A 55,831-nucleotide genomic window follows, 5' to 3' on the forward strand; every position below is an offset into this window, starting at 1 on the left:
TCATCAGTCCCCGCACCGTCGAGTACCACCTCCACAAGATCTTCGGCAAACTCAACATCACCTCACGCCGACAGCTCTACCGCTGAGTTCTGCAATCCCACCCCGGCTCGCGCCGGTGCTCATGCGCTGGTCAGCTCGGGCGCGTGGCGGTGGAGATGCAGCGGGGCGGTGTGAATCCATAGCGCGTACACCGCCCATCCCAGCAGCGAGAGGCCCAACCACGTGATCGACCGGTAGATCAGCACGCTCGCCGCCGCAGGCGCGGCGGCGACGTCGGAGGCCAGCAGCAAGGTGAGCAAGCTCGTCTCGGCCAGACCGACACCGCCGGGGAAGATCTGCAACGCGATGCTGCCCTGCACGAGCAGGAAGCCCACGAGGAGCGCACCCCAGGGCACCGGGGAGCCCACCGCGGCGACGCTGGACGCCAGACACAGGTAGTCCAGAACCCACGTGAAGGCGGCCAGTGCGATCAGGCCGAGCCAACGGAAGGCACTCGGACGCAACAGCGCGATGCGGGCGGACAGCCGGCTGGACACCTCGTCGGTCCGCTCCAGCCATGTACTCCGGCACGTAGGGCACACCCCTGGCACCCAACGGCTCAGCGCTATCGGCAGACGCAGGCCGCGCCGCAGCACCGCAGGGTGCGTCAGCAGCTTCCACACGCCGAGCGCGCCCAGGGCGATCACCACCGCGAGCGCCACCGCGACGGTGAGGGGGATACGGCCCGCCAGCCCCAGACCGAGGGCGCCCAGCACCAGCAGGCTCAGCGTGGCGACGATCCCGGCCACGAGCACCGACCAGGAGGCCAGCGTCGAGTCGACCCGGCGGCGACGAAGTTGGTCGATCGCGTAGACGATGGCGGCTGCGCCACCGACGACGGGCACCGTGGTGGACACCGCGTTCTCGACGAAGTTGATGCCCTGGACCGTGGCTACCGACAGGCGTGCCCCGCCCACCAGGAGAAGTTGCCGGTGCAGCTCGCCGTACAGGACCAACGCCGACACGCCGCACAGCACAGCGACGATCAGCCACTCCCACCGCAGGTGACCCAACGGTCCGGTCGCTTGGACGACCTGGACCGCCAGCCCCGGCACGAGCCAGGCGAGGTAGCCGACTGCCACGCCGACGACCACCCAGTGCGCCGCCGACCGCCAGTGCTTCTGCAGCACGCTATGCCACGTCAATGTCGTCCGACTCCCTCGGGGATTCTCGCCCAGGTCCGCATGAGGCGATCGTCATCTGTCCGGGCCCGCGCTCGCATCCGTGGCCACGCCAGTCCCACGGCCGGTCGTGGCACCGGCGCCAGATGTGGGGGGCCGGCCGGGACCGGGCCGCACCAACTGCGCAGACCTTCGATGGCGGACTCGCCGGGGTGACCGGCGTGTCACACGGATGCCACGCGCCTCTGCCGCCTTCTCCCGCGTGCTCTCGGCGCACAGCCCCAGGGATCTGACCGGGGCGGACACGGACGCGACCCGCGCTCTGCTGCGCAAGAGTCGGCGTGCGTTCGTGACCCGCGGGATCTCCAGCCCTCACGTGCACGGCATGACGCTGCGGGTCGCCCTACGGGTCACAGGCGCGGCGACTCACAGAACAGGGTTTGCCGACCCGGCCCGAGCAGTCGCTCGGGCGAGGACTTGCACTACATCTGGAGGAAAATTGAGCACGGACATCAACGGGCACTCGCCGATCGCCGAGGCGCCTGACTACACCTTCTGGCGAGACCGCACCAGGATCACCCTGTCACCCGTCGCTGCCCCGCCCATCCTCGGGCTGTTCGGCTTCGCCGCTGCCACGTTCATGGTCGCCGGCAACCTGGCCGGCTGGTACGGAAACAGCGAGACCCCGCTGGTCCTGTTCCCCTTCGCGTTGACCGCAGGTGGTCTGGCGCAGTTCCTCGCGGGCATGTGGGCCTACCGGGCGCGTGACGCGGTGGCCACCGCGATGCACGGAATGTGGGGAGCGTTCTGGATCGCCTACGGGATCTACAACCTGCTCATCGCGGTGGGCGTCCTGCCCTCCGTCGCAAGCGCCACCGCCGCCGGTGCCTTCGGTTTCTGGTTCGTGGTGCTGGCCGCGATCACGGTGCTGGGTGCGATCGCAGCCGCCGCCGAGAACGTCGTGCTCACCGGGGTTCTGGTCATGCTGGCCGCCGGTTCCACGCTGCTCGCGATCGCGCTGCTGGGCGGCCTGCCGCTGGTCCAGGCCATCGGCGCCTATCTGCTGATCATCAGTGCCCTCCTGGCCTGGTACCTCGCCGGCGCGATGATGATCCAGTCCAGTTTCAAGCGGGCCGTCCTACCGATCGGCAGCCGCCGGCCGCCGGGTGCGTCGCAGGGCATCCCGCCGCACAACAACGTGATCCATTTCGAGGCGGGCGAGCCCGGGGTGAAGGTCGGTCAGTAGCCATCTCCCTGATCCACCAGCAGAAGACCGCCGCCGCGCGCGCCGAACCGTGCGCGGCGGCGCGCCTTCGGGAACCCCGAGATCCGCGGGTGAGCAGGAGTCTTGATCGATGTCACCACCGCGGCCGACAGCGCACCGGCCGGCAGCACCGCCTGACCGGCGGCGGCACCCCGAATCAGCCCGGCAGGGTCGCCGGGATCGAGCAGCGCCTGCGACGATCACGCGCGGCGCGCCGAGCCGGATGTCCGGTCTGTTCGCCTCGGAGACCAGAGCGGACACGTACCGGGGATGCGCGACGAAGTAGGTCACGCCGATCTCCTCGACCAGCGCCGGACCCGACTCGTTCTGCCAGGAGCCGGTCATGACCGCCCGGCCCCCGGTCAGCAACGGCAGCAGGTCCGAGCGTGGCCCTCCGCGGGAAGACTCCGAACCGCCGATCAGACGGCCCTCTGGTTGCGCTGATAGTGCCGACGGACCTTGAGCCGGTTGCCGCAGGTCTTCATCGAGCACCAGCGGGCGGTGTTCGGGCGGCTGCGATCCAGCAGGAACAGGCGACACTCGTCGTTGGCACACGGACGAAGACGGCCGGGCATCTGCTCCTGCACCCGCCCCCACACGAGCAGCGCGTAGGTGGCGAGCCGGCGGTCGTCCTGCACGTCGAGACGCCAGCTCACCCCGGAGTCCGCGATATCGGGAAGTAGGCGCGCATCGCGCAGCGCCGGTGTCAGCGCGGCCGCCGGCTCGGCGCCTCGGACCACGGCCTGCAGCTGGTCACGGACCCGGCGCAGGTGGGCCACCTCCGCAGGCGAGCCGGTGCCGCCCCGGGCCCGGCTCCAGTCCGCAGCGTCGGCGTCGACGGCAAGAAGATCCACGAACCCGCCCCGCGCCACCGGAGTGCTGTTGAGCAGATCGAGCAGCATCAGCTCGTCGTCCGGGTCAACCGTGTACGCCATGCCGCCATACTAACCATGATGAACCGGTTGACAAGTTAGGTCGACCGGTGTCTGATGACCGGGCCAGCTAACCAGTAAAACCACGATTAGGGATTAGCTCCCCGAAGGACGTGCCCACCATGACCGGATCACTGCAGAACCGGACCGTGCTCGTCATCGGCCGCGGCAGCGGGATCGCCCGCGCGGTCGTACTCGCCGCGCGCAACGCGGGCGCCGATGTCGTCGCAGCCGGGCGCAACGCCGAGGCGCTCGCCGCCGCCTACGCCGACGAACCCGGTATCACCACCGAGACCGTCGACGTGACCGACGACGACTCGATCGTCTCCCTCGGAGAGCGGCTCGGCACGCTCGACCACATCGTGTCCACCGCATCGGCCCGCGCCCGTGGGCGGCTGCAGGACCTCAGCCGTGAGTCGGTCCAGGCGTCGCTGGACACCAAGGTCATCGGGCCACTCATGCTCGCCAAGCACCTGGGCCCGCGGATCAACGAGGGCGGCTCGCTCGTGCTGTTCTCCGGGGTGGCCGCCTTCAAGATCGCCGTCGGCACCCTGGCCGTGGCCATCACCAACGGCGCCGCCGACACCCTGACCCGCTCCCTCGCGGTCGAGCTGGCCCCCATCCGGGCCAACGCCATCTCCCCGGGAGTGATCGACACCGGCGCGTGGGACGCACTGGGAGAGAAGGGCAAGGCGGACCTGTTCGCCGAGCAGAGCGAGCGCAACCCGGCTCGGCGCATCGGCACCGCCGATGACGTCGCCGGCGCGGTGCTGTTCGCCCTGACCAGCACGTTTCTCACCGGGGTCACCCTCGCCGTCGACGGCGGCGAAGCCCTCACCTGATCCGCAACAGGCCGCACCCGCGGCCGGCCCACCTACTCGATCGGAACAAGTCATGGGCCTGTCCTGGCAACAAGGACCGCTCTCCGCGTCAGCCGTCGGGCACTTCCTGGTCCCCGATCCGCTGCCCGAACGACTCCTGGTCGCCGAACCGCTGCGCCGACGGATGCGCGTGCGGTTCGGCGGAGAGTGGATCGCGGACAGCGAGGACGTCGTCCTCCTCCACGAACCCGGCCGCTACCCGGTCGCCTACTTCCCCCTCGGTGACGTCACCCCCGGCGCCCTCCAGCGCCTGGGGACCGTCACGAACCATCGCGACCTCGGTGCGACGTCGTGGTTCGCCGTCAGCGCCGGCGGGGAGACCGCGCAGCGCGCGGCGTGGCAGCACACCGGACTGCCGGCACATGCCGCCCAGCTCGAGGACCGGGTCGCGTTCGCCTGGCGGGCGATGGAGGCCTTCTACGAGGAGGACGAGCGCATCGTCGGCCACGCCGCGGACGCCTACCACCGCAACGACATCCGCAGCACCTCCCGCCACCTGGTGGTGCGTGTCGGCGACCAGGTGGTCGCCGACACTGTCGAGCCGCTCGTGCTCTACGAGTCCGGGTTCGCCCCACGCTGGTACGTGCCCCGCGCTGACGTCGACCCCGCGGCCCTGACCCCGGCCGAGGGCCAGACGTTCTGCCCCTACAAGGGTCTGGCCAGCTACTACGACGTCGGCGACGTCGAGCGGGCGGCGTGGTCCTACGTCGAGGCGTGGCCCGAGGTCGGGCGGGTGCGCGACATGGTGTCGTTCGAACCGGACAAGGTCACCGTGCTGCTCGACGACAAGGTCCTCGACCTCGAACCCGGCCAGCGCGTCACCCCCCACGGCGTCGACCGCGGGCTCACCGTCGACGAGGTCGCGACCAGCAGGTCCGGCTGACCGCTGCCCACCCCGGAACTGGCGTGAGCACCTGGGGCGCGGCAGTCTCGGCGTCGGCCTCGGCCCACCCACTCCCACTATCCCGAACCAGGCGAAGGCCTGAACCCAACGGAAGGAGGGAACGGCAGTGACCATCAATGGATTTCACGACGGCGAGCGCGCTGTGCAGCGTCGCGCCGGCATTCTCGACGACGCCTCCCGCCTCTCCGGGATGCTTGCCACCCCGCATCTCGGCGGTGCCATGAGCCGCTTCCTGGCCGATCGCGACCTCGCCATCCTCACCGGCCGCGACGACACCGGCGAGCTGTGGACCTCCCCGCTGCTGGGATGGCCGGGTTTCCTCGTGGCTCACGACTCGACCCTGACGGTGCGTACCGCCCCGTCGGAGGGCGAACCCCTGTACCGGTTACCGGAGGGACAACCGGTCGCGGTAATGGCCCTCGACCTCGCGATCCGCCGCCGGGTCCGGCTCAACGGCACCCTCACGCGGGAGGGGGAACACGAGATGGAGATATCCCTCGACCAGGCCTACGGGAACTGCCCCCGGTACATCCAGCAGCGCCACCTGCGCCACCTGCGCCACGGCGACATCGAGCACGCCGGAGCCCACACCGTCACCCATCGCTACGGCAACCTCCGTGCGGAACACATCGCGCTCATCAGCCGGGCCGACACGTTCATCCTCGGCACGACCCACCCCACCCACGGCACCGACACCTCCCACCGCGGCGGCTCACCAGGCTTCGTGCGGGTCGAGGAGTCCGGTGAGCTCTGGTGGCCGGACTATCCCGGCAACAACCTGTTCAACAGCCTGGGCAACATCATCACCGATCCCACCACCGCCCTGCTCTTCCTCGACTTCACCACTGGCACCGCCCTGCAGATCTCGGGGAGGTCGACCCTGGAATGGGTCCGGCCGGGCGCGGCGGGAGACGACGCCGAGACGGGCCGTCGCGTCCACTTCACCCCGGTGCACGTGGCTGCCACCAGCGGGCTTCCGTTCACGGCTCTCGATCTGGCGTTCTCTCGGGACAACCCGCCCCTCACGTAGCCCTCCACGGAAGGTGACGACAATGGACTACCGACTCGAGGTCGTCGTCCTGCCGGTCGGCGACGTCGACCGGGCACTGGCGTTCTACACCGAGCAGGTCGGTTTCACCCTCGACGTCGACTACCGGCCCAGCGACGACTTCCGGGTCGTCCAGCTGACGCCACCGGGCTCGCACTGCTCGATTCAGCTCGTCGCCGGCCGCACCGACGCCCCGGACCGCAGCATGTATCTGGTCGTCACCGACATCGACGCCGCGCGTCGTGATCTCCTCGGACGTGGTGTCGACGTCGGGGATATCCGGCACAAGTCCCCGATCGACGGGTGGCAGGGCGGGTGGCAGCCCGGTGTCGATCCCCAGCGGGGCGACTACGCGAGCTTCGCCGACTTCGCCGACCCCGACGGCAACACCTGGGCGCTGCAGGAGCGCGGCTTCCACCCGCCCGGATAGCCGACGCTCCTGCGCGATCTACGCGAGGGGGCCGTCGCGGTGGTGGACGATGAACCCCAGCTTTCCGAGCACCCTGACGGCGCCGGTCTTCCCGCCCTCGAAATCGCCGGAGGCGAGGCGGTGGCCCGTCGCCAGCTCATAAGCGGTGCCCAGGATCGCCTTCGGCGGATAACGACGTTCGTCCCAGACCAGGTCATAGGTCGTGGTCGGGGCGAAACCGTGCTCGTCGAAGAACCGCTGCGCTCCGAGCCGGTCGTACTCCTGCATCGCGTGCAACACGTCAGCAGGGGTCACCTGGTCCCACGCCGGCGGATGTGTCATCTGTTTCTCCCAAGTCGCCGGGGCCGGCATCTCCGCCGGCCACAGATGGATGTGCGGAAACGTCAGTTGCGTCCCGCCATGACGCCGCCGTCGACGTTGAGGATGGTGCCGGTGACCCACCCGGCACGGTCGGAGAGCAGGTAGGTGATGGCCGACGCGATGTCCTGGGCGGTGCCGACCCGGCCGAGGGGGTGGAAGCCGTTGAAGCTCTCGAGCGTCGCGGCGATCTGCTCCGGCGGGATGAAACCTTCGTAGATCGGCGTGGCGACCACGGCAGGTGCGACGGTGTTCACCCGGATGTGCCGGTCTGCCAGTTCGAGGGCCAGATTGTGGGTGAGCGCGTGCAGTCCGGCCTTGGCCATCGAGTAGGCGCTGGACGGGGTGGCGCCGACTGCCTGCAGGGCCCACATGCTGCCGATGTTGACGATCGAACCGCCGCCGGCCTCGGCCATGCCGCGCACCACGGTCTGGGTCAGGAAGAACAGGGCGCGGTTCAGTTCGTGGTAGGAGTCGTAGGAGGCTCCGTCGTGGTCGAGGAACGGCTTCGGGACGAAGATGCCGGCGGCGTTGACCAGCAGGGTGGCGTCGGCGTGCTCACCGGCAAGCCGCTGCTGCACGTGGGTGACCTGCTCACGGTCGCCGAGGTCGGCGGTGATACCCCACGCCTCACCCTTGGCCGACAATGTCTTGACCGTCTCGTCGACCCGCTCCGAACTGCGGCCCACGATCACCGCGCTTCCGCCGCCGGCCACGACGTCGGCCGCGGTCTGCCGCCCCATTCCGCTGCTTCCCCCGATCACGATCAGTTTGCGCCCCTCGAATGTCTCGGTCATGACGATCTCCGTTCCTCATCGGATCATCCGATGCTCGGCAATCGAGCCAGGTATCCGGCTCACCCGGCTACCTTCACCGCGGCACATCCGCATCGCACCCGGGATCTGCCTAGGCAAACCCCGGGTGGCACCCTCGTTCGTCACTCCCGGCGCCGGTCCGGGGCGCCCGGTGCCGGATCAGCTCCGCAGTTCCCGGCGGGACGTGACTCCGTATTTGATGAATACCTTGCTCAAGTGCCATTCCACGGTGCGCGGGCTGATGAAGAGGCGGGCGGCGATCTCCGCGTTCGACAACCCGTCGCGGACCAGCCGCACGATCTGCTCCTGCTGCACGGTGAGCTGACCGGAGCTCACGTCGCTGTTCTTACGAACGGTCTCGCCGGAAGCGCCGAGTTCCCGCGCGGACCGCGCCGCGAAGGCGTCCATGCCCATCGCGGTGAACATCGTGTGCGCGGTGCGCAACTCCTCACGCGCTTCCTGGTGCCGGTCGCTGCGACGCAGCCACTCGCCGTAGTGCAGATGACAGCGGGCCAGGCCGCCACGCATGCGCGTACGGCCGAGACGGTCGATCGCCTCGCGGTGGTACGGCTCCGCAGCCTCTCCGTAGCGGACCAGCGCCTCGCAGCTCGCCTGCAGGCCGAGCGCCCAGTCGGTGCCACTCGCCTGCGTCATCGCCCTCAGCCGAGCGAGCGCCTCGGAGGCCGTGCCGCCATGCCCGGTGCGGGTCGCCGCGATGACGAGCTCCACCAATGAGCACCAGGTCACGACGCCCATCTCCTGGCGGGGTTCCGTCGCCTGCCGCGCCGCGGGCAGGGCTTCGTCGTAGCGGCCGAGACTGTTGAGCAGCAGAGCCTGCATCCAGCCTGCGGCGACCACGCCGACCCCCTCGCCGCGCTGCGTCGCCTCCCGGGTCGTCGCCTCGATCAGCGCTGCGGCCTTCTCCTCCTGGCCGCGCCACACGGCGAGCAGCTGAGCGGCGTAGGGCAGCTCGTCGAGCCCCGTGCCCTCCCGAACGGCGTCGAACTCCTCCAGCAGCAGGTCAGCAGCGGCCAGTTCGCCGGCGAACACCTGCATGACAACGCGCTGTGTCAGGGCCAGGGGCAGCGCAGTCAGCGCGCCCGAGTTCCGGGCGAGCTGAACGAACCGGCTCGTGAGCACCTCGCCTGCTTCGGCCTGCCACAGGTCCAGCGCGGTCGTGCAGGCGAACCACAGCCATCGCAGATCCGTCTCGCCGGCCGGCTCCGCATCGAGGAACGCGTCCAACGCATGCTTCAGCAGCGGCGCGCCGACCGGGTAACCGTCCCGGTACCGCACAGCGAGACCGTCCAGCAGCAGGTCGGACGGACTACCGGGGCACTCCGGAGCGGGCGCCGCCAGAGCGGCGGCGGACAGATCATGCAGGTGGGGACCGGCGGACAGATGGGCGACGAACCAGCCCGCCCGCAGCGCCTCCAGATAGGTCTCCCTGGCCATCCGCGCGTCGAGCTTCTCCAGCCGGGTCGCCGCTCTGAGCAGCAAGGGGGGCGCCTCGGGCCCGCGGTTCAGGGTGAACGCCACGCGGGCACGCAGCAGATCGACGTGGGCACGCTCGAGCGCACCCAGCGGGCACGCCTCGGCCCGCGCGAGCAGCGGCAGCGACGCGTGGGGCATCCCGGCCTGGTAGTTGGCCTGCGAGGCGGCGAGCAGCCGTTGCCCCCGTCGTCGTGCGGAGTCCCGCGTCAAGTCAGCCGCACGCTCGAAGAATGCGGCGGCCGCGGCCGGCCCACCCCGGGCCTGCGCCCGCCCGGCCGACTGCTCCAGTTCGTCGGCAACATCGTCGTCAACCCCGACGGTCGCTTGGGCGAGGTGCCAGGCGCGTCGGTCAGGATCGGTGACGGGATCCATCACCCGCGCCAGCGCCCGGTGCGCCTGCCGCCGATCGTCCGGGGTGGCGGCATGGTAGATGGCAGACCGCAGGAGCGGATGCCGGAATGTCACCCGGGCACCGAGCTCCAGGAACCCCGCCGCCGCCTCCCGCAGTGCACGCTCGGCGCCCATGCCGATTCCGAGCGGGTCGACCGCGCGCCAGACGAGGACCGGATCGCCCACGGGTTCAGCGGCGGCGACCAGCAACACCTGTCGCGTCAGTGGCGCCAGTGTGGCGATCTGCCGTCGGAAGCTCTCCTCGATGCGGTACGGCAGTGCGGCAGTGCTGAGCAGCCCGAATCCGCCCGCCAGCTCGGCCAGCGTGAATCCGCGTGGCAGCTCCTGCAGCGCCAACGGGTTGCCTTGGCTGTCGGCGACGACCCGGTCGAGCACCCGGTCGTCGACCGGCCCGGGATGGGCCGACAACAGCAGCGCGCGGGCTTCTTCCTCTGGCAGCCCGGTGACGTGTACCTCCGGCAGGCCTGCCAGCTCCGCCTGATCGCCGGTGCCTCGCATCGCGAAGATCATCGCCAGCGACTCGGCCTTCAGCCGTCTGGCCACGAACCCGAGCACCTGCGCCGATGCCCGGTCCAGCCACTGGGTGTCGTCCATCAGACACAGCAGAGGCCGCTCCCGTGCGGCCTCGGCGAACAGGCTCAACACCGCCAAGCCGACCATGAACCGATCCGGTGGACGTCCGACGCTGAGGCCGAACGCCGTGCTCAACGCCTCGCGCTGCGGCCCGGGCAGCCGCGCCAGCCGGTCCAACATCGGCGCACACACCTGCTCCAGGGCAGCGAAGGCGAGTTCGTCCTCGGCCTCGATGCCGCCGGCCCGGACGACCTGACAGCCTGCGGCCTGTCCGACCACGTACTCCAGCAGTGCGGTCTTTCCGATACCGGCGTCTCCTCTGAGCACCAGTGCGCGGCTCTCGCCCCTGCGCAGATCGGCGACGACGCGGTCGAGCACCTCGCGTTCACTGCGCCTGTCCAGCAACACGGGACGCACCCCAGACGTTCGAGACGCCGGCTTCCGGGGAACCCGGGCATCTTCCTGGCGCGGCGGCGGCACCCCACCAACCGTACCCTGACCTGCGAGAAGACCCCTGGACGCGGGCGGACGTCAGCGCGGGCGGCCGGGTGCGACCTCGTCGACGGTGAGCTCACGGTCGACGCCGTGTGGGGTGACCTGTTGGCCGGGTTCGAGCTTGAGCACCGTGCCGTCGAGGAACACGGTGACCTTGTCCGGCTCGAAGGAGACGAGGTCACGTACCCGCCCGACCTCGGGCCAGGCGTCCCGGTAGGACCAGGCAGCACCCTTGGCATCGCCGATGTCGTAGTAACTGGCCAGGCCCTTGTACGGGCAGAACGTCTGGCCCTCGACCGGGGTCAGCGCCGATTCGTCGATACCGGTGCGAGGCACGTACCAGCGGGGGGCGAAGCCGGACTCGTAGAGCACGACCGGTTCTCTCGTGTTCGCGACCTGACGGTCGCCGGAGCACACGACCAGGTGTCGCGACGTACGACGGATGTCGATGCGGTGATAGGCGTCCGCCGCGTGGCCGACGATGCGCTCGTCCTCCTCGTAGAAGGCGTCCATCGCCCGCCAGGCGAACGCCACCCGGCCCGCCAGTTCGCCGGCGTACCCGGGCAGGCCGATGTGCTGCCACGCCCCGCGCCGCGCGGTCCGCCCACCGGCATGGACCGCGAACCACGAGGTCGGGCCCAGGTCACGGTGTTCGGTGACGGTCTCCAGGGATTCCATCGATCCGGGATCGACGTCCTCGATCGGGAAGTAGGCGACGGGGTATCGGCCGGGTTCGTGCAGCAGGACGACGGTCTCGCTGTCCGCGATCCACTCACCGCCGAACCGCACCCGCATTCGCCGTCGCAACGGCTCGGCGAACAGGAGCCGTTCGGGCAGGGGGTCCGGGACGAGGAAGCGTCCCGGGGTTCCGGCTGAGAGCGGTCCTTGCTGCCAGGACAGGCCCATGGTCGGTCCTTTCGGATACGGATCAGGTCAAGGGTTCGCCGCCGTCGACGGCGAGGGTCACGCCGGTGAGGAAGGTGTTGGTCAGGGCGAAGAGCACGCCCTGCGCGACGTCCTCGACCCGGCCGATGCGCCGTGCCGGGTTGCGGGCGGCCATGTCCTGGAACATCTCGGTCTTGGCCTGCTCACCCAGGGCGTCCCAGGCGCCGGTGTCGATCACTCCCGGGGAGATGGCGTTGACCCTGATGGGCGCCAGTTCCAGTGAGAGCGAGCGGGTCAGCGTGTCGGCGGCGCCGTTGGTGATCGCGACCCCGAGGGTGCCGACAGCGATCTTGAACGCCGCGACGCCGGAGAACAGCACGAACGACCCGCCGTCGTTCAGCCGCGGCGCGAGGTTGTTTGGCCAGCATGAGCGGCCCGATGACCTTCGTGTCGAACGACGCCCTGATCGCGTCGCGGTCGAGGTCGGCGAGGCGTCCGCGGGCGCGGGCCGAGGCGGTGGACACGACGTGGTCGAGGCTCCCGATCCGTTCGCCGAGCGCGCTGATCGACGCGTCATCGGTGACATCGACGTAGTCGGTGGTGATCCGGTCTTCGTCGGCGTAGGCGGCCGCGAGGGCGTCGGTGCTGCGACCGGCGGCGACGACATGAGCGCCGGCGTCCCGGGCGGCTGTGGCCACCGCATGAGCGATGCCACTGCCCCGCCCGATGACGAGGACGGTGCGGTCGTGCAGAGGTCCGGTCATGAGGGTCCGGCCCCTTCCGGGGTTGCAGAAGTCGGTCAGGACGGATGTGGGGTGAGAGTGCGACCGAGGAAGCCGCGGATGTATCCACCCGCCGTGTCCAGGGCGCTCTCGAGCAGGAAGTGGCCGCCGTCGATGAGGTGGATCTCGGCGTCGGGAAGATCGCGGGCGAAGGCCGTGGCACCAGCAGGTCCGAAGATCTCGTCGCCTGCTCCCCAGACGGCGAGCAACGGCACGTCGCTGCTACGGAAGTACTCCTGCACCACGGGGTAGAGCGGAGGGTTCGTGGTGTAGTCGCGGAACAGCGCCAACTGGATCGCGTCGTTGCCGGGGCGGCTGACCTGGGCGTGGTCGAGAACCCAGGTGTCCGGATCGACGAGATCCGGGTCCGGCACTCCCGTGAGGTACTGCCAGCGGATGGCCTCGACTTCCAACGCCCCACGAACCGCCGGCTCGGTCTGCGGGCCGGGGGCCTCCGCGTACGCCCACACCGCCGACCAGAACTCAGGGACGAAACCCTCGTCGTAGGCGTTGCCGCTCTGGCTGATGATCGCCGCCACGGCCGCGGGCCGGCGCAGTGCAAGGCGCCAGCCGATCGGCGCGCCGTAGTCCTGCACGTACATCGCGAAGCGATCAACGCCGAGGTGGTCGAGCAAGCCCTCCGTCACGTCCGTCAGGGCGTCGAAGGTGTAGGTGAACTCATCCACCGTGGGCATCGCCGAATTCCCGAAACCGAGGTGGTCGGGCGCGATGAGGTGGTAGCGATCAGCGAGCGCAGCCATCAGCCGGCGGAACATCCGCGAACTGGTGGGAAAGCCATGCAGGAGCAGAACCACGGGCGCCCCTGCGGGACCGGCCTCTCGATAGAAGATCTCATGGCCGTTCACGGTCGCCGTGCGGTGGTGTACATCGATCATAACTTCGCTACCAATCCTCATAGTCCCCGCTGTTCAGCTGTCACGACCGCCTACTGCGACATGGCCCGATCGCATGAGGCCCGCCGCATTGTGTGCGCCGTTACGCCCAGTACCGACTACTGCGCCTGGGCGCGCGGGCTAGCCCCGGTAGGCCTCGAGCAGGCGCAGCCAGACCTCGCTGATGGTCGGGAAACACGGCACGACGTGCCAGAGCCGGTCGATCGGTACCCGACCCGCCACGGCGACGGTCGCCGAATGCAGAAGCTCGGCCATGCCCGGCCCGACGAACGTGGCGCCGAGCAGATACTCGTGGTCGAGATCGACGACGATGCGGGCCCGACCGCGGTAGCCGTCGGCATACAGGAGGGCGCCCGGCACCCGCTCGAGGTCGACGTCGATAGCCCGGACCCGGTGCCCGGCGCGCTGCGCCTGGTCGGTGGTCAACCCGACGCTCGCTGCCTCCGGGTCGCAGAAGAACACCTGCGGTACGGCATCGATGTCGGCAGTGGCGACGTGCGCACCCCACGGCGAGGTGTCCACCGGTCGCCCGGCAGCACGTGCTCCGATCAGGTTGCCGATCATGCGGGCCTGGTACTTGCCCTGGTGCGTCAGCAGCGCCCGGTGGTTGGCGTCGCCCGCGGCGTAGAGCCAACCGTCGTCGACGCCGCGGACCTGGCAGCTGTCGTCGACGTCGAGCCACGACCCGGGAGCGAGCCCGACGGTGTCCAGGCCGATGTCCTCGGTGAGCGGTTCCCGCCCGATGGCGAACAACACCTCATCGGCAGTGACCTCGCTGCGGTCGTCCAGAACGAGGGTGACCGGGCCCGTCCCGCCGGGCCGATGCAACTCGACGACCGACACACCGCTACGCACGTCGACCCCGGCTTCCTTGAGACCGTCGGCCACCATCTCGCCGACGAACGCCTCCATCCGGGGCAGCAGCGCGTGCAGGCGCGAGAGCAGGGTGACCGACGAGCCCAACCCCTGCCACGCGGTGGCCATCTCCACCGCCACCCCGCCGTCCCCGACGATCGCGAGCCGGCGCGGGACGTCACTGCTGTCGGTGGCTGCACGGTTCGTCCAGGCGTGGGCCTCGGCGATGCCGGGCAGATCCGGCAGCGCGGCCGTGCTGCCGGTGCACACGACAACCGCATGCCGCGCGGTGAGCACCCGCTGCTCGTCGTCGCCGGTGGCGACGACGACGCGACGCGCACCCTCGATCCGCCCGTGCCCGCGGATCACAGCGATCCCCATGCCGGTGAGGGACTCGGCCTGCCCGCTGTCATCCCACCCGGTGACGTACCGGTCGCGGCGGCGGAACACCGCACCCGCGTCGATCCGACCGGTGACCGCTTCCCGGGCCCCGTCGACCCGGCGGGCATCCGAGACCGCGATGACCGGCCGGAGCATCGCCTTGCTGGGAATGCACCCCCAGTAGGAGCACTCGCCGCCCACCAGTTCCCGTTCGACGACAGCGACACTCAGTCCGTGGGCACGAGACCGCCCGGCGACGGTCTGGCCGACCGGGCCGGCCCCGAGGACGATGACGTCGTAGCTGACGGACGCCGATGCTGCGCGGGCACGATCGGGCATGGTGAACTCCCTTTTCTGCTTTTCTGCGGACGGGTGGCGTCTGAAGAGACGCGTCCGTGGGCCCGGCTGCTGTGGCCGTGGTACGGCGAACCGCGAGGCACACCCTGCGTGCTGTCAGCGTTGCGGCAGGCCGACCCGCTCGCATCCGCGAACGCCCTAGCCGAGCACCCCGGGTGCACGCGGCACCGTCCGCCCGTACATTCGCGCCCCCGCCGACCGCTAGAGGAGTACATGTGTCTTCCGACGTGACCGTTGTCCTGGCCCACGGGGCATGGGCAGACGGCTCCAGCTGGAGCAAGGTGATCACCGGCCTGTGGGCCGCCGGGGTGAGATCCGTCGCCGCGCCGCTACCGCTGACGTCACTGCAGGACGACGTCGCGGCGCTGGACCGCACCCTCGAGCGCGTCGCCGGGCCGGTCGTGCTGGCCGCGCACGCCTACGCCGGCGGAGTCATCGCGTCCACCCGCGCGGCAGACGTGCAGGCGTTGGTCTATGTCGCCGCACTCGCGCCGGACGAAGGAGAGACCGTTGCGGACGTGTTCCACCGAGCGACCCCTCACCCGGCCGCACCCGTACTGGAACCCGACGCACACGGCCTGATCTGGCTTCCCGTCGACGCCTTTCCCTCGGCCTTCGCCCAGAACGCATCCGCGGAGGAGCAGGCCCTGCTCCATGCCCTCCAACGGCCGATCTCGCCCGCGTGCATCACCGCCGCGGTCGGACGCCCGCTCTGGAGAGACCGCCCGAGCTGGTACCTGATCGCAGAGGACGACCGCATGATTCCGGCCGAGACACAGCGCTTCATGGCCGAGCGGATGGCTGCGACGGTGCGCACACACACCGCCGATCACATCCCCCTCATGACCGCCCCGTCCGTCGTCACGGAGCTGCTTCTCGAGGCGGTCGACAAGGCCACGCGGAGTCTGCCTTAGAACTGACACGCCGGGCATTGAGCGTCGACCATCTGGTAGGACGGCGGTATGGACAGTTCCGAAGGTGAGCGCGCCCGATTTGACTCCATCATCTGGAACTCGTTCGTTCCTCACATATTGCACTCATTGGTCAGTCTCGGCATCGTCGAACTGCTGGCCGCCGGGGCGGCGAGCGTGGAGCAACTCGCCGAGCGATCCGGAACGCACGCGCCGTCGCTGTACCGGCTACTGCGCGTGGCAGTTTCCATGCGAATAGTCGGGCTCGACGGAGACGTCTTCGTACTGACCGAGGCCGGCCAGCTGCTGCGTTCCGGCGTCCCCGGATCGGTGCGCAACTCGATTCTGCTGTACGGAGACGCGGAGAGACGGCGGCCATGGGGCGAGCTGGCCAACAGTGTCCGCACCGGACGTGACGCTGTCCGGGAGATATTCGGCCAGGACTACTTCGACCGGTTGTCGGCGCATCCGGAACAGGCGGGGATCTTCAATGACACGATGGCAGAGATCAGCCGGAGCGTGGCCCAGGCGTTGGGCAAGCTCGACGTCGCCTGGCACGGCCGGATCGCCGATGTAGGCGGCGGCAGCGGGGCCCTCCTGGCCGGCGTGCTCGCCGCGAACCCGCAGACGCTCGGGCTGGTGTACGACACCGAGTCCGGGTCGCGTGGCGCCGATGCACAGCTCACGGCAGCCGGGGTCCGCGACCGGTGCGAGATCGTATGTGGCGACTTCTTCGAGTCGGTGCCCGACGGCTGTGACGCCTACCTGCTCAAGCACATCGTCCACGACTGGGACGACGTACGGGCCACCACAGTGCTGAAACGGTGCCGGGAATCGATGACGGCGAATGCGAAGCTGTATCTGATCGAGTCGGTGGTCCCCACCGATCCCACGGCATTCGACACCGCCATGCTGGTGCGGGATCTCAACATGCTGATCAACCTCCCCGGCAGGGAACGCACCGCGCCGGAATTCGCCGAACTGCTCGCCGCTTCCGGCCTGAAGCTGATGGACGTGACCCCGCTCCCATCCCCGGGCCGGCCCTACAGCCTGTTGAGTGCCCTACCCGCCTGACCACAGTCGCCTGGTACAAGCACTGCTACCCACCCGCCCGGAATCGATGTGAGGATGGAGCCGCGCGGCGAAGGGCGGATCCCGTAGAGGGTGTTTCGAAGCATTCCGAGCATGACTACGTGGTGGTAGGCGCAGGCCCAGCGGGAAGCGTGATCATCCGCAGACTGCTCGACCACGAGTATACCGTACATGTTCTCGAATCCGGACCGGACGCAAGTTGTGAACTGGTGGATTCTCCGGGGAGGTGGCCGGAGCTTTTCGGCGGACAGCTCGACTGGTCGAATGGCGACAGTTCCGCAGAAACACGCGAACGGGCGCTCGTTGTTCCTACCGAGGGGCCGGGTCGTCGGCGGATCGAGCGCTCTCAACGGCATGATCTACATGCGGGAGGCGCGCAGTGACGGGGACCATGATCTCGAAACCATGGTGGACGCCCTGGAGATCTCAGTAACGCCCGCCACCATCATGATCGGGGATTCATGATGCGCATCGGGGAGCCAAAGTGCTGTCTGACGGCTGACAGAAGAGCGTTACGGCTCCGGAGTGACGGAGGCGGGGGCGCGGGTCTGTTCCACGGCCAGCGCGTCGACCAGGTCGTTCATCTCGTCGCCCGAGTGTCCCTTCACCCAGCGGAACGACACGTCACCGCGCTCGTTGACCAGCGCGACCAGCGGCTCCCACAGGTCGCGGCTGACGACCGGCTTGCGGGCGCTGGTGACCCAGCCCCGGTCGAGCCACCCCCGCCACCAGCCATCGCGGAAGCAGTTCACGACGTACGTCGAGTCGCTGACGACGACCAGCGGCCCGGTCAACGCGCGCACCGCCTCCAGCGCGGCCCGGATCTCCATGCGCTGGTTGGTGGTGGGGGCCTCCCCGCCGCTGTCCTGCCGCCCGTCCCGGGTGGCCCACGCCCAGCCACCCGGCCCGGGGTTGCCCGAGCACGCCCCGTCGGTCCACACCTCCAGTGCCCCCTCGGCGGCGGGCATGTCCGGCCGCTGGGTCGTGCGCTTCGACCGGGCCGCCGCCGTCCTCGGTGCGGCGCCTGCCGCCTCGCCCGCCTCCGGCGTCGCACAGGCAGCGTGCGCCCAGGCCGCACCGGACCGGCCGATCTCTTCGCCGGGGCTGATACGCGACGAGCAGACCTTGCAGGTGGTGGCGTACTTGGCGGTCATCGGCACGCCGACCAGCCTAGTGAGGGGCGTCCGGGGGCCCGTCACAGCCGCAGCCCCTCCCCCGGTGACCGTCGTCGGCGGCCGCAGGAGCGTCACCGTCAGCGCTTAAAGTGCGCTCGTGCGCACTGCCTCCGTCGCTTCCGGGTCCACCATCACGAGCCCCGAGGTCCCATTGGCCTCTCAGCAGGACGGCACCTACCCCCGCCCTCAGATGATGCGCAATATCTGGGCGGATCTGGACGGTATCTGGTCATTCCGCCACGACGACGCGGACAGCGGCATCGCCGCGCAGTGGCACGCGGGTCTGCCCGAGCCACGGGAGATCACGGTGCCTTTCCCGCCGGAATCGGTGGCGTCGGGGATAGCCGAACCCGGGTTCCATCCCGTGGTCTGGTACGCCCGCACGATCACCGCGGACGATCTGGTCGCGGCAGGCGGATCCGAGCGTGCACCAGTGGTATTGCTGCACTTCGGCGCGGTGGACTACCGGGCCCGGGTGTGGATCGACGGGAGGTTCGTCGGAGAGCACGAGGGTGGCCACACCCCCTTCACCTTCGACGTGACCGCGCTCGTGGCCGACGGCGACAGCCACGTCCTCGTCGTCCGTGCAGAGGATGATCCGCACGACCTCACGCAGCCGCGCGGCAAGCAGGACTGGCACGAGGACGCACACGCCATCTGGTACCGGCGCACCACCGGAATCTGGCAGACCGTGTGGCTGGAAGCGGTGCCGGCGACGAGCATCGAGCACGTGCAGTGGCTCCCGGCCGGCGCGGCGGGCGTCGATCTGACCGTCCGGCTTCGCGGACGGGCCGCCGCCGGCACCCGCCTCCGGGTAGCGCTGCGGTTCGACGAGGGGGACGAGGACCTCGGCACGATCGACGTCGACGTGGCCGAGGGCGCCACGTCCCTCCACGTGCCGGTGCCGGTACGGCGCCAGCGCAACGGGCAGGCCGAGGACGAGCTGACCTGGTCACCGGAACACCCGCGGCTGGTCGACGCCACGGTCTCGGTGCACGACGCCGACGGGAGTGTCGTCGACGCGGTGGGCTCCTACCTGGGGATCCGGACGGTCGGCGTGGGGCGCGGCGCGTTCCTGCTCAACGGCCGTCCGTACGACGTCCGGTCGGTGTTGAACCAGGGCTACTGGCCCGACAGCCACCTCGCCGCACCGTCGCGTGCCGCGCTGCGCCGCGAGGTCGAACTCATCAAGGAACTCGGGTTCACGGCGTGCCGGATCCACCAGAAGATCGAGGACCCTCGTTTCCTGTACTGGGCCGACCGGCTCGGACTTCTCGTGTGGGGCGAGACACCGGGCGCCTACGAGTTCTCCGCGACCGCGGTGCAGCGGCTCACCAGGGAGTGGATGGACGCCGTCGACCGCGACGCGTCGCACCCGTCGATCGTCACCTGGGTGCCGTTCAACGAGTCCTGGGGAATCCAGCACGTCAGCGAGGACCGGGCCCAGCAGGCCTACTCCCGGGCGCTGTCCGACCTCACGCGTGCCCTCGACCCCACCAGACCCGTGATCTCGAACGACGGGTGGGAGCAGCAGAACTCCGACATCATCACCGTGCACGACTACGAGGGCGACGGCGGAGCACTCGCGCGCACCTACGCCGACGAGTCCGCTCGAGAACACCTGCTCACGGGCATGGGTCCGGCCGGCAGGCGCATTCTCCTCGACGGGTCCGAGGACCTCGGCCAGCCCGTCATGCTCACCGAGTTCGGTGGCATCGACTACCAGCCCGCCGATCGGCGAGAGGACGGCTGGGGATACACCGCCGCCGCCGATGCGGAGGACTGGATCGCGCGCATCACCGCCCTCTACAACGGCATCAGGGCGAGCACCTTTCTCGCCGGCTCCTGCTACACCCAGCTCACCGACACCATGCAGGAGACGAACGGCCTACTGACGGCCGACCGGGAAGCGAAAGCGCCGATCCAGGAAATCCGCGATGCGGTCCGCGGAAAGAGCTGACACCCGGTCTCCGCGCTGCCCCTCACCAGATCGCCGACTTCTCACGCGGGTGTCTGCACGGACGGCTCCCCCGGTCGGGGGCCGGTCGTCTCCTGCTCCTTCTCGCGACGGATGATCCGACCCAGCAGCGGTACCAGCGCGACGCCGACCAGGGACGCGACCGCGATCGTGTAGTACGGCGCCAGCAGGCTGTCGGTGGCGCTCTCGATGAGGCCGTAGACGAAGGGGCCGACGAACCCGCCGACGATCCCGATCATGTTGATGAACGCGAGGCCGGCCGCTGCCATCAGGCCCGACATGCGCGACATGGCGACCACCCAGAACAGCGGCAGGGTGCCCAGGGCGAAGAAGTTGGCGACGTAGATCAGCGCGATGCTCAAGCCGACGCTCGTGGAGAGGATGAAGGTCACCAGGATGAGCAGTCCGGCGCCGGCGCACACGCCGATGAGGGCGATCTCGCGACCGACACGTCGTTGGAGCCACGGGAAGAACAGCACTCCGGCCAGCCCGGTGAGGCCGCCGCCACCGGCCACGACCCCGATGAGGAAGGGGCTCTGGATGCCGAGCGACTGCACCAGGGCCGGGAAGTTGAAGCCGATGCCCGAGCTGATCGCCTGGTTGATGAAGTAGATCGCGGCCAGGACGATCACCACCGGCCGACCGAACGCGTAGCGCAGGTTCCCGCGCAGGTGCGTCCGCGACGGTGCCTCGTGTCCCACCGCCCGCTCCGTGAGTACCGCGGCCTCCTCCGTCGTGAGCCACTTGGCGTCCGCGGGCCGCCCCGGCAGGAGGATCCAGACCACCACACCGACGAGGATCGTGACGATCCCCTCGACGAGGAACATCCACTGCCATCCGTGCAGGCCGCCGAAGCCGTCGAGCTCCATCAGCGCGCCGCCCATGGGGGAGCCGAGAAAGATCCCGAGGCAGGGCGCGGTGTAGATCAGGCCCACCACCATGCCGCGGTGCTTCTGCGAGAACCACAGCGTGACCATGTACATCATGGCCGGGAACAGGCCCGCCTCGGCGGCGCCGAGCAGCAGGCGCAGGACGTAGAACGACCACTCGTTCTGCACGAACATCATCGCCGCGGAGACCGCACCCCACGTCACGGCGATGCGGGTGATCCACAGCCGCGCGCCGATCCGGTAGAGGACGAGGTTGCTCGGCACCTCGAGCAGGGCGTAGCTCACGAAGAACAGGCCCGCACCCAGCCCGTAGGCGGCCGCGCTGAGCCCGATGTCGGCCTCGAGGGCCGTCTTCGCGAGGGCGACGTTCGTCCGGTCGACATAGGACATGAAGTACGCGATGGCGAGAACCGGCAGCAGCCGCGCCATGGCCTTCTTCGTCGCGAGTTCGTGCAGCAGGTCTGTCGCGCTGGTCATCGGGTGGGCTCCGGCTTCGACGTCGATGTGGATCCGGGGGCGCACTGCCAGGTGCCGGCGGTGCGGCCGTCACACCTTTAGGGCCAACCACCAGCAATACTACCGAGTATCACGGTAAAGTCGCCGTCACGGAGTGTCAACCGGCGCAGCAGAGGCATGCTGGAGGGCCCGGGTGTGGGCAGCGAGGAGGAGCCGGTGGACACGAGCCCCGAGGTCGAGGTCAGCGCACGGAGCAGGATCCTCGACGCCGCGGCGGAGGCGTTCATGCGCAGCGGGTTCGCCACCACCACGATCGACGACATCGCCCACGAGGTGGGGGCCACGAAGGGCCTCGTCTACTACCATTTCCGGTCGAAGTTCGACATCTTCCTCGCCGTGTACGGGGAGGGCATGCGACGCGTCCGCGAACGGGTCGAGCCGCACGCCTCCGGCCCCGGTACCGGTCGCGACCGCCTCGTCGCCATGTCGATCGCCCACCTGCTCAACCTGATGGAGGACCTCGCCTACCACCACGTCGTCCACCAGGCGGTGCGCGGCGAGGCGATGACCGCGCTCAAGGCCCGCCAGCGCGACGCGCTGCTCGACCTGAATCGGCTCCGCAACGACTACGAGCAGATGTTCCACCGCGTGGTGACCGAGGGGATCGACGACGGCTCGTTGCGCAGGGTGGACTCGACCCTCGCCACCAGGACCCTGCTGAGCAACCTCAACGCCGTCGACATGTGGTTCCGCCGGATCGAGGGCCAGACCGGCGACGAGCTGCACGACCTGGCCGCCCGGATCGTCGACCTGCTCGTCGTCGGCCTCGCCTGACCGGCTGGGCGACCTAGACCTGGTCACAGAACCCGGTGTGTCGGCGCGTGATCCCCGGGGGGCTCGTCCGCGTCAGCTCGGACGGCCGATCCTGGCCGCCAACCCGTCCAGCACCATCGCCAGGCGACGCTCGAAGACCACGTCCGGATCGGGGAGGTCCTCGGCCTCGATGATCAGCCGTTTCAGGTACGGGAGCTCGCCCTCCCGCAACAACTGCGAGATGAACGGCCCGGTCCGGCGCTGGTACGCCGCGAAGTCCAGGCCGGTGCGCCGCTGCGCTTCCACCTCTCCCAGCTCCTGTTCGACGAAGCCCCGGGTGAACTGCAGCGCGGTGGACAGCAGATCCATCATCGCGTCGATGTCGAGACCGAGCCCGTCCACGCAGGCCAGACCGGCCTCGGCAAACTGCCGGGCGTTGGGTCCGAGGGTCGGCCGGTGCCCGAACCGGGCGATCCAGGGGTGGGCGTGATGGAGCCGGCGGATCTCCTGGGCCAGCCGGGCGACGTCGGCCCGCCAGCTCCCGGACGGGATCCCGGTCAGGTCCAACTCGCCCAGCACCGCGTCGTACATCAGCTCGGTCAGGTCGTCCTTGCTGCCGACGTGCCGGTAGAGCGCCATCGGGCTGTGGTCCATCCGCCCGGCGATCTTGCGCATCGAGACCGCGTCGACCCCGTCCTCGTCAGCCAGCGCGATCGCGGCCGCGGTGATGGCCACGTAGTCGAGAGTGCGCGCCGGTCCGCGCCCCTGGCTGGAAAGACGCGCCCAGATGACGGGTGGCGGTTCGTCGGCCACGGCAGCGCTCCTCGAGTCGGTTGCGAAGGTCGTGCGAGACGAATACGGTGTACACGTCTGGACGGATACGCCGTACACGTCTAACCCCATCGATCATATTCGAGGTGTCGACATGCCCTCTTCGTCCTCCCCGTCCATCGCCGTCGTCGGCGGCGGTCTCGGCGGGCTGGTGCTGGCCCGCATCCTGCAGCAGCACGACATCGCCTGCACCGTCTACGAACTCGACGCCACTGCCGACGCTCGCAGGCAGGGCGGCCTGCTCGACCTGCACGTCGAGTCCGGCCAGCTGGCCCTGCGCGAAGCGGGACTGTACGAGCAGTTCCGCCGGCTCACCCGGCCGCAGGCAGAGGGCATGCGGGTGATGGACAAGGCGGGCACCGTCTTCATCGACCAGGCCTCCCCCGACAGTTCGGACCACAGCGGGCGACCCGAGGTCGACCGCACGGAACTGCGCGCCCTGTTGCTGGACTCGCTTCACCCGGGACGGGTCGTCTGGGGCCACAAGCTCATCCGGGCCCATCGCCTGGGGGACGGACGGTACGAGCTCGTCTTCGCCAACGGCTCGCGCCGGACCACCGATCTGCTGATCGGGGCCGACGGCGCGTGGTCGCGGGTCCGTCCCCTGCTCTCGAGCGCTTCCCCGGAGTATGCCGGGATCAGCTCCTTCGAACTCCACGTCACCGATGCGCCGACCACGGTGCCCGCATCGGCCGCCCTGGTCGGCACGGGGAGCCTGTTCGCCCTGTCGGACAACAAGAACCTCGGCGGGCACGGCGGCCGCGACCTGCATCTGGGAGCCATGCTGCGGACCGCCGAGGACTGGCTCGACACACGCGGCGTCGACTGGTCGGATCCGGCCGCCACCCGCACCGCCCTGCTGGCGGAGTTCGCCGACTGGACCCCGGCGCTGACCGACCTGATCCGCCACTGCGACGACGGGATCGTGGCCCGCCGGGTCTATGCCCTGCCCACCGGCCACTCGTGGACGCGCACCCCGGGCGTGACCCTGGTCGGCGACGCCGCCCACCTGATGTCGCCGTTCGCCGGCGAGGGAGCGAACGCCGCGATGCTCGACGGCTGCGAGCTGGCGCTGGCGCTGATCGAGCACGGTGACGACGTCGAGGCCGCACTGCGCCAGTACGAGACGGCGATGTTCCCGCGCTCCGCCGTCGCGGCCCGGCGCTCCGCCCGCGGGCTCGACCTGTGTTTCGCCGACGACGCCCCCCGGGACATGGTCGAGTTCTTCGGCAAGATGGGCGTCCCTGTCGCCGAGCACGTCGGCGGCCGCCGCGCCACCAAGACGTGATGACGTCTTGCGCCCGTGCCGACCGGATGGCTTGACCATGCCCCGACGGCATGGTTTCGAATGAAGGTCGGGGGCACAGACGTGGTGCCCCGAACTCCGGGAATGAGGTGCGAGCCGTGGCGTGGAGTACCCGGGAGATCGCCGAGCTCGCAGGCACGAGCCTGCGTGCGGTCCGGCACTACCACGAGGTCGGGCTGCTCGACGAGCCCGAGCGGCGGACCAACGGCTACAAGCAGTACGGGGTGGCCCACCTCGTCCGGTTGCTGCGCATCAAACGCCTGACCGAACTCGGGTTCTCCCTGCCTCAGATCGCCGCGATGGGCGACACCGACGACCACCCGGAGCGCGCCCTGCGCACCCTCGACGCCGAACTCGCCGCCACCATCGAACGGCTCCAACGGATCCGCATCGAACTCGGGCTCATCCTGCGCCAGGCCGTACCGACCGACCTGCCGGCGGAGTTCGCCCGGGCCGCCGAGGGGCAGATGTCCGACGCCGACCGCTCCTTCGTCGTCGTCCTGACCAGGGTGCTCGGGCCGGAGCGCCTGCAGGCCTACGCGGACATGCTGCAGGATCTCCCCGTCGATCCCGTCGTCTCCGAGTTCGACGACCTGCCCGTCGACGCCGACGAACCGACCCGCCAAGGCGTGGCCGAGCGACTGGTCCCCTACGTCCAGGCCCTGCAAGCCAAGTACCCGGGGCTGGTCGCCCCGAACTCCGACGCACCGCACGGCCCGCGCTTCGCCGAGCAGACGATCGGCAAGGCCATGCAGGACCTCTACCACCCCGCCCAGCTCGACGTCCTCCGCCGGATGGCCACCCTCACCACAGCGCACGACCCCGACGACACGGCGAGATGACACGGCCCGGGAAGAACCGGGACCCGGCGCGGGGGCAGTCCACCGTCGGCGGGTCCCGGTCGGCCGACGCGCCGGCTACACGGTGCAGCGGGCGTCGTCGGGCGGGGTCTGCAGGTGGGTCAGGTAGGTGGCGACGAGGCCGTCGACGCACTCGCTCTGACCGAACATCGCGACGCCGTGCTGGGCCCCCTCCACCGTCAGCAGGCTCCCGCCCAGTACGCGGGCGAGGTTGACCCCGCCCTGGTACGGGGTGGCCGGGTCGCCGGTGACGGAGATCGTCGGGGTCGGCGCCAGGCCGTCCGGGCCGGTGACCCACGGCTGGGGCAGGGTCGGCTGCACCGGCCAGGCTTCGCACTCGTGGTGTGACTCCGGCACCGGTCGGCCGGTAGTGAAAGGACGTAGCACGGTCGTCTACGGCGACACGGCGGCCCTGGTCACTTGACGCCCCAGGCCACGATCAGCTCGCAGGGGCCGGTGAACCCGGAGGGCCCCTCGAACCGCTCCAGCTCGGCACCGATCTCCTGCCAGGCTGCCTCGCGGTCCTCGGGTGCGAGGCCGGCGAGCATCTGGTGCAGCGCGCCGAAGGACTCGCGTTCGAACCGGACGCACTCCACGGCCGTGGGCATCCGGAGTGGCGCCCCGACGGTCTGCGTCCCGACGTCGCGGAAGCCGGTGCGGCGCAGCATCTCGGCGAGCACGCCCTGGCCACCGAGACTGAACGGTCCAGGCTGCCCGGCCGCAGGTGGGGGCAGGCTCGCGCGTCTCCGGATGATCGACACGGGGGCGGCGAAGAAGGCGTTGCGCTCGGCGGTCGAGTAGACGATCGCGCCAACCCGGCCCCCAGGTCGCAGTGCGCGGTACTGCGCGGCCAGCGCTCCCGCCTGGTCGGGCAGGTAGATCAGGCCGAGGCGCGAGATCACGGCGTCGAACGCGGCCGCGTCGACGTCGAGCCGCTCGCCGTCGAGCTCCCTGGTCCGCACGTTCGTGAGCCCGGCGGCGGCCGCTTCGGACGCGGCGTGGGCGAGGATCGCGGGCGAGATGTCGGTGGCGAGGACGTGCCCGGCCGGGCCCACCCGGCGCGCTGCGGCCAGCGTCTGGCCCCCGGCGCCTGCAGCGACGTCGAGCACGGTGCTGCCGGTCCGGACGCCGGTCGCGTCCAGCATCAGCGCCGTCGCCTCGCCGAGCCAGTCCTCGATCGTCGGGCCCCACCTGTGCCAGGCCGCGGCGGCCTCCTCCCACTGCGCCCGGGTGGTGTTCTTGTAGCGGATCGGGTCGAACGTGACAGTCATGGCGATCTCCGTGGTGGTCGACGGGTGCCTCACCAGGGAGGCGCCAGTTCCGGGGACGCACCCGCCAGGTTCCGCCACGCGGTTCGCGGGCCGTCCGCGGTGCTGTCCGGAGTGGCAGGTGCGGTGCACAATCTCGCCATGGCCTTCGTCGGCCGCACCAGACCGTTGTCCCGTGTGCTCGCGACCGTCGCGGACGCGTCACGGGGCCGGGCCCGCCTGGTCCTGGTCAGCGGGCCGGCAGGCATCGGCAAGACCACGCTGGTCGGCGAGGCGGTGCTGCGCGCAGGGTTGCCGGTCGGCTGGGGGACGTGCGCGGATGCCGAACGCACGCCGGCCATGTGGCCGTGGACGACCGCGCTGCGCAGCCTGTCGAGCTCGTTCGGACCCGCAGCCGCCGCGCTCACCGCCGCCGACACCGCGGAGCTGGCGCGGGTGCTACCCGAGCTGGCACCGGCCGGGCCCGGGCCCCGTCCGGACGACCAGCCGGACACGGATGCGGCGAGGCTGCGGCTGTTCGACGCGGTCGCCCGGTTCGTCGAAGGGTTGGCCAGGCAGGGTCCGGCACTCCTCGTGCTGGACGACCTGCAGTGGGCCGATGCCTCGTCACTCGCGCTGCTGCGGTTTCTTGTTCGGCCCTACCGCCCGATCCCGCTGGTGATCATCGGCGCGTACCGGGACGACGAGCTGGACGCGACCGCGGCCGGGGTGCTGGACGAGCTCGCCGCGCACAGCGAGCTCCTGGCGTTGCGCGGCTTGTCGCGGGACGAGGTGTTCGAGCTGGTGACGGCCACGGTGGACGGCGCGGGGGCGCAGCGCTGGGCCGACGAGGTGCATCGCCGCACCGGTGGGCACCCGTTCCTGGCCCAGCAGCTGACCGAGCTGCTCGCGGACCCCGCAGGGTCGGCCGGTGAGGTTCCGGCGGCGGTGCGCGAAGTGGTGGCGCGCCGGACGGCACGGCTGTCCGCCGGGGCTGTGGCGATGGTCGAGACGGCTGCGGTGGCCGGCACCGACCTGCTGCCCGACGTGCTCGGCGCGGTCTGCGGCGTCGACCAGGCGACCGTGGCGGCCCTGTGTGAGGAAGGGGTGGCGTCCGGGGTGCTCGCGCGTGACCACATGCCCACGCGGAGCCGGATCGCGCACGACCTGTTCCGGGAGAGCATCGTCGCCGGGATCGCGGTCGAGCGGCGGCTCCACCTGCACGGCCGCATCGCCGATGCCCTCGAACACCGGCACGAGCGCGGCGCCGCCGTGCTCGCGGCCGACCTCGCCCGCCACTGTGCCGCGGCGGCTCCGGTCGAGGGTGGGGCGCGCGCGGTCCGCTGGGCCCGCGCGGCTGCCGACGTCGAACGCCGCAGGCTCGCGTTCGGCGAGGCGGCCGGCCACCTCGCCCGCGCCCGGCGCGCGGTGGAGGACGCCGGCGTGGGCGCCGGTCCGGTCCTCGTCGACCTGCTGGTCGAGGAGGCCGACGCCCAGGCGCGGGCCGGAGATCCGACCCGCGCCCGAGCGCTGCTCGACGACGCGTGGCAACGGGCCACCGCGCTCGGTGACGGGGAGCGGCTGGGTCGGGTCGCGCTCGGCGTCCAGCGGCTCGGTGCGCGCTTCGCGATGCCCCGCGACGCCGTCATCGCCGAACTGGAGGGCGCGCTCGCCGCGTCGCGCGGCACCGGCACCGCGCTGGAGGCGCAGCTCCTTGCCGGCCTGGCGCGCGAGCTGCACCACTCGGTGCCCGAACAGCGGCCGCGGGCGGGGCCGCTGTCCGAGGAAGCGATCGACCTGGCCCGCGGGATCGACGACCCGGAGACCCTCCACTCCTGTCTGCTCGCCCGCCACGACGTGCTGTGGACGCCGGGCCGCGCGGCGCAGCGGGTCGGCATCGCCCGGGAGATCACGCAGCTCGCCGAACGCGCCGGGGACGCCGAGCGGCACGCAGACGGGCTGCTGCTCACCGCCAACGCGCTGCTGGAGGAAGGCTCGGCCGCGTTCCGCTCGGCGCTGGCCCAGTACCTGTACGCGGCCGAGCAGCTGCGCCAACCCCACCACGACTACCTGGTGGCGACCCGTCGCGGCGCACTCGCTCTCATCGATGGCCGCGTCGACGACGCCGAGAACCTCGTCCGTGACGCGAACGCGCTCGGCGAGCGCATCGCCGAACCCGACGCCGGCAACGTGCACATGTCCCAGCTGCTGGGGCTGGTCCGAGCCCGTGGTGACCCTGAGCGGCTGCGGGCCACTGCCGCCGAGGCCGTCCGCTGGTGGGTCGGCGTGCCCTCGCACGCGCATGCGGTGGCTGCCGGGTTCCTCGTGCTGGCCGGTGACGAGGCAGACCTCGAGGCCGCCCGCCGCGCCCTCGACACCGTCCTCGCTCTGAACACCTGGCGTGCCGACCGGTCCTACCTCTGGTCGGTGTTCGTCGGGTCGATGACCACCGCGGCGATCGGCCTGCGCGACCACGAGGTCTGCGCCCAGCTGCTGGCGGAGCTGGAGCCGGTGACCGGCAGCTGCGGCGTCAACGGCGCGCTGGTCTGCTTCATGGGCAGCAACGCCCACTGGGCCGGGGTGCTCTCCGGCGCACTCGGTCGGCGGGCCGATGCCGAGCGCCGCCTGCGGCAGGCCCTGGCTGTGCATCGGCGGCTCGGCGCGCGCCCGTGGGAGGCCGAGACCTGCCTGGAGCTGGCCAGGCTCACCGCCTCCGCTGAGCACGCCGAACGCGCTGCCGCGCTGGCGGCGGAGCACGGTCTGCACGGTGTTGCCGCACGCCTCGCCCCCTCCGTGGGATGCGTGACCCCGCACGGGTCCGGCGTCGCGGAGCTGCTCCGCGACGGCGAGCTGTGGCGGATCCGGTACCGCGACAGCACCGCTCACCTTCCCGACATCAAGGGCCTGGCCGATCTGGCGGTGCTGCTCGCCCGCCCCGGAGCCGGCGTGCACGTGATCGAACTGGCCGGGGCCACCACCGGTGACCACAACGACGGCGACCTGCTCGATCCCCGGGCACGCACCTCCTATCGCCACCGGCTCGCCGAGATCGACCGCGATCTCCAGCTCACCAGGGACGACAACGACCTCGGCCGCGTGCAGGAACTGGAGCTGCAACGCATGGCGCTGCTCTCCGAGCTGCGCCGGGCCGCCGGGCTCGCCGGCCGTCCACGCGCGCTCGGCTCGAGCACCACGGAACGGGCCCGCAAGGCCGTGACCGCGCGGATCCGCGACGCCATCCGCCGGATCGGGCTCGTCCATCCCGAGCTCGGCGGGCACCTGGACCGCTCCGTCCGTACCGGAACACGGTGCTGCTACCAGCCCACCGAAGCGGTCACCTGGACGCTCGCACCACACCGGGACTGATCCTGCTGTTGACAATGATTATCATTAGTCTATGGCTCCCACCACCCGTGTCCCCGTCACCGTGCTCTCCGGCTTCCTCGGAGCAGGCAAGACCACGCTGCTCAACCACGTGCTGGGCAACAGGGAGGGTCGCAAGGTCGCGGTGATCGTCAACGACATGAGCGAGGTCAACATCGACGCCGCCCTCGTCGCCGGCCAGGGCAGCCTGGATCGCACCGAGGAGAAGCTGGTGGAGCTGACCAACGGCTGCATCTGCTGCACCCTGCGCGAGGACCTGCTCGACACCGTGGGCGAGCTGGCCCGCGGCGGGCGCTTCGACACCATCCTCATCGAGTCCAGCGGCATCTCCGAGCCGATGCCGGTGGCGGCCACGTTCGACTGGACGTTCGAGGACGGCACCAGCCTGTCCGACCACGCCCGGCTCGACACGATGGTCACCGTCGTCGACGCCGCCGGGTTCCTCGCCGAGCTCGTCCGCGGCGACCTGCTGGCCGAGCGCGGCCTCGAAGCCGCCGACGGCGACGAGCGCAGCGTCTCGGACCTGCTCGTCGACCAGGTCGAGTTCGCCGACGTGCTGGTGCTCAACAAGACCGACCTCGTCTCCCCCGCCGGGCTGGGCACCGTCGAGTCCGTGCTGCGCAAGCTCAACCCCGCTGCCCGGCTCCTGCACGCCCACCAGGGCGTGGTCGACCTCGCCGAGGTGCTCGAGACCCGCCGCTACGACCCGGTCACCGCGGCGCAGGCGCCGGGCTGGGCGGCGGAGCTGGCCGGCAGCCACACGCCCGAGACCGAGGAGTACGGCATCTCCTCCGTCGTCTACCGAGCCGCGCGCCCCTTTCACCCCGGCCGGCTGGTCGCGGCCCTCGACAACTGGCACGGCGTGCTCCGCAGCAAGGGCTTCTGCCACATTGCCAGCCGCCCCGACGTGCTCTCCGTGTGGTCACAGGCAGGCCCCAACCTCGTCCTGGAGCCCGGCCAGCTGCTCGATGCCACCGACGCGAGCCCCGGCCAGGAGCTCGTGTTCATCGGCGTGGGACTGGACCCCGACGAACCGCGCCGCCGCCTCGACCCCGCCCTGCTGACCGACGCCGAGCTCGCCGCCGGCCCGCGGGCCTGGCGCCGGTTGCACGACCCGCTCCCCGCGTGGGACATCGACGAGGTGCACGACCACCCGCATCCCGAACGTGCCCGGTGACGGGCGCGGGCACCGGGCCCGCTCAGGAGGTGAGCGACGTGCGCAGCTCGGTGAGGACCAGTCGAGCCGCGGTCGGCCCGGCGTTGAGGTACCACGGGTCGTCGTCGACGAGAACGGCGCGGCCGTCCTCGACCGCCGTGAGCGACTGCCAGAGCGGGCTCGACGTCGACGCCGTCTCGGCCGCCGCCGCCGTGCTGGTCGCGCCCTGCACGGAGTAGAAGACCCAGTCACCGTCGGCGAGACGCAGCTCCTCCCCCGAGAGGTCCTGGGAGGTCTTGTCGAACCGCTGCGGCGCCGGGCGGGCGAGGCGCGCGTCCCACGCGATGAACCCCGGGAACGAGGCGACCCCGAAGATGCGGGTGCGGTCGGCGGTGATCCGCACGAACGAGATCGTCTCGTCATCGACCGACGCGCCCAGAGCGGCCGCGTCGGCGTCGAAGCTGTCGATGTAGGCCTGGGCCTTGCCCTGCATGCCGAGGCTGTCGGCCAGCATCAGGAAGTCCTGCTTCCAGTTGACGCCGGTCCCCTGCACGAGCACGGTCGGCGCGATCCCGGACAGCTTCGGGTAGATGTCCTGCGCCGCGACGGAGTTCGCGAGGATGAGATCAGGACGCAGCGCGGCGATCGTCTCCAGGTTGGGGCTCTGCCGGGACCCGACGGAGGCCACGGTGGCGAGCTGACCGGCGTACTGCGGGAACGCGTCCTTCACGTACTGCGGGATCAGGTCGGCATCGTCGCCGAAGGCCACGCCGACCGGCACGACGCCGAGTGTGAGCGCCGCGTCGGTCTGCCCGGTGGCGATCACCACCACTCGCTGCGGCGCGGAGCTGATCGTGGTCGTCCCTCCGAAGTGGCGCATCGTCCGGGGGAACACTCCGTCTCCCTCGGGCGCACCCATCCCTCCCGGGATCGCCACCGGGCCGGGCGGGGCGTCTGCCGCCGCGGCGGGTGCGGCCGCTTCCGTCGCGGTGTCCGCTGCTCCCGCGGAGTCGGCGGGGTCTCCGCTCCCGCACCCCGCCAGGACGAGTACCGCGAGTACCGCACCCATCGCACCATGGACTCGCCGCATCTGACGACTCTCCCTCGATCATGTTTGCTTAACCTGCCCTTACCGACGGCGGACAGTAGCCAATCGAAGCGGCCAGGAGTGCGCGCTGTGATCAATGCGGCGTGGTGCGGAGCCGGCTAGAGCACCGTGCGGGCGCCCGGCAGAGCACGTACCCCGAACGCCACCACCCAGCACAGCGGCAGGGCGAGGACCGCCAGGAGTGCGAACTTCGCCACGGCAGGCGCCTGCGCGTCGCTGAGGGCGTAGCCCAGGGCGACCAGCACGACCGGGTGGATGACGTAGACGGTGTAGGCGTGCGCCGACAGGAACCGGCGGCCGCGTCCCTGCTGGTCGAGGCGCTCCCGGAACAGCACGAGAAGGCCCAGGACGAGGCCGACGGCGAGCGCCTGCTCGCAGATCGCCATCACCAGGGACGGCCAGGTGCCGTGACCCAGAATCGCGTCTCCGGCGGAGACCAGGACGAGGACGATCGCCACGGCGGCGACGACGGCGGCGGCGAACCCGGCTCGACCTGCCGCGCGGGAGAGGCCCGCCGCCCAGCCGCGCCTGGTCGCGATCAACCCGACGACGAACAGCGCCGCGTACTGCGGCAGGTAGGCGGGTGTGGGCATGACGGGGAGCCGGAAGTCCATCGGCACCACGATGCGCCACAGGTAGGTCACGAGAGCCAGCCCGATGGTGAACCCGATGATCGCGACGGCGCCGGGCGCCCGGCCCGTAACCGAACCGGATTCATCCCGGCCCTCGCCGGCCAGGCGCCGCCGGACCACGTAGAGCGCGCTGAACACGAGCAGCACCCCGACGAACCACATCGGCCCCGGGTTGAACGAGAGGAGGTAGAACTGCCAATAGGGCAGGTCGGTCCCGTGCTGGACGGCGGCGTCTCTCGCCTCGGCGTAGCGGCCGACGGTCACCAGGGGACGGAGCACCAGCAGCCAGAACACGAGCGGGACACCGAGGCGCAGCAGCCGTTCCCCGAGGAAGCGCCGGTCGCCCTTGCGGTCGTAGGAGCCCGGCACGAACAGCGCCGAGATGAGGAAGAAGGCGCCCATGAAGAACGCCTGGTTGAGCACCAGCAGGACGTCCAGGAGCGTCGCAGAGGAGTCGGTCGGCGGCTCCACGTAGTACCAGCCCGAGACGTTGCTGTATCCGAGCGCGGCGTGGTGGATCACGACGAGCACCGTCAGAGCGGTGCGCAGGTTGTCGACGTAGAGGAGCCGCGGGGTGGTGGTGGTGGTGGTGGTCGGATCCTTGACGGGTCGGGTCATCGGTCTTCTCCCCCAGGACGTTCCGCTCGAATGGCGTGCTCGAACAGGTCGGCCAGTTCGTCCGCGTGCGCTTCCAGGTCGTGGTCGGGGTAGGTCACCCAGTAGGCGAACATCTCGTCGATCGCGGCTTGCACGGTGATGGCCATGACGCGGGCGTCGAAGGAGCGGAGCTCGCCGGACTGCTGGCCCTGGCGGAACATCTCCGCCCGCGCTTCGTAGACCGGCTCGTTGAAGGCGGTGCCGTAGCGCCGCTTGCCGTCGGCGGTACGGACGTTCTTGAAGATCTCCCCGAGAGCGAGCAGATGGGCGGGGTGGCCCCGCATGTACGCGGCGACCGCGCGGATGTTCGCCCGCAGCGCACCGGTCGCGGTGGTCTCCTTCTCCATGCGCAGCAGGACGAACTCGGTGATCTCGCGGTAGACCTGCTCGACGATCTGGTCCATCAGCTCGGCCTTGCCGGCGAAGTGGTAGGAGATCACGCCCTTGCTGATGCCGGCGCGCTCGGCGATGCGCGCCAGGGAGGTGGCCACGAAGCCCAGCTCCGCGAAGGTCTCGACGGCGCACTCGATGATCTGCGCGCGGCGGGCCTCCTCGATGAAGGATGCCGTCTTCTGGCCGCCCGCCCTGTTTTCTGACCGCACGGCCAGAAAGTAGCACGATCGGCCAGTATTGACGCCTAAGTCGGGACGGCCGGAGACTCCGCCGGCGAGTTGTCACCGGTCGACTCGTCGGCGTAGACCATGAGCGTGGAGCCGCCGATGGCCAGGACGATGCCGATGAGGCCGTAGATGGACGGCGTGGTCCGGTAGACGATGAGCGAGAGCACGCTCGTGAGCACGGGGGCAAGCGCGTTCGTCACCGGCGCGACGATGGTCGCCTTGCCCCGGGACAGCGCCATGACGAGGAACAGCGCGCCGACGGCATTGAGCAGTTGGGTGCCCAGCGTCAGGGCGGGCGCCTGCCACGGAGCGTTGGTGGGGAAGTCGCCCATCATGATCCAGGCGACCGGAACGAGGAGCAGGCCGCTGATCGTCATCCAGGCGAACGTCGTCGCGTCGTTCACACCGGCGTTGGCGGCCTTCTTCATGTAGTAGGCCTGCACACCCCAGGCGACCATGACGATCAGGGCCAGGATCAGCCACGGGCCACTGGCAGCATCGCCGGACCCGCTGGTGACGCTGAACAGGACGATGGACCCCAGTGCGGCGACGACCCCGATGGTGGCCAGTCCCCGGATCCGTTCGCGCAGGATGACCACCGCCATCAGCACGGTGATGGCCGGGGAGATCGAGATGAGCGGGAAGATCAGGTAGGCCGGTCCGATGGTGAGTGCCTTGAACAGCACCAGTTGGCCGCCTGCGCCCGTGAGCCCGACGATGAGGCCGTAGCCGGCGGCGACGGGCCTCCGGTCGAACGTACGGCCGCGCATGGCGAAGTACGCCGGAATGATCATGGTGAACGCCCAGAGGATGTACACCATCTCGTTGGGGTAGCCGTACAACGACGTCGGGGCGCCGGAGAACGCTCCCCACACCCCCCAGAACAGCACCAGCAGCCCGGCGTAAGGGATCCACCGGGTGCTGCCGACGCGGGCGGTTCCGCTCGACGTGGATGCACGGTCACTCATCACTGCCTCCTCGTTGGGGCACGGTGCTTGCGTACGAATGCAGCCCGTGGACGACCGCGGGGCTCAACGGCCGGCCGGCCAGCCGTGCCGCGTACAGCGCGGCTCCGAGGACCGGGGGCAGGAGCGGCTCGCGCATGTCGACCGACGCATCGGTGAGGTGCCCGCGGAACGCGGTGCGGACCTCGTCGGACGCGAACACGCCACCCGACCACGACACGGGCACGACGTCGCCGGGTGCGTAGTCGAGCCGGGCGATGGTGACCGTGACCAGATCGGCCAGCGCCCGACCGGCCTCGTGGAGGATCTCCACGCAGACCTCGTCGCCGTCGCCGGCAGCCACGGTGACCACGGGCGCGAGGGACGCGACCTTCGCCCGGTCGCCCCGCCAGCGGTTCACCACCACATCGACGAGATCCAGGTCGGCGGCGAGCCGCAGGTGGGAGACCAGCCGCTCGCGCAACGGGCCGCCGGCCAGCCGCCCGTCGGACATCTTCGCGAACGCGCTCAGCGCGCGGATCGCGATCCAGTAGGCCGACCCCTCGTCGTCGAACAGCTCGCCCCAACCGCCGACGCGCAGCTTTCGCCCGTCGTGTTCGCCGTAGGTCATGGACCCGGTGCCGGCGATCACGTTGACGCCGTCCGTGGCCCCCAACGACCCCGCCCAGCCGGCGACCATGTCGTTGTCGCAGCCGTACCGCCGATGGCCGAGCACCCGGGCAGGGATCGCGTTCAACGTCGCGATGTCGCTGCTGACCTCGCCGTAACCGGGGAGCGCGATGAACGCGTAGGTGATCCGCTCGGTCGTGAGGGCGGCCTCGTCGCAGACGGACGTGACGCCGCTGCGGATCACGTCCTCGACGAGGTCGATGCTCTGCCCGAAGTAGTAGCAGCTGGGCGCCAGGGCCGTGGCGAGGAGCCTGCCGGCGCTGTCCAGCAGCGCGAAGACGGTCTTGGTGCCGCCACCGTCGACGCCTAGGAACACATCGGCGCCGGTGGACGACGGCATCGTGTCACTGGTCGAGCGCATGGATGGTGACTCCGTTCACGACCCGGTTGACCTCGCGGGACGGGAATGGGTTGTCAGGATCGAGACCCAGCGCCCGCGACTGCGCCAGTGCCACGTGTTGTGCGGCCAGCAGGAGCACCGGCGCGACGGTGGCGTCGGCGAGGTGGCCCAGTGCAGGGAACGACCAGGTCTCCTCCTCGGCGGTGTCACGGCAGCCGATGGAGATCACGCGTTCTTCGGGAAGCGTGGTGCGGAGCTCCCGGACGATGTCGAGGTCGTATCGGCGGGTGTACGGGTCATTGGACAGGTACACGAGCACGACCGTCGTCCCGGTGAGCACCGACTTGGGCCCGTGCCGGAACCCCAGGGACGAGTCGAAGTAGCTCACGACGCGGCCGGCGGTCAGCTCGAGCAGCTTCAGTGCGGACTCGCGGGCCAATCCCGTGAGCGGGCCACTGCCGAGGTAGACGAACCGGTCCGAGCGCTCCTCGGCCAGGGCGCGTGCCCGCTTCTCCAGGTCCGGCAGAGCGGCGGCGGCCGCGTCCGCCAGCTGGTTGACGTCGCGGCAGCCTCCGAGGGCCATGAGGGCGGCGAGCATCATGCTGGTGACGCTCGAGGTCATCGCGAATCCCTGGTCGTTGGTGCCCGGAGGCATCAGCAACGCCAGGCTCCGACCCGTCCGCTGCTGCGCCGGCTCGCTCAGGGTCCGGTACAGCCCGCCCTCCGGGTTGCAGGTCAGGACGAGATGCCGGCAGTCGGTCAGGATCGTGTCGGCGAGCCGGACCGCGGCGAGGGACTCGGGGCTGTCCCCGGAGCGGGCGAACGAGACCAGCAGCGTGGGTAGGTCCTCGGCGAAATGGTCACGCGGGTTGCTCACCAGGTCGGTCGTGGCGACCGCGTCCACCCGGCGGCGGAGCGTCCGCGTCAGGCCGGGTGCGAGTATCTGGCCCGCGAACGCCGACGTGCCGGCCCCGGTGAGCACGATCCGGAGGTCGTCGCGGGCGAGCAGCGGCGCCAGGAAGGCCTCGATCGCCTGTCGGCGGGCGCCGAGGGAACCGGCGAGCTCGCGCCAGGCGGCCGGCTGCTGGGCGATCTCCCGTCCGGTCCACAGATCTGCCGCGTCGGAGGCGGCGTGGTGCTGGCCGGTCATACGGCGGGTTCCTCCTCCCCGCAGGCGTACGCGTAGTCGCGCAGCACGTCGCGGACGTGGTCGATGACGAGCGCACGGGGCTCGGCGGGCAGCTCGCCGAGACGCACGCGGCGGTACTGCTCCGGCAGGTACTGACTGAGCATGGGCATCGGGATGCCGGTCGCGTCGAGGTTGCGGAACAGCCGCTCCACCGCCAAGGTCACGGTCGGGTCGGGCCAGTAGTAGCGGGACCGGTCGCTGTAGCTGTAGCGGCGCGCCAGCCGCTGCTGGTCGGGATCGCCCTCGTAGTAGCCGGTCCACCACGTCGGGTCGGTCAGCATCGCGGCCTCGATGGCGGCCCCGAGACCCGACCGGTCCGCCTCGGCGACCAGCTCGTCCTCGATCGCCGTCAGCCCGAACAGCGCCTCCCGCAACGCGAACGTCAGGCCCGGCCCCACCTTGAGCACCGCCCAGCTGTCGCGCACGAGCTCGGCCAGTGCGGTCCGCGTCTGGTAGTCGGTGGAGTGCGCCTCGAACACGAGACCCGGGAGCTCGGCGATGACGCTGCTCAGCTGCCGAGCCACGGCGCGCTCGTAGTCGACGACCCGGACGTGGTCGAACTCGACGCCCGGCTGGACCACGAGCGCGACCACCTGCTCCCACGCCGTCGCGACACCGGCCTCGGTGAACGCCGCCTGATGCTCGGCCACGGTCGCGCGTGCGGACTCGGGGGTGGTGGGGGCGAGCGCGTCGATGGTCTCCGGCGCGCCGCCGGGGACGGGAACCTCGGTGCCGATCACGTAGACGAGTTCCGTCGGCTGCTCCCGTTCGGCGGCGGCCTTCTCGGCGACGCGAGCCAGCCGGGCGGCACGCTCCGCCACGAGGGCGCCGGGCAGTGGGACCGGGTCGCCGGCGCACGCCATGCTGCAGTCCAGGTGGATCTTGACGTATCCCGCCCGGACGTACGCGGCGACGAGCGCCTCCGCGCGTTCCATCGCCTCGTCCGGTCCCAGGTCACGCCACCGGTTCGGGCCCAGATGATCACCGCCGAGCACGACCCGGCCCAGCGGGAGGGCCACCCGCTCGGCGGTCCGGCGTACGAGCGCGGCGAAGTCGGCGGGTCGCATGCCGGTGTAGCCGCCGTACTGGTCCACCTGATTGGACGTCGCCTCGACCAGCAGCAGACCGCCGTCGTCCGCCGCCTGCAGGGCGGCCGCCTCGATCACCAACGGGTGCGCCGAGCAGACGGACGTCACCCCGACCGGCTCGCCGGTGCGGTTCCGGATCAGCCGGTCACGGAGCATCTGCGCGGGCCGGAGGGAGCCCGGAGTGGGCTGATCAAACATGCCGCGGGACGCTATGTACGCACGGAGCGGTCTGCAACGAAACCTAGACCGGTACCATACTGGTATGACGAGCGCGCATCGCGGCCTCCGCGCACTGGACCTCCCCCGCGGAGCCCTCGACCCGGACTCGATCCCGCTCTACCAACGCGTTGCCGGGCAGTTGTGGGACGACCTGCGGGCCGGCGGTGCCCGCAGCGGCGACCGCCTCCCGTCGGAGCGGGTTCTCACCGACCGCTACCACGTCTCCCGGGTGACGCTGCGCTCTGCGTTGGCACTGCTCGCCGAGCGTGGCGCGGTGCAGGCCACGGCCTCCCGCGGCTGGTTCGTCGCCGGTGACGTGACGACGGCGAGCGCCACCGCACACGTCGAAGGGTTCGCCGACTACGCCCGTAAGAACCGCATTCCCACCAGCGCCAAGGTGCTGATGTCGCGAGTCCGGGCCTGCACGGTGCAAGAGGCGCAGCGGCTGCGGATAGCTCCCGGCGAGAATCTGTTCGAGATGCGGCGACTGCGCTTCCTCAACGGCATGATCGTCGTGCTCGAGCACAACCGGCTGCCACTCGCCCTCTGTCCGGCGCTGCCCGACACCGACTTCACCCAGGCATCGCTGTACGCGACGCTCCTGACCGCGGACCCGCCGCAGATCCCCCGCCGCGCCGAGTACGCGGTGGAGGCGCGATCCCCCAACCGGCAGGAACGTCGCGTCCTGGAACTCGAAGGAACCCCCGTCCCCGTCCTGATGGCGCGCCAGCTCACCTACAGCCAGCACGGCCACCCGCTGGAACTAACGGACCAGGCGTACCGGGGCGATCGCTACCAGTTCCGCGCTTCGATCGTGTAGGTCCGGCATCGCCACTCACCTCGCCGCTCGGGAGAAATCCTTGACGACCGGCCGGGTTACGGTGACGAGGAGGGGAACAATCGATTGCGGGCAATCAGGGGGCGTTCTGGTGGGCGATGTCGCGACTCGTTCTTCTCGTCGCATTCGGTTGGGGGCACTCGGCACACTCCCCACGGCCGCCGCGCTGATGACATTCGTGCTGGCCCTGTACATGTTGCTCGTCCTCTTCGGCAATATCACCGATTTCGGCACCAATCTCGAGTTCGTCCGGCACGTTCTCGCAATGGACACGACCTTCCATGATTCTGCCCTGGCCTACCGGGCGATCACGAACCCCGCGCTGCAGGTAGCGGTCTACATCGGCGTGATCGTCTGGGAGGGGCTCACCACGGTCGTCCTGGCCCGCGCCGTTGTGCAGTGGCTGATGGCGTTCCGCGGCAGCCCCGGCTTCGACCGGGTACGCCGAACCACCACGGTCGGCCTCCTCATGATCGTTACGCTGTTCACGGGCGGCTTCATCGTGATCGGCGGCGAGTGGTTTGCGATGTGGCAGTCCACGCAGTGGAACGGCCTGCAGCCGGCTCTGCAGAACACCATCCTCGCCGCATTCGCACTGGTGCTGGTACATCTACCTGCCCCGCAGTGGGAGACCGGCGACATCGCCGAGTGATGGGCGGCTCCCCGGCGAAGGGGAACCGCCCATCAACGTGGCCGGGACCTCAGCTACCTCCGGGCCGTGGTCCGCTGGTCGGCGATCACGTTCCGAGGAGGTCCCGCCCGACGAACCCGCCGTCCGCGCATCCCGGCGGGATGACGAAGGCTGCCGACCCGACATGGGTGATCCACAGGTTCATCACGTCGGACTCGGCGAGACGGGCCTGTACCGGCACGAACGCGGTGGCCGCGTCCGCCTGGTAGGCGGCGAACAGCTGACCTGCGTCGGTCGCGCCGTCCGGAGTGGGCCCGTCGTCGTAGCTGTAGCCACGCCGCAGCATCCGCTCGGCCGGAGTACGCGCCTTCGCCCGGACGCCGTGGGCACTCGCCGCCACGATCGGCATCCCGCGCTCGTCCACTGCCCGCGGATCCACGTCGTCGAACTCACTGCCCCCGGTAACCGGACCGCCGGTGTCGAGCCGGCGGGCGACCGCCATCTCCTTCCCCACCCGGCCGAAGTCGTCCCAGATGTCCAGATCCATCCGTATCCGCCGCAGCACCAGCATGCTGCCGCCGACCAACCACGACGGGCCGTCGCGCACCCAGACGGTCTCGGCCAGCTCGGTGGAGCCGGGGGCGGGATTGGCCGAGCCGTCCCGCTGGCCGAAGAGGTTGCGCGGCGTTGCGCCTGCCGGCTCCGACCCCCGGGCGGGGTTGAACCCGCTCTGGATCCAGCGCACCGAGGCGATGCTCCGCGCGTCTCTGACCAGCCGGCGAACCGCGTAGGACAGCGGCACCGGATCGTCGGAGCAGACTTGCAGGAGCAGGTCGCCGCCCGACCATCGCGGGTCGAGCCGGTCGGTCGGAAACGCGGGTAGCTCCCGGACGACGGCGGGGCACTCCCCCGCACGACCGATCGCATCGAACAGCCCCGGGCCGAACCCGAACGTCACCGTCAGCCGTGAGGGCAGCGCCGGAAGCTCCTGGTCCTCGGCCGCGAGCGGAGCACGCCCGCTCATCAGCCGTGCGGCGTCATCACTGAGCAACCGCATCAACCGCCCTACCTCGGCGGGCCCGCTTCCGGGGTTCAGATCGAACCCGAGGAAGACGGCATGCGCCTGAGCCGGAAGGGTCTCGATGCCGGGTTGGTGGACACCGTGGAACGGAACGGTCTCCGCACCCACCGGCGCCACCGCGAGCGGCCCGACCTCCCGGTCGTCGTCCCGGGCCACGAGCGCCGCTGCGGTGCCGCCGCCCACAGCGACGGCAGCACCTCCCAGCAGCAGGGCCCGCCGACGAAGCGAGGGACCCTGCTCGCTCATCCGCCCTGCCCGTCCGACATGTGCATGGCGCCGGCGCCGTCGTCGTAGTTCTCCTCCCCGCCGCTGGTCTCCTTCGCCAGCGCCGCGAACCGGGTCGTCGAACCGTCGGACAGGGAGAGCGTGACGTCGACCTGGTCACCGGGGCGGATCGGCGACACCAGATCCATGATCATGATGTGGTCGCCTCCGGGGGCGAGCACGTGCGGCGTGCCGGGCTCGACGACGAATCCACCGCCCTTGGGCCGCATCGTCATCGCACCGTCGTCACCGACGACGACCTCGTGCAGTTCCGTGCGCGGCGAGGCCGAGGTCGCCGCGGACAGGATGGTCACCGGTGTGGACCCGGTCGTGCTGAACGTGCCGAACGCCGCCGTCATCCCCGACTCGGCGGTCTTGACCCACGGGTCGCCGACTGTGAGGGCCGGCGCCGGGGCTGTGGGGGCCGCAGCGGATGCGGGCGCGGCGCCGGCTGCGGGTGCCGGGTCGCCACCGCCGCACCCCGCGATCCCGATGGCGCAGGCAATCGTGACCAACAGGAGCGGGCCGCGACGTGGACGTGCGAAAACAAGCATGTGAGTTCCCTCGGATCCGGTGCCTGGATTCGGCCGGGCGACCACGCCCGGCCGGCGAAACGCGTCGCGGCGCGCCCGACCGGGGACAGGAGATCCGGTCAGGGTTGCGTCGCGAGACAGCGATCCGGCGGCCCGCGCCTGCTGAGGTCGTGCAGCGTCACCGCGAGACGCGACCGGGGAACGTCATCAGGAGGGACGATCACGAGCCGCCGCGCCGGCAGGGGCCGGAACGGCCGCAGCAGCGCCACCGGCACGAGCACCCGGGCGACGCGCGTGATCAGTTGCTCGCCGCGGACGAGGAGAACCGCGAGGACGACGGCCGCCAGCCCGTGCGCGACGAGCATCGGCGGCGAGGGGAGATGGCTCACGTGCGCGGCATGGGCCGGGTCGGCGATCACGAACGAGCCGTGCAGCACCACCTGAGCCGAGAGCAGTGCGACGGCCGTGGCCATCGCGCCCCGTGGCCTGCGGGCGAACGTCGACGAGGCTGCCTCGACGAGGATGCCCAGGAGCAGGAGAAGCGTGATGGCGGGTGCCTCGCCGCCCGCTGTGACGTGCGCACCGAGGGCGAGGCCCACGGCACATGCCGCGAACGACGCCGAACGGACGCTGCGGGCGCCGTTCGACGTGGGCATGGCGGCGGAGTCTACGTCGGTGCGGTCGGGCGATTGCCCGGAACCCGACAGACCGGGCAGACCCCTGCGTGCTGGATCAGGCGCGTGCCCGGAAGGTGGCTCGGTAGGTGCGTGGACTGACCCCGGCGAGGCTGCGGAACTGGGTGCGGAACGTGGTCGCGCTGGCGAACCCGACCCGCCGGGCGATGGTCTCCACCCCGTGGTCGGTCATCTCCAGCAGTCGTCCTGGCGGTCGGACTCCTCACCGGCGTCGCCGTCTCGTCCGGCGGACGGGTCGCCCGCCCGGGCACAGCGGTCTACAACCTGACGAAGTTCGGAGTGAACGGGTTCACCGAGGCACTCCGCCAGGAGATGCAGGCCCTGCGCGTGAGGGTCAGCGTCATCGAGCCCGGCAACGTCGACACCGAACTCGCCTCTCACACCCGCGATGAGCTTCGCGCGGGTGTGGAGGCGCAGGCCCAGGCGATCGAGAAGCTGCAGCCCGAGGACATCGCCGACGCCGTCGCGTACATCGTCACCAGCAAGCGACGGGTAGCCGTCAACGAGGTGTTCGTCCGGGCCGCCGACCAGAGCTGGTGACGCTGGATCCGCTGAGACCGACGGGCGTCCGGACCCAGCTTCGCGGGCCCGCGCTCTACACGTTCGGGGCATTCTTCGGTTACTCCTGATGAATCATGACCATCCAGATTCGCACCTTTCCGCGACCGTATACCGGCTACTTCTCACTGGCTTTACTCCGCGCATGGGTAACGTCTGCGCGCCACTTACCTGCGCGTTGGATGCCTGGAGGACTCGGTGCTAAATGGACATACGGCTCGAAGTAGTACCCGCATCGGGCTATTCGGACGGAACAAGGATCTGACGATTGTCGACTCCTTTCTCGACAGTGCGGCCACATCGGGCGCCGCGCTGTTACTGGTCGGCGATGCCGGAATCGGTAAGACGATGCTCCTCCGGGCCGCGGTGGAGGTGGCATCGGCGGCCGGGGTGCGGGTGCTGCGGGCAGCAGGCGTCGAGTTCGAGGCCGAGGTCGGCTTCTCCGGCCTCAACCAGGCGCTGCTGCCCGTGTTCGACGAGTTCGCCCGGCGGCTCAGTGCCGCGCACTGCGACGCGCTCTCCGTGGCACTGGGACTCAGGACCGGAGCGGCGCCGGACCGGCTGGTCCTGTCGAACGCCACGCTCGCGCTCCTGCGCTCGATCGCCGCCGACCAGCCGGTGCTCGTGGTCGTCGACGACGCCCAGTGGATCGACCGGCCGAGCGCAGCGGTGCTGGGATTCGTCGCCCGCCGACTCGACGGCTCCCGGATCGGGTTCCTGGCGGCCTCTCGCTCCGACATCGAGGGCTTCTTCGAGTACAGCGGCCTGCCTGAGCACGAGCTTCGGCCGCTCGACGACGAGGCGGCTCACAGCCTGATGAACCACCTCTTCCCCACGCTGCCCGGCACGGTCCGGCGCCGGCTGCTCGCGGAGGCGCAGGGCAACCCGCTCGCCCTGGTGGAGTTACCCACCGCAGTGAACGGCCCCCGAGGCGCCGCGCTGCAGGCACTGCCGCCGGTCCTTCCCCTCAACCGCCGGCTCCAGGCCCTGTTCACCGCCCGCATCTCCCAGCTCACGGAGCTCACCCGCAGGCTGCTCCTGCTCGCCGCACTGGACGGCACCGGCGACCTCCGTGTCGTACAGGCCACCGGCGACGAGCGGGCGGCGCTGGAGCACCTCGCGGCGGCCGAACGTGCGGGGCTCGTACGCGTCGACGGCCGCATGCGACGGCTTGATTTCCGGCATCCGCTGACCCGGTCGGCGATCGTGGAGATGTCGAGTGACGCCGACCGTCGCCACGCGCACCTCGCGCTGGCGCAGCTGTGGACGAGCCGGCCCGAGCGCCGGGCGTGGCACCTGGGCGAGGCGGCAGAGAAGCCCGACGAGACGGTGGCCCGCCTGCTGCAGAAGGCGGCGCATCGCAGCCTCGGGCGCGGGGACGCCACGGGCGCCATCTCCGCGTTGCTCCGGGCCGCCCACCTCAGTCCCGACGGCACGGACCGGAGAAGGCGGCTGGCCCAGGCGGCCTTCGTCGGGGCCGATGTGACCGGCGAGATGGGAACGGCGTCCCAGCTGCTGGTGGATGCCCGCGATGCCGGCCTGGTCCATGCCCACGATGCCCGCCCGGACCAGGCCGGCTCCCTCTACGCCGCGGCCACGTCCGCTTACCTGCTCGTGAACGGCGACACCGACATCGACACCGCCCACGCGCTGCTGGTGGGGGCCATCGAAAGCCGATCGACGCAGGAGCCCGCCGACGACGCCGAGCTCGTGGAAGCAGTCTGGGCGCTGTCGCTGCTGTGCTGGCTGGGCGGGACTCCCGAACACTGGGCTCCGTTCCACGCCGCGGTCGCTCGACTCGCGTCGTCCGTTTCCGCCCTGATCACCCTGCAGACCAGCACTTTCCTCGACCCGGTGCGCGCCACCGCGGCCGAGCTCGACGAGCTCGACGCCGCCGTGGCCCGGCTGCACACCGAGGTCGACCCGGCAACGATCGTGCGGACGTCCCGCTGCGCCGTCTACCTCGACCGGCTGGGACCCTGCCGGGACAGTTCCTGGCGCGTCCTCCGCGAAGGGCGCGCGGGCGGCGCCGTCATGAAGGCTCTCGTCGCGACCATGCACCTGTGCGCCGGCAGCTTCACCGCAGGCCGGTGGGACGAGATCATGGAGCTGGCCGACGACGCCCTCGAGCTGTGCGACAACCACCGCTACCGGCACTTCTTGTGGCAGTTCCACTACTACAAGGCTCTCGTCGCAGCCGTTCGCGGCGACCAGGACGCCACCCTGGAGTGGACCGACGAGATCATCCGGTGGGCGTCCCCGAGAGGGGCGAGGGGACCGCTGCACTTCGTCCACCACGCCCGTGGGCTCGCCGCGCTCGGCAGCGGCGACTTCGACGGCGCCTACCGGCACACCAGCGCGATCAGCCCCGCCGGTTCGTTCGCCTCCTACGCACCGAACGCGCTCTGGGTGATGGCGGATCTCGTGGAGGCCGCGCTGCGAACCAGCCGCCAGGACGCAGCCGCAGCGCACGTCGCGGCGATGCACGAGGCGTGCGTCGCCGCACTCTCCCCCCGGCTCGCACTGCTCGTGGCGCGTTCGACAGCCCTCGTCGCCACCGACGACCGGGCGACCGGACTGTTCGAGCAGGCCCTCGCCATCCGTGGCATCGACCGTTGGCCGTTCGACGTCGCCCGGACACAGCTCGCCTTCGGCGAACACCTCCGCAGGACCCGAGCCACCTCGGCCTCACGGGGCCACCTCACCGCAGCGATGGAAACCTTCCAGCGCCTGGGTGCCCACCCGTGGTCACGCCGCGCCGAGAACGGACTCCGGGCCACCGGGCAGACCCGGGCCGGCCGCGGCGAGGCCGCAGCAGACTCCCTCACCCCGCAGGAACGCGAGATCGCGATGCTGGCCGCATCCGGCCTGTCGAACAAGCAGATCGCACAGCAGCTGCTCCTGTCCCACCGGACGGTCGGTGCCCACCTCTACCGCGCCTTCCCCAAGCTGGGCATCAGCTCGCGCGCAGGGCTACGGGACGCACTCGCCACCGCTCCGGATATCCGCCGAGGGCCCGGCCGTTGAGCGTCATCCGGGGCTTGCGATCGACGCTCGGGTCCGACGAAGTCATATGACCGATGTAGGCGTCTCGGACGTCGATCGACGATGGGCGTCGTGACTTTGACCACTCTGACCTACTCGGTCTACGTGACCCCTGCCAAGCCCGCGGTCTCCGACGACCTGCCGCCGGGCGAGGCCAGACGCATGTGGTCGCCGACCGCGTCGACGCTGATCGCAGGCGAACGCGACGCGGTCCTCGTGGACCCGCTGATGACCGTCGAGGAGTCACGCGCCCTGGCCGACTGGGCCGCGGCCACCGGCAAGAACGTGACCACCGTCTTCGTCACGCACGCCCACGGCGACCACTTCTTCGGCGCGCCTGCGGTGCTCGACCGCTTCCCCGGCGCCGCTCTCGTCGCCACGCCGGGCGTGGTCGAGTACCTCGCCGCCCAGTGGGGGCCGCGCTGGTTCGACGGGTTCTGGGACCCGCGCTTCCCCGGCCAGATCTCCGACCGGCACGTGACGGCGGAGGCGTTGCCGGACGACGGCGTGATCGAGCTGGAGGGCGAACAGCTGCGGGCCATCGAGCTGGGCCAAACCGACACCGACGGCACCAGCGCCCTGCACGTGCCCTCCTCGACCTGGTCGTGGCGGGTGACGCGGTGTACGGCGACGTGCACCTGTACCTCGCCGAATCGAAGGGAGACGGCAAGCAGCACTGGCTGGACGCGCTCGACATCATCGAGGAGCTGCGGCCCAGCGTCGTCGTTTCCGGGCACAAGCGCGACGGCGACCCGGACAGTCCCGAGTTCGTCGGCCGGACCAGGCGCTACATCGAGGACTTCGCCGCGGAGGCCGAGAAGGCGGCCGACCACATCGCCCTCTACGAGGCCATGGTCGAGCGCTACCCGAGCCGCCTCAACCTCGGCGTGCTCTGGAACTCCGCGAAGTCCGTGCTGGCCTGAGCCTACGGCGTCGTGGCAGCCACCGGCTCACGAACCGGGCGGCGGCGGTGGATCAACACGGCGAGCAGGGCGACGACGAGACCCGCCGCGGCGGCGACCGCCCAGGCGATGTCGAAGCCCAGCACCGACTGCCCCGTCGTGGCGAGCGCCGTGACGATCACGGCGACACCGAGGCTCGACCCGACCTGCCGGGAGGTGTTCAGCACGCCGCTGCTCGCCCCCGCCTGTTCCTGCGGGACCAGGGCCGAGCCGGTCGCCAGGAGGTTCCCCATCGTGAGGCCGACCCCGATACCGCCGGCCAGCAGCTGCGGGAGGAGGACCACCGCGTACGCCGGTTCGGCCGTACGCATCAGGATCCCCCACAGCATGCCGAGGCCGAACAGGACCCCGCCGAACGCGACGAAGACGATCGGCGGGACGTCCCGACCGACCCGCCGCAGCACAGCCGTCGTGGCGGGCACCATGAGCGGCCCGGGGGCCATCGCCAGGCCGGTGAGGACCGGGCTGTAGTGCCAGACGTCCTGCAGCCAGAGCGAGTTCGACAGCAGCATGATGCCGAACGAGGTGGAGAACACGAGCATCGCCACGTTCGCCGACGGGAAACCGCGCCGTCGGAACAGCTGCGGGTCGACCAGCGGGTTCGGATGGCTCCTGGTCCGCAGCACGAAGGCCACCGCGGCGGCGAGGAGGACCGCGACTGCGGCGGCCACGGTGGGCGTGAACCCCGCGGACGGCAGCTCGACGATCAGGTAGACCAGGGCGGCGACCGAGCCCGAGAGCAGGACCGCGCTGATGAGATCGGGATGCGGGGCACCGTCCTGGCCTGCGACCCTCGGCACCCGGAACACCGTCAGCAGGATCGCCACGATCCCGATCGGAACGTTGATGAGGAACACCCAGCGCCAGTCCACGGCGACCAGGAGACCGCCGATGGTGGGTCCCGTCGCGGCCGCGAGCGCCCCCACCGCGGCCCAGTTCCGCACCGCGTGTGGGCGCCGCCCGGACGGCGTGAGACCGATCAGCAGGCTCAGCGATGCCGTGGTCAGCATCGCCGCACCCACGCCCTGGAGCACCCGGAAGACGATCAGCCCGGTCAGACTCGGCGCCACCGCGCAGAGGACCGATGCGAGGGTGAACACGATCAGGCCCGCCTGGAAGATCCGCGTCGACCCGTAGCGGTCGGCGGCCCGGCCGGAGACGATCAGCAGCGCCGCGAGCGCGATGGCGTACCCGTTGATGACCCAGGACAGCCCGCCGAGCGAGCCGCTGCCCAGATTCCTGCCGATGGCGGTGATGGCAACGTTGACAACCCAGAGGTCGAGATTGCACATGAAGTTCGCTACGAGGACCACCGCGGTCGCCGCGCGTTGTGAATCCGGGTGCTGCGTACGTATGGGCATTCCTCAGCCGACGATCTCGTGCACGCGGAGGCGGACAGCGGCGGCGGCGATCAGCGGCACGGTTACGCCCAGCGCCGCGGCGCGGCGGGCCATGTCGCCCAGGACCGGCTCGACCTCCGTGTGGGCGCCGCCGGCGAAGTCCCGGTACAGCGACGTCGTGAACGCCGACGAGGGCGCGAGGAGGGCGCCCTTCACCCGCGCGAGCGCCTTCTCCCGGACGGCGTGGCCCGCAGCTGCCAGCACGGCTGAGGCCTCGGCGAGGATCTCGGTCACGGCCTCGGCACCACCCTCGACCGAGGTGATCCGCCCGGCTTCGCCGCCGAGCAACACTCCCGTGGCTCCACCCGCGGCCATGAAGTGCCACTTCTCCCACATGTCCTGCTCGATCGCATCGGACACGGTCGTCTCGAACGCCGCCGGCATGAACGTCGCCACGATCTCGTCCAGCCGCTCGGATCGGCGTCCGTCGAGCTCGCCGAACCGGATGGACGCCCCGGGAGCCAGCTGACGGACGGCCCCGTCGGGCTCGAGGTATGACGCCACCAGGCATAGGCCGCCCAGGACCCTGTCACGACCGAAGCGATCCTCCAGACGCTGGATGTGGCCGACGCCGTTGAGGAGGGGGAGGACGGCCGTCGACGGACCGACCGCGCGAGCGATGTCGTTCATCGCGGTCTCGAGGGCCGGTTCCTTCACCGCGAGCAGGACGAGATCGCTCGGCTCGGCGAGGTCGTGGACCGTGACCGCCCGGACCTCCACGACGGTTCGGTCGCCGGCCGGGCCGACGATCACCAACCCCTCCCTGCGGAGCCGTGCGGCGCTCTTCGGCCGCACCAGGAAGGACACGTCCACGCCCGCACGGGCCAGAAGCCCCCCGAAGTAGCCACCCACGGCGCCCGCGCCCACCACCAGAACACGCATCGCTCATCGCCCTTTCTCGTTTGTGCCCTGAGCGTGCGATGCCAGCTTGCTCGAAGCAAGTAATGGTGGCCGGCGGAACACCGACGCGGCGTCAGCCGGCCAAGTCGACCTGCGCGCCGTCCCACTCCCCCGGACGGGTCCAGCGGACATTGTCGGCATCGAGCCGACGCCCGCAGGCCATGCACACGTCCGCACTCCTGGCCCGCGCCCCACAGGCACGGCAGTTGATACCCAGCCTGCCGCGCTCCGCGTTCGGCCCGTGCTCGTCCGCCCACAGCGCGAACGCGTGCAGGATCGGCAGCGTCGCCGAGCCCGCCTCGGTCAGCCGGTACTCCGCCCGCGGGCGGACGCCGTCGGCGACCGGGACACGGTCGAGCAACCCGTCGGCGACGAGCTGCTTGAGCCGAGCGCTCAAGGCCTTGTCGGTGATGCCCGTACGGGCCCCGAACTCGTCGAAGCGGACTGCGCCCGCGAACGCCTCACGCAGGATCATCAGCACCCAGGGATCACCGACGACGTCGACACCGCGGGCGATCGTGCAGGGGCGGGCCGACCAGTCGGATCGCAGCGGCATGAGTACTCCTATGCTCGGAACTTTGCTATTCCCAAGATAGCCCCGCCGCAGCCGATCCGGGACATGCCATACTCGATCGCCTGGTCGCAGCCGCAGCGCACGTCACGGGGTGGGTCAACCCACATCACCGAGCTCACCGAGCCGGGATGCGTTTCGTGGCCCCGCAGCTACGTCACGCGCCGCACGATCCCGCTCATGGTCAACAGCTACTTCCTCATCGCCGAGGCCGACAAGAACATCCCGGCAGCTGCGCACCACTTCATGGCCGAACGGGCCAACGGCACGGTCGTCAGCATCGACGGCGCCTCCCACGCGGTGTTCGCCTCCCACCCGGCCGAGGTGGCCGACCGGTCTCGCGCAGAGCCGGTCCGCCGCCTCGGTCGCGGGCCTGCGTGCCTTCGACGCGCTGGGCGCCGTGCCGTGGGGCGACCGGGCGCGACAGGAGCTCCGGGCCGCGGGTGAGCAGAGCGGTGTGCGCCGGAGCTCGGCGGTCGACCGGCTGACCCCGCAGGAGCTGCAGATCGCGCAGCTCGCCGCGACGGGGCCGACGACAGCGGCTGTACGTATATCCGTGATCATGAATGGGGCCCTTGATCGGCACCATTGCCCCACTCGGCTACTCGCGACCGTGGCGGGTCGGCCATCGGCCTTTGCTGACCGAGATCATGCGGCGCGGGGCCGGCCTATTCGTCCCGCCGGGACGCCCCCCATCTCCGAGAGGTAACGCGGATCACCCGCCGTGCGAACAGGGAGCGGCAGCCGCCAGGGGGGCGGACGCTGTGGAGGCCCGATATGCCGGAGCGCCGCTCTCTCGAGGAAACCGAGCACGGGATCGTCCCCGCCGCGGACCCGATGTCGCTCACGCCACGGGAGCTCGGTGTGCTGGCCGCATTGGCGGAGGGGCTCACCGCGGCGTCGATCGCGCGGAAGCTGGCAATCGGGCCCCGCACGGTGCACAAACACCTGGAGCACATCTACGCGAAGCTGGGCGTGACGGACCGCCTCAGCGCCGTGCTGGGCGCGCAGCGCGCCGGCCTTCTCACGGACGTACCGTCACCCGCCACCCAGCCGGCGCCCGCGATTTCCGAGAGTCGCCCGGGGCACCGTCAGCTGACCTGACAGAACGGTGAAGGCGCCGGGCGCAAGTACGTACAACTACGTATACGTGGCCACCGACGCCCACGCGATCATAGGCGAACCGCGAGTCGAACCTGCAAAGGTGGTAACGAAGATGGCCGTGGAGTACCGCGTTCTTGTCGTCGACTCCTCGGCTCCTGACGCTTCGGCGCTCAGTCTCCAGAGCCTCCGCGACGCCGTTCTCGAGCATCCGAGCCTGGCTCTCGAAGCGCTGCGCCACGCTCTCGCCGCGACCGAGGAGATCCCGGGTGCCGGCGCGGGCGGCGCCGGGCACAGCGGCCGCCTCCCCCTCGACACACCGATCTTCAAGATGCTCTCGCCCGACCAGGCAGCCCTGCTGTCGCCGGCGGCGAAGAAGCTCACCAAGGGCGATCTGCTGGCCCTCCAGGGACCAGGCTCGGGCGCGAAGCTCAGGGAGCTCGGCCTCACGTTCGACGACCTCAAGACCGTCGAGGAGGCCTTCCACCAACGCTTCGACGTGAGCGGGCTCGAGGAGATGCAGGCCGAGATGCAGACCGCCGACGGCGGCGACACCGGTGTGAGCTGCTGTTGTTGCACCCCGTGCTGCTGTTGCACGGCCGTCGCCGTGCCGGCGCCGCTCGTGCACGTTGCATGAACGTCCCCGAACGCAGCAGCGCTGTGCCGACCGTGGTCCCCGTCCAGCTCGTGCCTCTGCCGGACGGGGTGATCGTCAAGCGCGGCCGCATGGAGTTCAAGGTCGGCGGCCAGGGCGCCTACGGCCTGGTGCTGGAAGTGCTCGACGCGGCAGCCCGTGGCGTGAGCCTCGAGTCGATCGTCGAGTCCCACGCCGGGCCGCTACAGGACAGCGTCCGCGCGCTCGTCGAGCAGTTCGAACGGCACCGCCTCGTGCTGCCTGCCGACGAGGGGACGGGAACCGAGAGCCCGCTCGACCTGTTCCACTGGTCGGCCGGGCCGGGGGCCGACGGGGCCACGGACCGGGCGGCGAAGGCACGCGTCACCGTCATCGGCGTCAACGAGGTCTCGCGCGCACTGGTGTCCACGCTCGGCGCTGCCGGATTCCGCTCCGTCGACGTCGTGCACTACCCGTTCCTGTGCAACCTGCGGCTGCTCGACGACTCCGGTCGCCTCCCCGAGGAGAGCTGGCCCGCGGCACTCGCGCCGCCGGTCGACTACGGGGAATGGGCGGCCGCCGCGCATCCGGACATCGACTGCCTGGTGGCGACGTCGGACTTCGGCGGCCTCGACCTCATGCGGATCTGGAACGAGTACGCCATGGAGCGGCGCATCCCGTTCCTGCCGGTCGTCCTGCAGGATCTGGTCGGCTACCTCGGCCCGTTCTCCGTCCGGGACGAGACGGCGTGCTTCGAGTGCACACGGGCGCGGCAGAACGCCAACCTCGACGATCCCGCAACCGCACGCGCGACCGAGCCGCTGGCGTTCGTCGGGCAGGGGGTCACCGCGGCGTACCACCCCGCGATGCCGGCGGTGCTGGGCAACCTCGCCGCCATGGAGATCTCCCGGTACGTCGGGGGGTGGGGCCTCCCCCGCTCGCTGGGCACGCTCGTCGAGGTCGACCTGCTGGCCCCGGAGCTGCACCACCGTCCGGTCCTCAAGCTGCCCCGCTGCCGGGTGTGCGGCGACACCTCGCGGACCTCCACGACCGAGATCTTCTCGAACCTGCTGCTCCCCGGAACCCACGAACCACACCGGTGAAGGCCGTGACGGAACTCGACTCCCGGCTCGCCCTCCTGCTGGACCCGCACGTCGGGATCCTCCAGGGCCTCAGCGAGATCCCCCGCCCGGCCGGCGCGCCCGACTTCTTCCAGTTCGCGGGCCGGGCGTGCGACACCAGTGCGTTCGCGCCGCAGCGCAACTTCGCCAACACCGGCGGTGCCTCGGCCGACCCCCGGATCGCCGCGGCGAAGGCGATGGGCGAGGCCGTGGAACGCTACTGCGGAGCGCTCTACGAACCGGACGAGCTGCCGCTGTCGACGAGCCGTGACGCCGCGTTCGCGTGCGTCCCGCCGGTCGACTTCGCGCTGTTCTCCCCCGAGCAGTACGCCGAGACCGGCTTTCCTTACGTCCCGTTCAGCGACGCCACGCCCGTGCGGTGGGTCGCTGCGTACGACGCCGCCGACCACGTCGAGCGGCACGTCCCCGCGGCGATGGTCTACGTGCCGTACTTCTACTACCAGGGCAGCGGGGACAGCCCGATCACCGAACCGATCTCCACCGGCCTGGCGTGCGGCCGCGGACCCGCCGAGTCCGCGCTCGGGGCCGTCTGCGAGGTGATCGAGCGCGACGCGTTCACCCTCACCTGGCAGTGCATGCTCACCCCACCGGAGATCGACCCGGAGAGCCTGGGTCCCGCCGACCTGGATCTCGTCCTGCGGTTCCGGGCGGCGGGGTTCGCGGTGCACCTCTTCGACATCACGACCGACCTCCCGGTGCCCAGCGTGATGACGGTCCTGCGCGGGCTGCGGCGCGATCAGGCGGCGTTCTCCTTCGCCGCCGCGAGCGCGCCCGACCCCGCGACCGCGGTCCGCAAGGCGCTCGAGGAACTGGAGCACACCCGCCGGTACTCGCAGCAGATCATGAACGTCCTCCCGCGCCTCGATGTGACCGAGGGCCACGACAACGTGCTCGACCAGGTCGACCACCTGAACTTCTGGTGCGACCACGAGAACTCCCGGTACGCCCGGTTCCTCTTCGAGCGGGTCGAGACCGTCCCGCTCTCCTCGCTCCCCCGCGTGCCGGGCGACAGCGACCTGGCCCGGCTGCGCCACATCGTGCGGCTACTGGCCGAACGCGGCCACCACACACTGCTGGCCGACCTCACCACCGCCGACGTCGGGTCCGCCGGGCTGTCGGTGGTGCGGGCCGTCGTTCCCGGGCTGCACCCGCTGCACATGGGTCACCGCTACCGCGCCCTCGGCGGCCCGCGGATCCGAGAGGTTCCGCAGCGGCTCGGGTACGGCGCCGTTGCCGGCACCGGTAACCCGGCACCCCATCCGTTCCCGTGAGGATCCGCCGATGACTGTCCAGCCCGTCCCGCCGAACCCGCCGCGGGCCGCCCTGCCACCGGCCGTGGACGTGGCGTGGGAGATCTTCCACGAGAACTCCAAGACCGGGCGGCTGCGCGGCATGCTCCCCGACCACGTCGTGGTCGAGCGCATGCAGGCGCTGCACGAGTCGCTGCACTACACCGGCCGTCCCGAGTTCCGGTTGCCCCCACCGCGCCCGCTCCACCACGTGAGCGTGCAGACCGCGTTCGACCACCGGGAGTCCGGGCGCTCCCTCACCGAGGCGGTGCTGACCCTCGACGACCTTGCCGCGATCCTGCACCACGCCTACGGCGTGCGTGAGCGGCAGCCCGAGGACCCCTACCCCCGCGCGTTCCGCAGCGTGCCGTCCGGCGGGGCGCTCTTCCCGTTGGAGATCTACGTCCACGCCTCCTCGGTGCTGGGGCTGCCGGTCGGGCTGTTCCACTACGAACCGGGCGCCCACGTGCTCCGCCAGCTCCGCGGCGATCCCGCCGAGTCGTTCGCCGACGCGCTCGTGCAACCCGAGATCGCGCGGACGGCCGCGGTCACGCTCTTCCTCACGGCGGTCTTCTACCGTTCCACCTTCAAGTACGGCAACCGCGGCTACCGGTTCGTACTGCTCGAGGCGGGGCACGTCGGCCAGAACGTGGACCTGGCCGCGGCCGCGCTCGGCCTGGCCGCGATCAACATCGGCGGCTACTTCGACCGGGCCGTGGACGCCTACCTCGACCTCGACGGCATCCGGCAGTCCACCGTGTACCTCGCCGCGATCGGTGGCCGTGCGGACGCCGGCGGGAGCTGATCCGGTGCCCGCCCCCGGGTCGCCGGACATCCGCTCGGTCGACGACCTGATCCACCGGCTCGGCCCCGTCGACGGACGGGTGGTCGTGGACCTGAGCCGGGGCGCGTGGCTGGGCAACGGCGCGGCCGCCCAGATCGCGCGGCAGCTCGGCCTCGCACCGGAGCCCGGGCCGCCCGCGGCGACCCCGCCCGGCACCGACTGGGCGCAGTACGACCACGGCTGGCGCTACGCCGGGATCATCGCGGACGCCGTGGACCGCGAGGCCGAGGGCGACACGGTCCTCGTCTCGGCCGCGCACAGCGGGCGACGAGCGGCCTCGGCGCTCCGTCGCGCGGGGGTCGCCAGGTGCGTCGTGGTGCTCTCGCGCGAGCCGATCTCGCGCCACGACCGGTCGGTGCTCGACGAGCTGGCGCGGCAGGGCGTGCGGACGGACCACCTGCGGTACGCGTGCGACTCGACGGAGCCTGCTCCGCTCGAGGCCCTGCTGCCGGGCCCGACGCAGATCCCGACCCCGGTCCGCCTCCGCGGTGGCCTGTACCTCGTCCCACCGGAACTCCGGGCGGCCGCCGAACGGGCCGGACCGCTCGATCACGACCGGCTGGCCGCCCGCGCCACCACGACGGCCGTCGCGGCCTACGCGCAGCTCCACGGCAACCCCTACTTCGCCGATCCCGCGCTGCTCTGCCGCCAGGCCTGGGCCGAGCTGGCCTCGGCGCACGAGGAGGGGGCGCTCGACCTGCTCCGGCACGCCACCGGGTGCGCCCGCAACCCCGTCGAGCGGGCCATCTGCGCGGCCCAGCTGGCGGGGCTGGGGATCGCCCTGCACCGCTTCGACGTGGCGGCGGCGAGCCGGCTCCCCGGCGGGGTCGCCGTGCCCGA

The 55,831-nt window shown here is 70.8% G+C and carries 55 protein-coding genes and 2 pseudogenes (1 of these 57 cut by a window edge); 28 read left to right on the forward strand and 29 right to left on the reverse strand.

What is annotated here, in order from left to right:
• The first annotated feature begins 2 nt into the window (after positions 1 to 2).
• A complete protein-coding gene (locus AC5L35_RS35230; RefSeq protein ID WP_425563884.1) occupies positions 3 to 86 on the forward strand; it encodes a LuxR C-terminal-related transcriptional regulator in 84 nt (27 codons plus the stop codon).
• A 33-nt stretch (positions 87 to 119) separates the two neighbouring features.
• Here the strand turns inward: AC5L35_RS35230 and AC5L35_RS35235 are convergent, their stop codons facing one another.
• A complete protein-coding gene (locus AC5L35_RS35235) occupies positions 120 to 1,184 on the reverse strand; it encodes a lysylphosphatidylglycerol synthase domain-containing protein (RefSeq protein WP_495064091.1) in 1,065 nt (354 codons plus the stop codon).
• Between the two features lie 475 nt (positions 1,185 to 1,659).
• Between AC5L35_RS35235 and AC5L35_RS35240 the strand changes: the two genes are divergently transcribed.
• Complete coding sequence (locus AC5L35_RS35240; protein WP_495064092.1) at positions 1,660 to 2,406, forward strand: acetate uptake transporter family protein; 747 nt, start codon at positions 1,660 to 1,662, stop codon at positions 2,404 to 2,406.
• Positions 2,407 to 2,843: 437 nt separating this feature from the next.
• Here AC5L35_RS35240 and AC5L35_RS35245 read toward each other — a convergent pair whose 3' ends face one another.
• The gene (locus tag AC5L35_RS35245) at positions 2,844 to 3,359 is read right to left on the reverse strand and encodes a CGNR zinc finger domain-containing protein (RefSeq protein WP_495064093.1); all 516 of its coding nucleotides are present in this window, start codon (positions 3,357 to 3,359) and stop codon (positions 2,844 to 2,846) included.
• Positions 3,360 to 3,478: 119 nt separating this feature from the next.
• On the opposite strand from AC5L35_RS35245, the gene AC5L35_RS35250 reads away from it, so the two are divergent.
• The 4 genes from AC5L35_RS35250 to AC5L35_RS35265 all read left to right on the forward strand — a co-directional run bounded on the left by AC5L35_RS35250 (position 3,479) and on the right by AC5L35_RS35265 (position 6,619).
• Entirely contained in the window at positions 3,479 to 4,198 is a 720-nt protein-coding gene (locus AC5L35_RS35250; protein ID WP_495064094.1) for an SDR family oxidoreductase, read from the forward strand.
• Between the two features lie 52 nt (positions 4,199 to 4,250).
• Entirely contained in the window at positions 4,251 to 5,120 is an 870-nt protein-coding gene (locus AC5L35_RS35255) for a DUF427 domain-containing protein (RefSeq protein ID WP_495064095.1), read from the forward strand.
• A 127-nt stretch (positions 5,121 to 5,247) separates the two neighbouring features.
• The gene (locus AC5L35_RS35260) at positions 5,248 to 6,171 is read left to right on the forward strand and encodes a pyridoxamine 5'-phosphate oxidase family protein (RefSeq protein ID WP_495064096.1); all 924 of its coding nucleotides are present in this window, start codon (positions 5,248 to 5,250) and stop codon (positions 6,169 to 6,171) included.
• Between the two features lie 22 nt (positions 6,172 to 6,193).
• The gene (locus tag AC5L35_RS35265; RefSeq protein WP_495064097.1) at positions 6,194 to 6,619 is read left to right on the forward strand and encodes a VOC family protein; all 426 of its coding nucleotides are present in this window, start codon (positions 6,194 to 6,196) and stop codon (positions 6,617 to 6,619) included.
• Positions 6,620 to 6,637: 18 nt separating this feature from the next.
• On the opposite strand, the gene AC5L35_RS35270 is transcribed toward AC5L35_RS35265, so the two are convergent.
• The 8 genes and pseudogenes from AC5L35_RS35270 to AC5L35_RS35305 all read right to left on the reverse strand — a co-directional run bounded on the left by AC5L35_RS35270 (position 6,638) and on the right by AC5L35_RS35305 (position 14,920).
• Positions 6,638 to 6,940 carry a ScoMcrA-related endonuclease gene (locus AC5L35_RS35270; protein WP_495064098.1) on the reverse strand — a complete coding sequence of 101 codons (303 nt, stop codon included), beginning with the start codon at positions 6,938 to 6,940 and terminating at the stop codon, positions 6,638 to 6,640.
• A gap of 62 nt (positions 6,941 to 7,002) precedes the next feature.
• The gene (locus tag AC5L35_RS35275) at positions 7,003 to 7,773 is read right to left on the reverse strand and encodes an SDR family NAD(P)-dependent oxidoreductase (protein ID WP_495064099.1); all 771 of its coding nucleotides are present in this window, start codon (positions 7,771 to 7,773) and stop codon (positions 7,003 to 7,005) included.
• Between the two features lie 177 nt (positions 7,774 to 7,950).
• On the reverse strand, positions 7,951 to 10,677 hold the full coding sequence (locus tag AC5L35_RS35280; protein ID WP_495064100.1) for an ATP-binding protein: 2,727 nt from the start codon (positions 10,675 to 10,677) through the stop codon (positions 7,951 to 7,953).
• Between the two features lie 123 nt (positions 10,678 to 10,800).
• Positions 10,801 to 11,670: a DUF427 domain-containing protein gene (locus AC5L35_RS35285; RefSeq protein WP_495064101.1), complete on the reverse strand. Its 870-nt coding sequence runs from the start codon at positions 11,668 to 11,670 to the stop codon at positions 10,801 to 10,803.
• Positions 11,671 to 11,692: 22 nt separating this feature from the next.
• The gene (locus tag AC5L35_RS35290) at positions 11,693 to 12,028 is read right to left on the reverse strand and encodes an SDR family oxidoreductase (protein ID WP_495064102.1); all 336 of its coding nucleotides are present in this window, start codon (positions 12,026 to 12,028) and stop codon (positions 11,693 to 11,695) included.
• Positions 12,029 to 12,113: 85 nt separating this feature from the next.
• Positions 12,114 to 12,413 (reverse strand): annotated as a pseudogene (locus AC5L35_RS35295) (SDR family NAD(P)-dependent oxidoreductase); the annotation flags it as partial.
• A gap of 35 nt (positions 12,414 to 12,448) precedes the next feature.
• Positions 12,449 to 13,327, reverse strand: a complete 879-nt coding sequence (locus tag AC5L35_RS35300) for an alpha/beta fold hydrolase (RefSeq protein WP_495064103.1) — start codon at positions 13,325 to 13,327, stop codon at positions 12,449 to 12,451.
• A gap of 138 nt (positions 13,328 to 13,465) precedes the next feature.
• Positions 13,466 to 14,920, reverse strand: coding sequence for a dihydrolipoyl dehydrogenase family protein (locus AC5L35_RS35305; protein ID WP_495064104.1), 1,455 nt, complete (start codon positions 14,918 to 14,920; stop codon positions 13,466 to 13,468).
• Positions 14,921 to 15,153: 233 nt separating this feature from the next.
• On the opposite strand from AC5L35_RS35305, the gene AC5L35_RS35310 reads away from it, so the two are divergent.
• From AC5L35_RS35310 to AC5L35_RS35320, 3 genes are all read left to right on the forward strand, one after another.
• Entirely contained in the window at positions 15,154 to 15,852 is a 699-nt protein-coding gene (locus tag AC5L35_RS35310; RefSeq protein WP_495064105.1) for an alpha/beta fold hydrolase, read from the forward strand.
• A gap of 48 nt (positions 15,853 to 15,900) precedes the next feature.
• On the forward strand, positions 15,901 to 16,923 hold the full coding sequence (locus AC5L35_RS35315) for a methyltransferase (RefSeq protein ID WP_495064106.1): 1,023 nt from the start codon (positions 15,901 to 15,903) through the stop codon (positions 16,921 to 16,923).
• 189 nt (positions 16,924 to 17,112) lie between these two features.
• Positions 17,113 to 17,406, forward strand: coding sequence for a GMC family oxidoreductase N-terminal domain-containing protein (locus tag AC5L35_RS35320; RefSeq protein ID WP_495064107.1), 294 nt, complete (start codon positions 17,113 to 17,115; stop codon positions 17,404 to 17,406).
• Positions 17,407 to 17,453: 47 nt separating this feature from the next.
• Here AC5L35_RS35320 and AC5L35_RS35325 read toward each other — a convergent pair whose 3' ends face one another.
• Complete coding sequence (locus AC5L35_RS35325; protein WP_495064152.1) at positions 17,454 to 18,095, reverse strand: ribonuclease H family protein; 642 nt, start codon at positions 18,093 to 18,095, stop codon at positions 17,454 to 17,456.
• Positions 18,096 to 18,213: 118 nt separating this feature from the next.
• Here AC5L35_RS35325 and AC5L35_RS35330 point away from each other — a divergent pair, with 118 nt between their 5' ends.
• The gene (locus tag AC5L35_RS35330; RefSeq protein ID WP_495064108.1) at positions 18,214 to 20,076 is read left to right on the forward strand and encodes a glycoside hydrolase family 2 protein; all 1,863 of its coding nucleotides are present in this window, start codon (positions 18,214 to 18,216) and stop codon (positions 20,074 to 20,076) included.
• 41 nt (positions 20,077 to 20,117) lie between these two features.
• Here AC5L35_RS35330 and AC5L35_RS35335 read toward each other — a convergent pair whose 3' ends face one another.
• Positions 20,118 to 21,461: an MFS transporter gene (locus AC5L35_RS35335; protein WP_495064109.1), complete on the reverse strand. Its 1,344-nt coding sequence runs from the start codon at positions 21,459 to 21,461 to the stop codon at positions 20,118 to 20,120.
• Between the two features lie 156 nt (positions 21,462 to 21,617).
• Between AC5L35_RS35335 and AC5L35_RS35340 the strand changes: the two genes are divergently transcribed.
• Positions 21,618 to 22,274 carry a TetR family transcriptional regulator gene (locus AC5L35_RS35340; protein WP_495064110.1) on the forward strand — a complete coding sequence of 219 codons (657 nt, stop codon included), beginning with the start codon at positions 21,618 to 21,620 and terminating at the stop codon, positions 22,272 to 22,274.
• 72 nt (positions 22,275 to 22,346) lie between these two features.
• On the opposite strand, the gene AC5L35_RS35345 is transcribed toward AC5L35_RS35340, so the two are convergent.
• Positions 22,347 to 23,066: a TetR/AcrR family transcriptional regulator gene (locus AC5L35_RS35345; RefSeq protein ID WP_495064111.1), complete on the reverse strand. Its 720-nt coding sequence runs from the start codon at positions 23,064 to 23,066 to the stop codon at positions 22,347 to 22,349.
• 112 nt (positions 23,067 to 23,178) lie between these two features.
• On the opposite strand from AC5L35_RS35345, the gene AC5L35_RS35350 reads away from it, so the two are divergent.
• Entirely contained in the window at positions 23,179 to 24,372 is a 1,194-nt protein-coding gene (locus AC5L35_RS35350) for an FAD-dependent oxidoreductase (protein ID WP_495064112.1), read from the forward strand.
• Positions 24,373 to 24,488: 116 nt separating this feature from the next.
• Entirely contained in the window at positions 24,489 to 25,232 is a 744-nt protein-coding gene (locus tag AC5L35_RS35355) for a MerR family transcriptional regulator (protein WP_495064113.1), read from the forward strand.
• A 75-nt stretch (positions 25,233 to 25,307) separates the two neighbouring features.
• On the opposite strand, the gene AC5L35_RS35360 is transcribed toward AC5L35_RS35355, so the two are convergent.
• Both AC5L35_RS35360 and AC5L35_RS35365 read right to left on the reverse strand, forming a co-directional pair.
• A complete protein-coding gene (locus AC5L35_RS35360; RefSeq protein ID WP_495064114.1) occupies positions 25,308 to 25,607 on the reverse strand; it encodes an alpha/beta hydrolase in 300 nt (99 codons plus the stop codon).
• A gap of 59 nt (positions 25,608 to 25,666) precedes the next feature.
• Positions 25,667 to 26,521 (reverse strand): class I SAM-dependent methyltransferase, encoded by an 855-nt coding sequence (locus AC5L35_RS35365; RefSeq protein WP_495064115.1) that lies wholly within the window; start codon positions 26,519 to 26,521, stop codon positions 25,667 to 25,669.
• A gap of 138 nt (positions 26,522 to 26,659) precedes the next feature.
• On the opposite strand from AC5L35_RS35365, the gene AC5L35_RS35370 reads away from it, so the two are divergent.
• The gene (locus AC5L35_RS35370) at positions 26,660 to 29,863 is read left to right on the forward strand and encodes an ATP-binding protein (RefSeq protein ID WP_495064116.1); all 3,204 of its coding nucleotides are present in this window, start codon (positions 26,660 to 26,662) and stop codon (positions 29,861 to 29,863) included.
• Between the two features lie 31 nt (positions 29,864 to 29,894).
• The gene (locus AC5L35_RS35375) at positions 29,895 to 31,058 is read left to right on the forward strand and encodes a GTP-binding protein (protein WP_495064117.1); all 1,164 of its coding nucleotides are present in this window, start codon (positions 29,895 to 29,897) and stop codon (positions 31,056 to 31,058) included.
• A 22-nt stretch (positions 31,059 to 31,080) separates the two neighbouring features.
• On the opposite strand, the gene AC5L35_RS35380 is transcribed toward AC5L35_RS35375, so the two are convergent.
• The 7 genes from AC5L35_RS35380 to AC5L35_RS35410 all read right to left on the reverse strand — a co-directional run bounded on the left by AC5L35_RS35380 (position 31,081) and on the right by AC5L35_RS35410 (position 38,503).
• The gene (locus AC5L35_RS35380) at positions 31,081 to 32,127 is read right to left on the reverse strand and encodes an ABC transporter substrate-binding protein (protein ID WP_495064118.1); all 1,047 of its coding nucleotides are present in this window, start codon (positions 32,125 to 32,127) and stop codon (positions 31,081 to 31,083) included.
• 116 nt (positions 32,128 to 32,243) lie between these two features.
• On the reverse strand, positions 32,244 to 33,395 hold the full coding sequence (locus tag AC5L35_RS35385; RefSeq protein ID WP_495064119.1) for an acyltransferase family protein: 1,152 nt from the start codon (positions 33,393 to 33,395) through the stop codon (positions 32,244 to 32,246).
• Positions 33,392 to 34,036, reverse strand: coding sequence for a TetR/AcrR family transcriptional regulator (locus AC5L35_RS35390; RefSeq protein WP_495064120.1), 645 nt, complete (start codon positions 34,034 to 34,036; stop codon positions 33,392 to 33,394). The genes AC5L35_RS35385 and AC5L35_RS35390 overlap by 4 nt, the downstream gene beginning before the upstream one ends.
• Before the next feature lie 35 nt (positions 34,037 to 34,071).
• Positions 34,072 to 35,022 carry a DMT family transporter gene (locus AC5L35_RS35395; RefSeq protein WP_495064121.1) on the reverse strand — a complete coding sequence of 317 codons (951 nt, stop codon included), beginning with the start codon at positions 35,020 to 35,022 and terminating at the stop codon, positions 34,072 to 34,074.
• On the reverse strand, positions 35,015 to 36,049 hold the full coding sequence (locus tag AC5L35_RS35400) for an N-acetylglucosamine kinase (protein ID WP_495064122.1): 1,035 nt from the start codon (positions 36,047 to 36,049) through the stop codon (positions 35,015 to 35,017). The genes AC5L35_RS35395 and AC5L35_RS35400 overlap by 8 nt, the downstream gene beginning before the upstream one ends.
• A complete protein-coding gene (locus AC5L35_RS35405; RefSeq protein ID WP_495064123.1) occupies positions 36,033 to 37,178 on the reverse strand; it encodes an SIS domain-containing protein in 1,146 nt (381 codons plus the stop codon). The genes AC5L35_RS35400 and AC5L35_RS35405 overlap by 17 nt, the downstream gene beginning before the upstream one ends.
• Positions 37,175 to 38,503, reverse strand: a complete 1,329-nt coding sequence (locus AC5L35_RS35410) for a D-tagatose-bisphosphate aldolase, class II, non-catalytic subunit (RefSeq protein WP_495064124.1) — start codon at positions 38,501 to 38,503, stop codon at positions 37,175 to 37,177. The genes AC5L35_RS35405 and AC5L35_RS35410 overlap by 4 nt, the downstream gene beginning before the upstream one ends.
• A 64-nt stretch (positions 38,504 to 38,567) precedes the next feature.
• Between AC5L35_RS35410 and AC5L35_RS35415 the strand changes: the two genes are divergently transcribed.
• Both AC5L35_RS35415 and AC5L35_RS35420 read left to right on the forward strand, forming a co-directional pair.
• Positions 38,568 to 39,344 carry a GntR family transcriptional regulator gene (locus AC5L35_RS35415; RefSeq protein ID WP_495064125.1) on the forward strand — a complete coding sequence of 259 codons (777 nt, stop codon included), beginning with the start codon at positions 38,568 to 38,570 and terminating at the stop codon, positions 39,342 to 39,344.
• 109 nt (positions 39,345 to 39,453) lie between these two features.
• Positions 39,454 to 40,014: a DUF2165 domain-containing protein gene (locus AC5L35_RS35420; protein ID WP_495064126.1), complete on the forward strand. Its 561-nt coding sequence runs from the start codon at positions 39,454 to 39,456 to the stop codon at positions 40,012 to 40,014.
• Between the two features lie 85 nt (positions 40,015 to 40,099).
• On the opposite strand, the gene AC5L35_RS35425 is transcribed toward AC5L35_RS35420, so the two are convergent.
• The 4 genes from AC5L35_RS35425 to AC5L35_RS35440 all read right to left on the reverse strand — a co-directional run bounded on the left by AC5L35_RS35425 (position 40,100) and on the right by AC5L35_RS35440 (position 42,738).
• The gene (locus AC5L35_RS35425; RefSeq protein WP_495064127.1) at positions 40,100 to 41,320 is read right to left on the reverse strand and encodes a Dyp-type peroxidase; all 1,221 of its coding nucleotides are present in this window, start codon (positions 41,318 to 41,320) and stop codon (positions 40,100 to 40,102) included.
• A complete protein-coding gene (locus tag AC5L35_RS35430) occupies positions 41,317 to 41,892 on the reverse strand; it encodes a copper chaperone PCu(A)C (protein ID WP_495064128.1) in 576 nt (191 codons plus the stop codon). The genes AC5L35_RS35425 and AC5L35_RS35430 overlap by 4 nt, the downstream gene beginning before the upstream one ends.
• Before the next feature lie 98 nt (positions 41,893 to 41,990).
• Positions 41,991 to 42,527 (reverse strand): hypothetical protein, encoded by a 537-nt coding sequence (locus tag AC5L35_RS35435; protein ID WP_495064129.1) that lies wholly within the window; start codon positions 42,525 to 42,527, stop codon positions 41,991 to 41,993.
• 76 nt (positions 42,528 to 42,603) lie between these two features.
• Complete coding sequence (locus AC5L35_RS35440) at positions 42,604 to 42,738, reverse strand: helix-turn-helix domain-containing protein (protein ID WP_495064130.1); 135 nt, start codon at positions 42,736 to 42,738, stop codon at positions 42,604 to 42,606.
• 14 nt (positions 42,739 to 42,752) lie between these two features.
• Between AC5L35_RS35440 and AC5L35_RS35445 the strand changes: the two genes are divergently transcribed.
• The 4 genes and pseudogenes from AC5L35_RS35445 (at position 42,753) to AC5L35_RS35460 (ending at position 47,092) form a co-directional block, all read left to right on the forward strand.
• Positions 42,753 to 43,106, forward strand: a complete 354-nt coding sequence (locus AC5L35_RS35445; RefSeq protein ID WP_495064153.1) for an SDR family NAD(P)-dependent oxidoreductase — start codon at positions 42,753 to 42,755, stop codon at positions 43,104 to 43,106.
• A gap of 216 nt (positions 43,107 to 43,322) precedes the next feature.
• Positions 43,323 to 46,151, forward strand: coding sequence for an AAA family ATPase (locus AC5L35_RS35450; RefSeq protein ID WP_495064131.1), 2,829 nt, complete (start codon positions 43,323 to 43,325; stop codon positions 46,149 to 46,151).
• A gap of 180 nt (positions 46,152 to 46,331) precedes the next feature.
• Positions 46,332 to 46,628 (forward strand): annotated as a pseudogene (locus AC5L35_RS35455) (MBL fold metallo-hydrolase); the annotation flags it as partial.
• Positions 46,629 to 46,789: 161 nt separating this feature from the next.
• Positions 46,790 to 47,092: a hypothetical protein gene (locus tag AC5L35_RS35460; protein ID WP_495064154.1), complete on the forward strand. Its 303-nt coding sequence runs from the start codon at positions 46,790 to 46,792 to the stop codon at positions 47,090 to 47,092.
• 2 nt (positions 47,093 to 47,094) lie between these two features.
• Here AC5L35_RS35460 and AC5L35_RS35465 read toward each other — a convergent pair whose 3' ends face one another.
• From AC5L35_RS35465 to AC5L35_RS35475, 3 genes are all read right to left on the reverse strand, one after another.
• Positions 47,095 to 48,444, reverse strand: a complete 1,350-nt coding sequence (locus AC5L35_RS35465; RefSeq protein ID WP_495064132.1) for an MFS transporter — start codon at positions 48,442 to 48,444, stop codon at positions 47,095 to 47,097.
• Between the two features lie 51 nt (positions 48,445 to 48,495).
• Positions 48,496 to 49,413, reverse strand: coding sequence for a ketopantoate reductase family protein (locus AC5L35_RS35470; protein WP_495064133.1), 918 nt, complete (start codon positions 49,411 to 49,413; stop codon positions 48,496 to 48,498).
• Positions 49,414 to 49,504: 91 nt separating this feature from the next.
• Complete coding sequence (locus tag AC5L35_RS35475; RefSeq protein ID WP_495064134.1) at positions 49,505 to 49,987, reverse strand: winged helix-turn-helix transcriptional regulator; 483 nt, start codon at positions 49,985 to 49,987, stop codon at positions 49,505 to 49,507.
• Between the two features lie 63 nt (positions 49,988 to 50,050).
• Between AC5L35_RS35475 and AC5L35_RS35480 the strand changes: the two genes are divergently transcribed.
• The 7 genes from AC5L35_RS35480 to AC5L35_RS35510 all read left to right on the forward strand — a co-directional run.
• The gene (locus AC5L35_RS35480; protein ID WP_495064135.1) at positions 50,051 to 50,449 is read left to right on the forward strand and encodes an alpha/beta fold hydrolase; all 399 of its coding nucleotides are present in this window, start codon (positions 50,051 to 50,053) and stop codon (positions 50,447 to 50,449) included.
• Positions 50,450 to 50,779: 330 nt separating this feature from the next.
• Complete coding sequence (locus AC5L35_RS35485) at positions 50,780 to 51,106, forward strand: response regulator transcription factor (RefSeq protein WP_495064136.1); 327 nt, start codon at positions 50,780 to 50,782, stop codon at positions 51,104 to 51,106.
• A 46-nt stretch (positions 51,107 to 51,152) separates the two neighbouring features.
• Positions 51,153 to 51,740, forward strand: a complete 588-nt coding sequence (locus AC5L35_RS35490) for a hypothetical protein (RefSeq protein ID WP_495064137.1) — start codon at positions 51,153 to 51,155, stop codon at positions 51,738 to 51,740.
• Positions 51,737 to 52,819: a TOMM precursor leader peptide-binding protein gene (locus AC5L35_RS35495; RefSeq protein ID WP_495064138.1), complete on the forward strand. Its 1,083-nt coding sequence runs from the start codon at positions 51,737 to 51,739 to the stop codon at positions 52,817 to 52,819. The genes AC5L35_RS35490 and AC5L35_RS35495 overlap by 4 nt, the downstream gene beginning before the upstream one ends.
• A 5-nt stretch (positions 52,820 to 52,824) precedes the next feature.
• A complete protein-coding gene (locus AC5L35_RS35500) occupies positions 52,825 to 54,129 on the forward strand; it encodes a YcaO-like family protein (protein ID WP_495064139.1) in 1,305 nt (434 codons plus the stop codon).
• A gap of 10 nt (positions 54,130 to 54,139) precedes the next feature.
• Positions 54,140 to 54,952, forward strand: coding sequence for a SagB family peptide dehydrogenase (locus AC5L35_RS35505; protein ID WP_495064140.1), 813 nt, complete (start codon positions 54,140 to 54,142; stop codon positions 54,950 to 54,952).
• A 4-nt stretch (positions 54,953 to 54,956) separates the two neighbouring features.
• A protein-coding gene (locus tag AC5L35_RS35510) for a hypothetical protein (protein ID WP_495064141.1) crosses the window boundary here: on the forward strand, positions 54,957 to 55,831 show its 5' end (the start). Its footprint extends 1,237 nt past the window's final position; only the first 875 of its 2,112 coding nucleotides appear in the window; its start codon is at positions 54,957 to 54,959; its stop codon lies off the right edge, out of view.

This window comes from Pseudonocardia sp. OZ21 (assembly GCF_059359135.1).

Excerpts from the sequence above, each read along its gene's own strand:
- AC5L35_RS35395 (WP_495064121.1), bottom strand. The coding sequence starts at position 35,022 with ATGAGTGACCGTGCATCCACGTCGAGCGGAACCGCCCGCGTCGGCAGC.
- AC5L35_RS35245 (WP_495064093.1), bottom strand. The coding sequence starts at position 3,359 with ATGGCGTACACGGTTGACCCGGACGACGAGCTGATGCTGCTCGATCTG.
- AC5L35_RS35370 (WP_495064116.1), top strand. The coding sequence starts at position 26,660 with ATGGCCTTCGTCGGCCGCACCAGACCGTTGTCCCGTGTGCTCGCGACC.
- AC5L35_RS35415 (WP_495064125.1), top strand. The coding sequence starts at position 38,568 with ATGACGAGCGCGCATCGCGGCCTCCGCGCACTGGACCTCCCCCGCGGA.
- AC5L35_RS35335 (WP_495064109.1), bottom strand. The coding sequence starts at position 21,461 with ATGACCAGCGCGACAGACCTGCTGCACGAACTCGCGACGAAGAAGGCC.
- AC5L35_RS35475 (WP_495064134.1), bottom strand. The coding sequence starts at position 49,987 with ATGCCGCTGCGATCCGACTGGTCGGCCCGCCCCTGCACGATCGCCCGC.
- AC5L35_RS35320 (WP_495064107.1), top strand. The coding sequence starts at position 17,113 with ATGTTCTCGAATCCGGACCGGACGCAAGTTGTGAACTGGTGGATTCTC.
- AC5L35_RS35325 (WP_495064152.1), bottom strand. The coding sequence starts at position 18,095 with ATGACCGCCAAGTACGCCACCACCTGCAAGGTCTGCTCGTCGCGTATC.
- AC5L35_RS35350 (WP_495064112.1), top strand. The coding sequence starts at position 23,179 with ATGCCCTCTTCGTCCTCCCCGTCCATCGCCGTCGTCGGCGGCGGTCTC.
- AC5L35_RS35315 (WP_495064106.1), top strand. The coding sequence starts at position 15,901 with ATGGACAGTTCCGAAGGTGAGCGCGCCCGATTTGACTCCATCATCTGG.
- AC5L35_RS35255 (WP_495064095.1), top strand. The coding sequence starts at position 4,251 with ATGGGCCTGTCCTGGCAACAAGGACCGCTCTCCGCGTCAGCCGTCGGG.
- AC5L35_RS35380 (WP_495064118.1), bottom strand. The coding sequence starts at position 32,127 with ATGCGGCGAGTCCATGGTGCGATGGGTGCGGTACTCGCGGTACTCGTC.
- AC5L35_RS35375 (WP_495064117.1), top strand. The coding sequence starts at position 29,895 with ATGGCTCCCACCACCCGTGTCCCCGTCACCGTGCTCTCCGGCTTCCTC.
- AC5L35_RS35250 (WP_495064094.1), top strand. The coding sequence starts at position 3,479 with ATGACCGGATCACTGCAGAACCGGACCGTGCTCGTCATCGGCCGCGGC.
- AC5L35_RS35275 (WP_495064099.1), bottom strand. The coding sequence starts at position 7,773 with ATGACCGAGACATTCGAGGGGCGCAAACTGATCGTGATCGGGGGAAGC.
- AC5L35_RS35340 (WP_495064110.1), top strand. The coding sequence starts at position 21,618 with ATGCTGGAGGGCCCGGGTGTGGGCAGCGAGGAGGAGCCGGTGGACACG.
- AC5L35_RS35480 (WP_495064135.1), top strand. The coding sequence starts at position 50,051 with ATGCCATACTCGATCGCCTGGTCGCAGCCGCAGCGCACGTCACGGGGT.
- AC5L35_RS35365 (WP_495064115.1), bottom strand. The coding sequence starts at position 26,521 with ATGACTGTCACGTTCGACCCGATCCGCTACAAGAACACCACCCGGGCG.
- AC5L35_RS35435 (WP_495064129.1), bottom strand. The coding sequence starts at position 42,527 with ATGCCCACGTCGAACGGCGCCCGCAGCGTCCGTTCGGCGTCGTTCGCG.
- AC5L35_RS35485 (WP_495064136.1), top strand. The coding sequence starts at position 50,780 with ATGCCGGAGCGCCGCTCTCTCGAGGAAACCGAGCACGGGATCGTCCCC.
- AC5L35_RS35410 (WP_495064124.1), bottom strand. The coding sequence starts at position 38,503 with ATGTTTGATCAGCCCACTCCGGGCTCCCTCCGGCCCGCGCAGATGCTC.
- AC5L35_RS35495 (WP_495064138.1), top strand. The coding sequence starts at position 51,737 with ATGAACGTCCCCGAACGCAGCAGCGCTGTGCCGACCGTGGTCCCCGTC.
- AC5L35_RS35300 (WP_495064103.1), bottom strand. The coding sequence starts at position 13,327 with ATGATCGATGTACACCACCGCACGGCGACCGTGAACGGCCATGAGATC.
- AC5L35_RS35470 (WP_495064133.1), bottom strand. The coding sequence starts at position 49,413 with ATGCGTGTTCTGGTGGTGGGCGCGGGCGCCGTGGGTGGCTACTTCGGG.
- AC5L35_RS35400 (WP_495064122.1), bottom strand. The coding sequence starts at position 36,049 with ATGCGCTCGACCAGTGACACGATGCCGTCGTCCACCGGCGCCGATGTG.
- AC5L35_RS35305 (WP_495064104.1), bottom strand. The coding sequence starts at position 14,920 with ATGCCCGATCGTGCCCGCGCAGCATCGGCGTCCGTCAGCTACGACGTC.
- AC5L35_RS35425 (WP_495064127.1), bottom strand. The coding sequence starts at position 41,320 with ATGAGCGAGCAGGGTCCCTCGCTTCGTCGGCGGGCCCTGCTGCTGGGA.
- AC5L35_RS35405 (WP_495064123.1), bottom strand. The coding sequence starts at position 37,178 with ATGACCGGCCAGCACCACGCCGCCTCCGACGCGGCAGATCTGTGGACC.
- AC5L35_RS35440 (WP_495064130.1), bottom strand. The coding sequence starts at position 42,738 with ATGACCGACCACGGGGTGGAGACCATCGCCCGGCGGGTCGGGTTCGCC.
- AC5L35_RS35270 (WP_495064098.1), bottom strand. The coding sequence starts at position 6,940 with ATGACACATCCGCCGGCGTGGGACCAGGTGACCCCTGCTGACGTGTTG.
- AC5L35_RS35430 (WP_495064128.1), bottom strand. The coding sequence starts at position 41,892 with ATGCTTGTTTTCGCACGTCCACGTCGCGGCCCGCTCCTGTTGGTCACG.
- AC5L35_RS35285 (WP_495064101.1), bottom strand. The coding sequence starts at position 11,670 with ATGGGCCTGTCCTGGCAGCAAGGACCGCTCTCAGCCGGAACCCCGGGA.
- AC5L35_RS35265 (WP_495064097.1), top strand. The coding sequence starts at position 6,194 with ATGGACTACCGACTCGAGGTCGTCGTCCTGCCGGTCGGCGACGTCGAC.
- AC5L35_RS35505 (WP_495064140.1), top strand. The coding sequence starts at position 54,140 with ATGACTGTCCAGCCCGTCCCGCCGAACCCGCCGCGGGCCGCCCTGCCA.
- AC5L35_RS35385 (WP_495064119.1), bottom strand. The coding sequence starts at position 33,395 with ATGACCCGACCCGTCAAGGATCCGACCACCACCACCACCACCACCCCG.